Consider the following 55,871-nt stretch of genomic DNA (forward strand, 5'->3'; position numbering starts at 1 on the left):
CGCGACCTCGACCGCGGCCCACATGATCGCCGCCTTCGGACCGTGCCTGCGCACCGTCTCGACGGAGACGCCGGCCCGCCTCGCGATCTGCGCGAAGGTGGCGGCCTGGTAGCCGTGCTGACCGAACACCTCGATGGCGGCCTCGACGACGCGCCGCCTAGTCTCCGCCGCCTGCCGATCCCGTAGCTCCGACCGGTAGGTACGGGTACGGCCGTCAGCAGCCGTCATATTGACTACCACGCCATGAAGATGAATACTGCTCCATGGTTCCCAATAGTATCCTCCACCCTGGAGCCCAGAGCGGGGTGCCGCCATGGCGTCGATCATCATCGCCACGATGCCCATCCACGGGCACGTCACACCGCTGCTCGCGGTCGCGCGGCACTTCGCCGGGCGGGGAGACCGGGTCCGGTTCATCACCGGAGCCAGATTCGCCGAGACCGTCCAGGCCACCGGCGCCACCCACCTGCCACTGCCGGCCGAGGCCGACTTCGACGACCGGCAGGACTGGAACGAAACCTTTCCCGAGCGCGCCGCCCTGCGGGGCACCAAGGCGCTCGCCCACGACATCGAGCACATCTTCGTACGCCCCGGGTTGCCCCAGCACGACGCCGTGATGGCGGCGCACGCCGCCGAGCCAGCCGACGCGGTGCTGGCCGACCCGGCCTTCGTGGGCGGGGCGTTCCTGCTCGGCCACCCCCTCGGCGTACGGCCGCCGGTCGTGATGTGCGGCATCTGTCCACTGATGATCTCCAGCCGTGACACCGCGCCGTTCGGCACCGGGCTCACCCCGCTGCGCGGCCCGCTGGGCCGACTCCGCGACGCCACCCTGGCCACCGTGACCCGCAGGGTCGTGTTCCCGCCGTTCGAACGGATCGCCGAGCAGATCTTCCAGCGGTTGCACGGGCGTTCGATCCCGTTCCCGGTGCTCGACTGGCCGCGCCACGCCGAGGCGATCGTGCAGTTCACCGTGCCCGAGTTCGAGTACCCCCGGTCCGACGCCCCCGCCACCCTGCACTTCACCGGACCGATCTCCGCCTCCGGGTCGCGGGCGCCGCTTCCGCCCTGGTGGCCGGAGCTGGACGGCGCGCGCCCCGTCGTCCACCTCACCCAGGGCACGATCGCGAACAGCGACTACGGACAACTCATCGGGCCGGCGCTCGACGGTCTCGCCGACGAGAACGTGCTGATTGCCGTGGCGACCGGTGGACGCCCGGTCGATTCGCTGCCGCCGCTGCCCGCGAACGCCCGGGCGGCCGAGTTCCTGCCCTACGACGATCTCCTGCCGAGGACCGACGTCTACGTGACGAATGGCGGATACGGCGGTGTGCAGTACGCCCTGCGCTACGGGGTGCCGATCGTCGCCGCCGGCAGCCACGAGGACAAGCCCGAGGTCATCGCCCGGGTCGCCTGGGCCGGTGTCGGCCGCCGTCTCAGGACCGAGACCCCGACACCGTCCGCCATCCGCCGTGCCGTCCGCGCCGTGCTCGACGACCACCGGTACCGAGACGCCGCGCGGCGGATCGCCGACCGGATGGCCAGCACTCGGGGGGTGCACCGACTCGCCGAGATCGTCGACGACGTGATCGAGGAAAGCCGGCGGAGCAGCCTCCCGGGACAACGATGAATGCCCGGCGCCCGGGCCGGAACCAGATTCCAGTTCGGAATCGAATCACCCGGAACCCACCCTCGCGTGACCGAACTGGGACAGCTGCGGCAATGATCGGTGCGGCGTACCGGCCGATCGGTTGGTCCTTTCCGCGACCGGCCGAACGCCATGGATTGATCATGCAAGCCGATGCGACGATTCCTCCGCACTGCTACTGCGGAGGTTCTGATGTCGGCGAGCGAACGGGCGCAGGCTGAGGCGTTCGAGGCCCAACGCGGCTGGGCCGCGATGAATGCATTGGTCGAAATGGTGAACAGAGGCAATCGTCCACGACCGATCAGGCCGACCATCATGACCCGGCCGGGCGAGTCACAGTTCGCCGCGCTCACGGTCGACGTCAGCATATTCCACGGAATGGACGTCGAGTACACCACCGGCGGTTACGGATTCCACGGCGGCCTGCTGTTCGTCGCGGCGGGAATGGCGGTCGGTGCCGCCAGCGACGCGCGGAAGCGGCGACGTGCGGAGGAACAGGCGAGGCCGCAGTGGCGCTTCATGGGCAGGGCGCCGGCGGTGGTCACCGACCAACGGCTCCTCGTGATGATCGACAACAAGTGGAACTCCCTCCACCTGGGCTCGCTGGTCTCCATCCACCCCGATCTGCGCAGCTGGGCGCTGGTCATGCAGTTCGAGGGCGCACCGCCGCTGATGCTGCGCGGTCCGTGGGTGCCCTGGCTGACCGTGCTCATCTCGGCCGTGATGTTCGGTCAGCCGTTCCCGCCGGGATGTCAACCGCCGATGGCGGGCCGCCCACAGGTGCAGGGGCCGCCGCAGCAACACCGGGCCGTCGCGCCGTCGCAGGCGCCTGCCGCGCTGCCGCCGGGATCCACGGACCGGCAGTGACCGTGCATCCCGTGGCCCTGCGGCCGGTCTCGCGGTCCGGGTCCGAAACGGACTGACGCGCCTCGCCTGAACGGCCGGCACGGCGGGCGATTCCGATACCGCCCGCAGGCGCGAAACCGACGCCGCCGTCCGCTTTGGAGCGTCGCCGGGCACCGAACCGATGGTGGCCGCCGACACGTCGCGCCGGCACCGGTCCGGGAGTACCCGGCAGAAGCCCCGGCCGTCCGGTCGTCCAGCCGTAGCGCCGTCCAGCCGAGACGTGCCGACGGTCTGACGCAGCCTCTTGCACGTCCGTCCGGGCGGCTGTGGGCAACCGTCCTTCGTAGGCGTTAGGCAGGGTTGCGCCCGCATCGGCGTTGGTCGTAACGTTCGCCCTGCTGGTCCCATTGAGCCATGATTGGATGAAAGTTGACGCATTCACAGGCCGACCGTGCGGGTGGGCCGGAGACCCGTGGTCAGTCAACGACGTCGGCTCGACGCCGTGGCGGGCAGAAGTCCATCAGGCGGCACGTCATTCGACTGGTGCTCGCCCCCAGCATCGTCGTCGTGGTCCTCTGGCTCGTGGCGTCCGGGTACCTCGTCTTCCAGGGCTTCTATACCAGAGCGGTCGCCGACTCGGTTCGGAGCGTGTCGATCCCGGCAGTTTCCGCGTTGACCTCGATCATGCAGGAGCGGCGGCTGAGCATCACCCACCTGGCACAGCGGTCCGGTGATCTGCAACCCCTCGTCGACCAGCGGAAACTGACCGACGATCGGCTCTCCGAGCTGCGCGCCGTGGCGACTGAAGCGCTCGGCAACGCCCCCGACTCTATCGTGACGCGGTGGCAGGCGCTGACCGAGTTCCTCGACCAGCTGCCGAGCGTACGCAGCACAGTGGACTCCCGTTCGATCGACGGGCAGCGGGCCTTCAGCTTCTACAACAACCTGCTCGATGCCGCGACCACCCTCTTCGACACCCAGGCCCGGGTCGTCCCGGACGTGACCGCGACGCAGGGCGGCATCACGGCCACCGATGCGTTCCGGGCCAGCGACCTGATGTCCCGGGCGGCATCGAGGATGGATGGCGCGTTCGGCGCGCGGGCCCTCGGCCAGCAGGACTATCTGGAGTTCGTCAGCCTGGTCGGCTCGTACCACGCCGGCCTGACCACCGTCACCCCGCACCTGCGGCCGGGCCCGGGTGAGCGCCTTGAGCAGCTCACGGGCAGCGACGTGTGGCGGGATCTGGTGGCCGCAGAGCAAGCGATCATCACGGGCGGTGCGTGGCAGGACGGCGTCCCCCGCAGCCTCGCCGCCACCAGGTCGCGCTGGGAGGCGCTGACCGGGCAGGTCTCGGAGCGGCTGATCGAGATGACCGTCCAGCAGGCCGACGAGGTCTCCGCAGAGGCCCTGCGCACCGGCAACAACCAGTTGCTGATGGCGTCGCTGGCGAGCCTGGTCGCGGCGTCCATCGCGGGCGCCGCGATCCTCTGGGCGTGGCGGAAGTCGCGTGAGCTGCCGGTACGGCTGGCGAACCTGGGCGACGACGCCGCGACAATGGTGGACCAGCGGCTGCCGGCGATGATGGAGCGGCTGCGCCGGCACGAAAAGGTCGATCCCGAGGCCGAGCTGTCGTTCCGGGACTACGGCAGCGACGAGATCGGCCAACTGGCCGAGGTCATCAACAGGTCGTTGCGGGCCGCGGCGGCTGCGGCGATCGACGAGGCGACGACCCGGGCCGCCAGTACCGCGATGCTGATGGGGGTCGCGCGCCGTCCGCAGCGGCCGCTGCAACGGGGCCTGAAGGTCATCGAGGGAGTTCAGCACCGGGTCGGCGACGAGAAGCTGTTGAGTGAGCTGTTCGACATCAACCACCAGCTGACGCAGGCCCGGCGGTTCCTGGAAAACCTCCTCATCCTGGCCGGTGGCCAGATCGGCCGACGCTTCCAGAGTCCGGTACCGGTCCGTCGGGTGCTGCTGGCGGCGTTCGCGGAGGCACAGCACTACCAGCGCATCACCCTGCGCGGAGCGCCCGACGTGGCGATCGTCGGTCAGGCGGTCGCCGGCACCATCCACCTGCTCTCCGAACTCCTGGACAACGCGCTCGCGTTCAGCCCGCCCGGCACCACCGTCTGGGTGACCGCCAACGAGGTCGCGAACGGCCTCGCCGTGGAGGTCGAGGACTCCGGGGTCGGGATGCGCTCCGACGCCCTGGACCGGGCCAACGAGCTGCTCAGGACCGCACCCACACCGGACGTGACGGCCCTCAAGGACGGCGCGCAGATCGGTCTGCACGTGGTCACGGAGCTGGCCAAGCGGCACGGCATCCAGGTGACCCTGCGCCCCTCGGCGTACGGAGGGCTGCTGGCGGTCGTACTCCTGCCGAAGCGGGTCATCGCCGTCGGTGACGCCGCCGACCGTCCCGAGCCGACCGCCCAGTCACCGGCCACGGCCGGCCCGGCGGCCCCGAAGCCGGAGAAGGTGACCCGGCGCGAGCCGCGTCCCGCCGCGTCCCCCGCGCCCGCCCCGGTCGCGGCGTCGCCGAACGGTACCGCCCGGTCGGGTTCCGGTGCCGGACCGGGCGCACCGCCCGTGCCCAGCGGGGTCGGTGGCGGCTCGCCGGGCCCACAGGCGGCCAGCCGGCCGCCGCTGCCGCAGCGGGATCCACAACAGCACATCGCGCCCGGACTGCGCGCCGACCCCACCTCCGCCGCCGCACCGAGGGCGGCCGGGCCCGCGCGCCCGGCCGAGCAGGCTCGGGACCGGCTCGCCGGCTACCAACGAGGGTGGGCCGCCGGCCGGGCCGCGGGGATCCAGAAGCCCAATGACGATCAAGGCAGGAAAGCGTGACCAACTCGACCTCACAGGACCTGACCTGGATGTTGGACGACCTGTTGAAGGTCCCCAACGTCATCGACGCCCTGGTGCTGTCGACCGACGGGCTGACGATCCAGCGATCGGCGTCGCTGCCGCAGGACGGCGCGGAGCTGCTGGCTGCCGGCGCCTCGTCGCTGTACAGCGTCGCCGCGGGCATGGGCCGACGCTTCGACAGTGGGTACGTACAGCAGGTCATCGTCGAATACGACAATCAGACGTTGTTCGTCGCCGCCGCCGGGCAGAACGCCCGGCTGGCCGTACTCTGCGACCAGGCCGTCGACATGGGCACGGTCGCCTACGAGATGGGCCGCCTGGTGACGCGCATCGGCGAGCATCTCAGCACCGAGACGCGACCCGCCCCGATGCGACCAACCGGTGGCCCAGGCACAGGCCATGGCTGAGTCCTGGACCGGCGGCGACGACGAGGCCGAAGAGAGCGGGCTTGTTCCGCTCTACGTCCTGGTGCGCGGACGGACACGTCCCCGCAACAGCGACCTGGACCTGGCGACCCAGGTCATCGCGGTGCCGGTCAACACCCGGTTGGATCCGGAGTTGCAGGACATCATCAACCAGTGCACGGACTGGATGTCGGTGGCCGAGATCGGCGCCCACCTGCACCGGCCGCTCACCATCGTCAAGGTGATGGTCGACGTGCTGGTGGAGCAGCGGCTCCTTAAGATCGGCTCTCCGGCGCAGCAGAGGGTCACCGACATGCGACTGCTGGAAGCGGTACTCGCCGGCCTCGAACGACTATGAAAAAGGGACTGGGCAACGTGGATCGTAGATCGGTCAAGCTCGTCGTGGCCGGTGGGTTCGGCGTCGGCAAAACCACCTTCGTCGGTTCGGTCAGCGAGATCGCGCCGTTGACCACAGAGGAGGTTCTGACCCAGGCCGGCGCCGGTGTCGACGACGTCACCGGCGTGGACAACAAGACGCGTACCACGGTCGCGCTGGACTTCGGGCGCATCACCATCGCGTCCGAAGTCGTGCTCTACCTGTTCGGCACGCCTGGACAGGACCGGTTCTGGTTCATGTGGGACGAGTTGGCGCAGGGTGCGATCGGCGCCATCGTGCTGGTGGACACCAGGAGGCTCAACAGCAGCTTCCCCGCCATCGACTACTTCGAGCGACGGCAGATTCCCTTCGTCGCCGCCGTCAACCGCTTCTTCGGGGAGTGTCTCTACACGGAGCGGGAGATCCGCGCGGCGTTGAAACTCCCGCCGACCGTCCCGCTGCTGTGGTGCGACGCGAGGGATCGCGAGTCCAGCAAGCAGGCCCTGATCCAGCTCGTCCGGCATGCCATGACGCTCCTGCCGGTCGGCGGCGGCTGAGCCGAAAACGCCGACCGCGGCCCGGCCACACCGAGAACCTCGAGTGTGGCCGGGCCACACCGCCTCCGGCCGCACGCCGCCACGTGCGGCCGGAGGACCGACCGCTACCGCACGGACAGGGTGGCCGGCACCGCCGACGGTCAGGTCCGGGCTCCTACCCGGCGCGGCGACGGGTAGGAGCCTGGACCGCCCGCCGTGCTCGGGCCCGACGGGTTCCCCGGAACACCCTGACGAGGTGTCCCGGTGCCACCATCGCGGTGGCGGGCGCCAACATCTGCGCGACTCCGAGGAACGTCCTGGCGAGCGTGGGATCTACGGTGGCGGCCAGCCGGTACCGGTCCAGATAGCGGGCCAGCATCCGATCGACTGCGCTGCGGTGCCCGGCGATCTCGGGGAACCTCAGATCACCGCCGACCGAGAGCGCCCACGCCGCGTCGATGGCCTTCGCCGCCGCCCGGTAGAACCGACCCGGCAGTCCGGCGGTACCGGCTCGGGTCAGGTCGCGGAGGATCAGCGCCTCCATCGCCGCGACGGACATCCCCTGTCCGTAGGTCGGGTTGAAGCTGCACAGCGCGTCACCCACCACGACGAAGCCGTCGGGGCGGCGACGCGCCTTCTCGAAGTGCCAACGTTCGCTCGCCGGGTACCGCATCTTGACCGGGTCGTCGAGCGGCTTCGCCTCGCGTAGCAGGTCGGCCAGATCAGGGACCGGCAGCGACTCCGCGAACGCCAGCATGCCTTCGTCGTCCACCGGTGGGGTGTCGCCGGCCAGTCCGAAGAGGGCCACCACCCAACGGTCGCCCTCCACGTGCACGGCGGCGCCGCCACGGGGGGTGCCGGGCATCGGGACGATGAGCAGACCGTGCCGTCCGTCGAGATGACCCGGCTCCCAGCGGTAACTTCTCGTCACGTACACGACATCGACATCGACCCGGGAGCTGTCCGGCTCCGCGACTCCCACCTCACGCAGCCAGGCCAGCGCCCGTGACCCACGGCCTGCGGCGTCCACGACGAGGTCGGCGGGCTCGGGAGTGTCGCTACCGGTGGTCCGTACCCCGGTCACCGCCGCGCCGTCCGGGCCGGTGAGCAGTCCCACCGCCTCGACGCCGGGCCGCACCACCACGTTCGGGAGCCGCTCCACGCGTTGCCGCACGTGGTACTCCACCAGCGGTCGGGTCACGCCGAGCACGGAGAAGCCGGACGGTGCCGATGCGATGGCCCGGCCGTCGAGATAGTACGTGGTTTCCACCTGGGGATCGAGGCGAAGGGCTCCAGCCGCGACCAGGTCGTCCGTGACTCCGGGGAAGAACTCCTCGAGGATCTGCGCCCCCCGGGTGAGCAGGACGTGCAGTTGGCGGCTCTGAGGTACGCCCCGGCGAGGCGTCGGCTGATCCGGCAGGTCATCGCGGTCCAGGACGGTCACCCGGTCGTAGGCTTCGCTCAGAGCGCGCGCGGCCAACAGACCGGCAATGCTCGCACCGATGACGACAGCATGCCCGTTACCCTTGGCGTCCATGGTCGGAGATCATTCCAGACAATAGGTCGGCTCGAAAGATCGACCGGAGAGTCAGCGGCATGCGCTCGATAGCCACTACCGCTGATTCCGCCGAGCCGAGGCGAGCCCTCAGTACCACCCCGGGTGGCCTCCGTAAAGGGTGCGTCCTTGGCGGGTTGATAACGGCAGAGCCGCCGCGCCGTCATTTCTCGCTGCACACTCCAACCGCGACCTTGCGATTGTGGTGGCGACCACAATGCCGATGACCCAGGCCCGGTCTAAATTGCACGAGTCCCGGGCGGGAGTGACACCATCGGTCAGGCCGGATGCGATGGCACCGCCGGTTCGCCCGGGCCGCACCGATGCGCGGCCGGCTCTCCGGAGCCCCCGACCCGGTGCCGTCCTACCGGCAGTCCTACCGGGCCGGACGCCCGGCGAGCGCCGCGGCGGGCCAGGCCAGCAACAGCACGAAGGGGTACGCGAACAGCGTGTCGACCACCAGCCGGGAGGACTCCGGTCGGTACTCCCAGTCGAAGATCCAGAGCAGTAGCAGGTTCGGCAGCATCCCGGCAGCGGAGACGGCGGCGACGGCCAGGCCACGGTTGCCGAGCCGCGCGGTCGCGGCGAGGGCCACTTCGAGAATGAGCCCGGCGACGAGGCAACCGCCGACCAGGGTCAGGAACCAGACGTCAGGATGGTGGTCCCAGTAGTAGAACTCGACCGGAATGCCCCACGGCAGGCGGAAGATGTTCCGGCCGGCCTGTACCACCAGGAGCCCGACGAGCCCGGCGACGACACCGGAGACCGCCTGCGCCGCGAACGCGACTCCACGGCGGCGAGCCCAGGTCCCGGCCAGCAGGCCCGCAACGGGTATGAGCTGCCAGGCGTACCGGTCCGTCCAGTACGGCATCGGACCGTCGTATCCGGCCAGCACCGGGTAGGCGGTCATCGCCGCGCCGACCACCGCGCCGAGCAGCACCGCGACGGCGAAGGCGGCGGCTGCCGGACGCGGTGACGCGGCCGGCTCGCCCGGGATCGGCCGTTGCGCGAGCGGACCGGCCGCACTCGTCGGCGTCGGTGCCGCTGTCGATGTCGGTGTGGGTGCCGGGGGTGCCGGGGGTGTGGGTGCCGCTGGTGTGGGTGCCGGGGGTGCCGGGGGTGTGGGTGCCGCTGGTGTGGGTGCCGGTGTTGGCGGTGGTGTGACGGCCTGTGTCGGGCGGGCCCGGACCGGTGGTGCCGGGTCGGCCGGGACCTGTCCGCCGGACGGCGGTGCGTGCAGAGTGCCGTGGGCGACGACCAGCTCCGGCTGGTCGATGACCGTCGGCGCCACGCCGAGCGCCCGGTGCAGCATGGTGGCGACCAGCGGGATCCGGCTGGACCCACCGACCAGGAAGACCCCGGCCAGCCGGTCGGCGGTGACCCCGCCGGCGAACAGCGTCGACGTGGTCAGCACTGCCGTCCGCTCCAGTAACGGCCGGGCCAGCTCGTCGAACTCCGTACGGGTGAGATGGACCTCGCGGTCCAGCCCGGGCAGGACGATCGGCGCCGTGACGAAGCGGCTGAGCTGTTCCTTGGCCGCCCGCGCCTCCTGCTGCGCCTGCTGCCGGTGACGCCCTTCGACGAGGCCGACCCGCGCCCCGGTGGCGTCGGCACCGGCGTGGCTCACCGTCCAGTCGACGATCGCGGCGTCGATGTCCACTCCACCCACGTCGTCCAACCCCGCGGTAGCGCGTACCTCCCAGCCGCCGTCGGACCGCCGCCGGACCGCGCTGATGTCGAAGGTGCCGCCCCCGAGGTCGTACACCACGAGCGTCCCGCCCGGCTCCACCCGGTGGCCGAGCACCTCGGTGAAGTAGAACGCGGCCGCGACCGGCTCGGCCATCAGCCGGACCGCGCCCAGCCCAGCGCCGGCCGCAGCCCGCGCCAGTACCGCGCGCCGCTGGGCGCCCCAACTGGCCGGATGGGTCAGCACCACCGGGGTGGGTGTGGTGCCGAGCGCGCGCCGCGCGGTCTGGGCCACCCGGGACAGTACCGCCCGTACCGCCTCTTCCACCGATGTCTCGACATCGCCGAGCAGCAGCGTCCCGTCGGTCATGTGGCGCTTCGGATTGGGTTCGCAGCGGCCGGGATCGAGCCGGGAACTGCGGAGTGCGTCGTGCCCCACCAGCAGTTGACCAGTTGCCGGCGCGAACACCGCGGAGGGCAGCAGCGGCGACGCGTCGAACAACAGCGACTCGGTCCGGCCGCTCGGCATGCGTACTGCGGCGACGGTGTGCGAGGTGCCGAAGTCGACGCCGAGGAGGGCTGGCGTGGTGAGCACGGAACGGACCGTATCAATGGTCGTCGAGCTTCAGGGTCCGTCGCCGGCGCACCCCGGTACCGGCGGTCGGAGCAGGGCCCTACCGGCCCCGACCCGGAAGTAGCCCACTGGGTCGGAAGCGGAAGGTCCGTTGAGCGCTGGCGACGACCGGGTGATGGGAACTGCCACCCCGAGTCGCGAGAGCCGGGAGGGGTGTCCCCTCCCGGCTACCTGGCAGACGGGATCCTCGCCGCCGCCGTGACTCGCCGACGAGGGGTCAGAGGAACTTGTGCGAGGCGTTGTCGAGCAGGAGGGTGCTGTTGAGGTTGCGACCCGCGCCCGGTGCGAAGGCGTCGTAGGGGCCACCGTAGTCGCTGTTGTAGTGGACGCGGACCGTCACGCTGCTGCGATTCCAGGCCGACGCCGCGTTGTTCTTGATGCACTGGTACCGCCCGGTGCCCGCTGACTTGAATTCGAAGCAGGTCGGCTGCGTCGTTCCGTAGTTGTTTTCCGAGGCCGTGAAGTCGGACAGTGAGCCCGTACGGTTGAAGCCCCAGTAGTAGCAGAACTCCCCACTCTCGCAGACCCCGTTCCGCGCGGTAGCCGCCGAGGCGGTTGTCGAGCCGGCCGCCAGGAACATTGCCGCCCCGACGGTGGCGAGCAGCGCATGAACAATGAGCTTTCTGGGCGTGACCATGGTGTGGTCCTTTCTGGATGGATCGTGCATGAGATGTCACGGTGTCTTGAACCGCTGCGCTTCCTACTCTCGGGGTACCTCCGATCATTTCCGGCAGGCTCGCCAAGAGTCATCTGTCAGATTTCTGCCGGTTGGCTTGTGGTCTCGCCCCAGCAACAGGCGCCGCCTCTGCTCATGGCTCGGCGGCAGCAGATCAGGGTGTCCTCGGCACACTGCGGCGAACTCGAACGGGACATCCGTTCGGATTCGTACGGCAGTTGTTCGAACCGGCTCTGCGTACTCTCACCCGGGCGGCTCGGCGAGCCGGGCGCCGGAGTAATCGGATGGCCGGCCGGATCGGGTGGTGATGAGGTCCGCCTCAGGGCGTCGCCGGTGGGGCCGGCGGCGGCAGGAAGCGTCCGCGCGCCGCGGCCACGATCGACCGTACGGCGATTCCGCCGATCAGGGCCGAGATGGCCGCCAGTACGAGGTACGTGTAGACGCGGTGACCCGGGGGTTCCCCCTCGGCGACCCAATGCAGGGCGGCCGTCGCCACCGCCGACCAGGAGAACGTGAATGCCCAGAAGCTGGGGGCGAAGCGCAGCCGCAGGTAGAGCGGAAGCAGACGGATCTGGGCGAGGACCAGCAGCAGCCCGTACCCGGAGACCAGCGTCACCCAGACGTCGAGCCGGCCGCCGTTGAGGGCGAAGAGCGCGATCCCGGCCACGGCGGAGGGGGCCACCTCGATCGCGAGGGTCGGTATGAGCGGCGTCGGCAGCGGCGGCCGCACGAAGAGGCGGCTCAGGATCAGCGAGCCGAGGACCAGCCAGCAGACGAGGCCGAGCCCGAGCATGATCTCCGCCAGGGTGCGCTGCCCGACCGCGGAGGCGGCGGCCGAGGCGATGAACCCGCCGGCCACGGTGGGCAGGAAGTAGCCGGGGTGGATCTGGTCGATGTCGATCCTGCCGTAGATCCACTGCCCTGTTATCCATCCGCCGAAGAGGAGCGTGAGGACCAGGAACACGTCGACGAGGATCCGCCCGACGTGCAGGTTGTGCGGGGCGACGCCCTGCGCGACGAGCAACATGGGCGTGATGACGGCGAGCGAGACGAACGGGCCGGTGACCGGATCCACCGAGTCGCCGACGAGGGTACTCGGCCGGGGCAGCGCGTAGCCGGCGTACGCCGCCACCACGGCGAGCCAGGTCAGCGCGGCGAGCGCCAGCAGGCCGTTGCCGATCCAGGTCGGTACGTCGCCGCCGCGTCCGGCCACCATCCAGGTGTTGCCCAGGCCGGCGAGGCCGAAGGGGATGCCGAAGAGGCTCGGCGGAATCCGGACGGCGACCACCTGACACCTCCCGTGACGGGGCGGTCCCCCTCGGTTGATCCGGTTACATCCTGCCCAGAGACGATCCGTCGCGTGGCCGAAACGGTCAATCGCCGAGGCGAATCAGGCGGATTCGCGGCGAGCCGGTCAGGCCGATCTCCGCTCCGGCGTCGAGCGACGAGTCCGGGCACCGGTGATGGTGCGGGAATCGAGTTGGCCCTCACCTTCCGACGCGTCAAACGCGAAGAAGCCCATCGCCTCGCCCGCCCCCCGTGCGGAACGTGTCGCCGGTCCCTCGCCCCGCGCGGACTGTCGCGGCCCTCGTCCTGGCTCTGGCCGGCCGGGGTGGGCCGCCGCGTAGCCGGTCAGCGCGGCGCTGCGGCAAGCAGCCGGCGCGCCTCGCCCGCTCCGATGTCGGTACGCGCGCCGCAGAGCGGGTTGGTGCAGTAGAGCACGTGCTTCGTCCGGACCCGGAACAGCGGTACGAAGAAGAGGCTGAACCGGGTTGTCTCACGCACCAGCAGCATGCTGCCGGACTGCCCGCAGACCCGGCAGGCCGTCGGGACCAGCCCCAGCCGCTCCGACTTGGTACGCAGACCGAAGATCAGAAACATGCGGTACCCCTGTTCGCCTGGATCGCGTCCGGTGTGGGTCGCCGAACTCTTCCACCCTGATACCCCGATGACAGCCGGCTCAGCCCCGGATCGTGATCCGGGTCGCTCGGATGATGTTGGGCGTATCCGGTGGACGTGAGGTTCGTTCTGTCCGAGAGTGTCTCTGACGGGCTGCTGTGCGGGATCCTGTTCGTTCTCGGTCCGCGATTCGTGGGTGCACCTGGCGGAAGAGTTAGGAGTTCTTGGGTCCAGGCACTGGAAGATGGGACCGATGACCGAGGTCAGGGGCAGGGATCTGTCGCGATCCCCTCACCACGCAATCCTACGATCCTTTCCCGGCTCACAGTGCGATCAACCGAAGATCTCGGCTTGTCCCGGTCCGGTCAGGCTGGGTCGGTGATCAGCGGGTCGTGGACCCGGCCGAGGAACAACGGTACGCCAGTGAGCTGGTCGTGGATGACATATAGGAATGGCCGGTTGACGAAGAACTGCGGCCCGTGCGGGACCGACGGCGGCGGGATGATGACGGCCGACGCGGCTGCGGCCTCGGTACCCTTCTCGTCCACCGCGATGAACGTCTCGTGTACCACGTCGTCGATGTACAGGGCCGGCTCGGTGCTCATGGCGGTGAAGTCGGCCTGCGACGTGAACGCCGTGGGCATGCCGAGGCTGCTCAGCGTGGCACCCAGCTCGGCCGGCAGGCGGAACGTCCACCGGGGCAGGCGCAGTTGGACATCGACGAACCGGAACCCGGTCAACAACGCGCCCAGCCACGTCACGTCTAGATTCGCCTCGACCGCAGCGAGATCGTCCCGGGTCGGCATGACGATGGCCATGGCCAGCGCGTCGCCCGCGTAAGGCACGTCGACCGCACGCCACCCGTCCCCCTCCAGGTAGCCCATCCTGTCGAACGGCCCGCGCATCATCGGGACGTCGACGACGCTGCCGTCATCCCGGGTGAACGGCTCCACGGCCGTGGCGGTCGCCTTGAACGGGTACCGCCAGGCCGCCATGAGGTAGGTCGTGTTGGTGAGGATCAAGCTGGTGTCGGGGCTCACGGTGCCGGACTGCAACAGCTCCGGGATCTTCGCGTTGGTCCGGTCCGACACCCAGGTGTTGATCTCCTGACGGGCCGCCTCCGGGGCGCCACGGAAGTCGACCGGGTGCGGCGCGGCACCGTAGTAGCCGGCCAGGGTGTCCCGGAATCCTGCTCGCAGGCCCAGATCGGACCGTGTCCACACGGCGTTGGCCGTGGTCAGCCGAGGCTTCCTGGTTCCGTCGCCGTCCTGGTATCGGCCGGCGAGCATCTGGTCAACGGTGTTGAACCCGCTGTGGAGCGCGCCGGGTCGCGGATGCGGTGCGTGGAGCACGGCATCCATCTCGTCCGCCGTGGTCGAGCCGGCGCCCGCCCTGGTCATCGCGAGCGCGAGCCCCACCGAGTACGGCGCGCACACCACGTTGCCGCCTGCACGGGTCGACGCCAGGGTGCGGTAGAGGTCGGCCGTGAAGCCCCGTACCGCGGTCGCGGCGGCCTCCGCCGTAGCCGGGTCAGGAGGTACGCGCGCCGGGTCCGACGACGTGGACGACCCGCCGAGCCAACGGGGATGGCCTGGGGCGGTGGTGAGGGCAGCCGCCGCCAGCGGCACCGCCCGCAGGACCGATCGACGCGAGACCATGCAGCGACGGTAGAGCAGGCTCGCCCAGACGCGCCAGGCACCCGGCCCCAAATTCATCGAAGTTGAACGATTCCCGACGCCCTCCGCGACTGTCTCAGCGGTCGGTTCGGCGCGCGGACACCGTCCCGGCTCGGAGGGCACCACTCGGCCGTCACCCGAAGCATTCGATCATGACCTGCGCCGATAGCTCGTCCGCAAGTGCCGCTGTCCGTGCGCGTTGACTGCCACAACGGGTACGCTCGCGCTTCCTTGACCTCGCCACCGGGAAGCATGCCCAATCGGCGAGCATCGGTACCGGCCGGAGCAGGTGTGCCTGCTCCGTGGCGCGGCTCCACGCGGTGAAGCGTTACGTAGCCACGGCGACAACGAGGCCCAGCACCACAGCCGCGTAGCCCGTGAAGGCCGCCCACCCCGCGAGCACGGCGAGGAACGGGTGGGCCACGCGGAACGGCACGGGCAAGCCCGGGATCGTCGCGCGGACGCCGTCGAGGGTGGTCTCCAGGGGCAGCCCGAACACCCGGACCAGCCCTCCGAAGAACCTGGTCGTACGGTCGACATCCCATCGCGGTTCCCACAGAGACAGTGCGACCGCACCGTCCCGCCCCATGACGATGACAACCCAGGCGGGCACCCCGGCCGGACCGTCGAACGAGAGGACATGGACCGCCCTGATCTCCGTCCGCGGGATCACGGTACGCCGCCGCCATACGTTCACGTGCACCAGGCAATGGTCGTCGAACTCGAGCCGGAGGTTGCACCGGCGCACCGCGGCATAGATCCATCCGGCCAAGGCAGGCGGCCATATGATCGTCAGCACCCCCACGGCGGCCGGAAACCCGACGGTGAGGGCGACCACAATCGCAACCGGAACGCTGAACGCGAGAATCATCGGCTCGGCCACCTGGCCCAGATCGGCCGGACGGGGGCGCAACGTGGCGGTGGCGGTCACCCGACCATTGCAGCCGAACGATGCAACCTGATCGGACACGTGTCAGTGCCGGTTGAATAACCTGGTCAGCCGATGCTGCTGCTGGCCGATCGTAATCGGCCGGTCTGGCGATAGCGTGCCAGACGTCGGGTCATGACGATGATCATGGCCCTCCTCTGCGGTACAGGACCTGGAATCCAATCGGACCAATCACTTTCTGTGACGTTCCTCTACGGCCCTTCCGGCGTTTCCTCTTGCTCCCGCCCGGCGGGTGAGCAACGGCACCCCCAGTAGGTCAATCCGGGCCAGCAGGGGTCGGAAAGGATGTCTGCATGGCGACTCTGTTGGACGGCGTACTGGCAGACCTGGGGTTGCTGGATATCGCCGGGCTCCGGCTGACCGGAGATCCGCAGCCGGCGGTGCTGACGTCACCGCTCGCAGTCGCCGAGTGCGCAATCGTGTCCGTGGCCACCAGTCTCGCCGCTGCCGCTGATCTGGCTTCTGCGCGCACCGGTCGGCGGCCCGACATTGCGCTCGACACGGCGCATGTGGCGGCGGCGATGCGCAGCGAGGTCTGGCTTCGTGACGCAGACGGGCGAGGCATCGACGGCTTCGCTCCACTGTCTCGCTTGTGGCGGGCTGCGGACGGTTGGGTGCGCACCCACGCGAACTATCCGTGGCATCGGACGGCTCTGCTGGCGTCCCTCGGCGTTCCCGACGGTCGAGACACCGAAGTTCAGGCGTTGTTGGCCGACGCCATAGCCGCGCGCCCGGCGTTGGAGGTCGAGCGCGTCGTGTACGCCGCAGGAGGGCTAGCCGTGGCGGCTCGCAGGCAGGCCCAGTGGGAAGCCGACAGCGGATGCAGCGCGGTGGGAACATCGCCGCTCGTGGGCATGGTGCCGCTCAGCCGTGGCTCGCTGCCGCTAGCCGAACTGGGCCCGCTTCCGGCGTCGGGGGTGAAGGTGCTCGATTTGACACGAGTCATCGCCGGCCCCGTTGGTACCCGGATGCTGGGCGCGCTCGGTGCCGACGTGCTACGAGTCGACGATCCGCATCGCCCGGAGTTGGCGCTGCATGCCGTCGACGGAGTGATCGGTAAGGCAAGCACAACCCTGGATGCCAGCACCAAGAACGGTCGTCAAGCTCTGCATCGCCTCGTCGATCAAGCCGACGTTCTCGTGACCGGCTACCGGCCCGGAGCGCTGCGCCGTCACGGTCTGGACCCTGACCAAGTAGCGGACCAGCACCCCGGCACCATCGTCGTCACCCTCTCGGCTTGGGAAACGGACGGAACTTGGGGCACACGGCGCGGGTTCGACAGCCTGGTGCAGATCGCCACCGGCATCGGCTGGGCTACAAGCACGGACGGGATCCAACCCGGCGCGCTGCCCTGTCAGTTACTCGACCACGCCACCGGCTATCTCATCGCTGCTGGTGCACTGGCGGCACTGGGTCGACGCACCCGCAGCGGCGAGGCCACCCACGTCTCTGTATCCCTCGCCAGGACAGCACGATGGCTGCTTGACCAAGGCAGTAGACCAGTCAGGCAGAGCGGGGGCGAGGACCCGAAGCGCCAAGCCGACAGTTACCGGACAGCACTCGGAAACGGGTGGAGCGCGATCAGCCCACCAGGTCGACTCGACGGCCGCCCGCTGAGCTGGCCTCACCTACCACCCGCCTACGCTCAAGCGCCGCCCGGTTGGAGCTGAACTCCCGCGGCCACCCGGCGAGAGGGCTCGAGCTACGCCGTAGCTCCGGCGACGACCGTGAACCGTAAACTGCAGTAACAGCGTCGAGTTCAGGAACGAGGACGCCCGGACGTGCCGACGAGAGTGCCGAACCGCACGCTGCATTGCATCACGATTCGCACGAGTCGCCGGCCCGTCAGACTCGAGGACGCTTGTCGGGGCGTAGCTGCTGGCCCTTTGCCGGTCAGCGGTGACCGACGACGTTTACCACCTTGCCGTCTGGGTCGCGGACGAAAAAGCGCCGGACGCCCCACTGCTCGTCGGTGATCGGATGCACGATCTCCGCACCCGTAGCGCGTACCGCCTCGTAGGCGGCGTCGACGTCATCAACCTCCACGCTGAGGTCCGGGTTCACGGGGGCCGCCGCGTCTTTGGTGATGAGGATGACCTGGGCGGTGGGGTTGGCGGGTGAGACCAGGTTGACCACCCAGCCCAGATTCATCCCCACCCGGAAGCCCAAGAGCTGGTAGAAGTCGCTGCTCGCGACCGGGTCGGTGGTGGTGATATCGGGCACGGCACGGCGAATCGTCATGCCGGATTCTGGCACCCGAAGTGGTGGCTGGTACGGGTAGTTGACATCGCTAACCAGGCGCGCCTGGACGAAAGCTGCGGAGGCACTCGACCGATGGCGTGCCGCGGCATCCGAATCTGTCCGACAGCCCGAACGACTTCGCGCTGGTCACCACGCTCGGCCTCCTCGGCCTGCGGATCTTCGAAGCCTGCGGCGCCGACATCGCCGACATCGGCGAGGAACACGGCCATCGCGTCCTGCGGGTTCCCGGCAGGGGCGGCAAGGGTCGTCCTCGTCCCGCTACCGTCAGCGGTAGCCAGGGTCATAGACCGGGCGGTCGACGGCCGCCGGCTCAAGCACCTGGTCGCCAGCGCCCGGATTCGGATGCCGAGCCGGAACCTGACGACCACGACAAGGGGACAGCTCAGTGCGCGGGTTGTTGACGGCCCTGGCTACGGTTCAGTCATGGCCGACGTGTCACTTGCCGAGCTGATCGCTTTGCTTGCCTACGACAACGACGGCGTGGCCAGAGGCACCGACGCGAACCTCGACTACGGCCTGGCCGGCGCGCTGCTCATGGATCTGGCCCTGGCGGGGCGCATCGACGTTGTGGGTAAGTACGTCGTCGTCACCAACCCGGAGCCGACCGATGTACGGCTGACGGACTTCGCGCTGCACCACCTGCAGCGCGACCGCAGGGCCCGCGAGCCCAGAGACTGGATCATCCGGTTCACCAAGGACGTACGCGCGGCCGTGCTGAGCCAACTCATCGACGCAGGCACACTCCGGCCCGAGACCGACAAGGTGCTGAAGGTGGTTCCCCGTACCCGATACCCCACCCAGGACGGCTCGGAACCACCAGCCAAGACCGAGGCCCGCCAACAGATACGCTCTGCCGCGACGCGTTCGGATCGCGTTGATGCGCGGACGGCCGCACTGTGCGGCCTGGTCAGTGCACTGGACTGGGAACGGCACCTCCTGTCGGATCTACCGACCATGCAGGTGCGCAACCGCTTCGCCGAGTTCCGACGATCGGTGTGGGCGGCAAACGCGGTCCAAAGGATCATCGACGACGCCCGGACAGCCTCAGCAGCGGCGGCAGCCGCCGCCGGCGCGGCAGGCTGACGCGTCTTCCGCGCCAGCCTCCGTCCGCGCGCGCCGCCGCCAGCCGGCGCTGTCACGCTTCGTGGGCGGCCCGCAGTGCAGGCCGGCTTCCCGAACTGCCGATGGGCGGGCGTCTGGCCGGTACGCTCGGATTACATTCCCGCCTGCCTCTCCCGGATGACAGGAACGTAAGGTCGGGGCATGATCGAATCCCAACGCGAAGCCGTGCCACGCAACGACGGTGGCGAACTCGACACCACCCTCGCCTTCTTGTCCTTCGCTCGATCATGCGTGTTGAAGAAGGTCGCCGGCTTGAACGAGGAGCAGCTGCGGCGCCGCTTGGTCGTCTCGGACACCACGCTGCTGGGCCTGGTCCAGCACCTGACCGATGCCGAACGGTACTGGTTCGGCTACACGTTCGCCGGCGACCGGCGCTACGCCGACGTCGACCTCGACATGGTGGTCCAGCCGGACCGGTCCCCGGATCAGATCATCGCCGGTTACCGGACCGCGATCGCCGACAGCGACGCCCACATCAGCGCAGCCGCTGGCCCCGACGTCCTCACCGCGCAGCCGGTCGATGACGCGCCTCGTACGCTTCGCTGGGTGCTCGCCCACATGACGAGCGAGACCGTCCGGCATGCCGGTCACGCCGACATCCTGCGAGAGCTTGTCGACGGTGCCACCGGCCGGTAGCAGATCGAGGCTCGGAGTCGTACCCCACGCAGTGCTACGCAGCCTCGTCGATCGCTCGGAGGCGCAGGGCGGTGTGGTGCCAGTCGTCCAGCCGCAGTACCCGCGGTAGGTCGCTCGGGACGAGTTGCGCAGCTCGGCTTCGATGCCGAGCATCAGCTCACGGTGTTCCGGTACGAGCAGCCGGAACACATCAGGTAGCTGTGGACGCTAGGCAGAAGTCGGCCGAGACGGGGCGAGGAGGCTAGTGCCCCGCCAGCCGGGCGATGAACGCGTTTGCCGCCGGGGTCGGTCCCAGTCGGCTCCAGACCAGGTGCTCCAGGCGGTACGACGTGTTCACGACGGGTACCACGGTGACACCGGGCAGCCGCACCGCATAGGTGGAGGCGAGGAGGGCGACGCCGAGACCTTCGGCCACGAGCCGCGCCATGATGTGCGGGTCGGTGATCTCGAAGGCGACGGTACGTTCCAGACCGGCTGCGGCGAACGCCCGGTCGGCCTGGACGCGTCCGGTGGTCTCGGCGGGGAAGTCGACGAACTCCTCGGCGCAGATCGCCTCCAGCCGGATGCGTTTGCGGCCGGCGAGCCGATGGTCCGGAGCCAGCAACGCGGCCAGCGGGTCGCGGGCGAGCTGCCGGCTGTTGAGGTCCGGGATCTCGACGTCCTCGGCCAGGCCCACGAACGCGATGTCGAGCGCACCGGCCCGGACCCGGTCGGCCAGGTCGTCGCTGCCGGCTGTCAGCAGGCTGATCCGCACCTGCGGGTACTCCTGATGGAAGATCCGCAGCGCGGCCGGCACGTCGACGGCCGCCGCCGTCGGGATCATGCCGACAGCGAGCCGGCCGCGGATCTCGCCGGTCGCCGCGAAGACCTCCGCCTGCGCGCGCTCCGCCGCCGCGAGGCACTCGCGGGCGGCCGGCAGCAGGGCCGCGCCGGCCGGCGTCAACGCCACCGACCTGCTGGTGCGGTGGAAGAGCCGGGCACCCAACTCCTGCTCCAGCTTCGCGATCTGGTGACTCAACGCCGACTGTACGACGAAGCACCGCTCGGCGGCCCGGGTGAAGTTGCCGAGCTCGGCCACCGCGACGACGTACCTGAGTTGCTGAAGGTTCACCCGGCAATCGTTATTCACGATCGAACGCATGACAACAATGCGTTGGACTCATGACTGCGCACACCGCAGGCTGATGGCCATGGCAACCTCCACCGGCGCACGGACACTCGTCACGGCTCTCGCGCCGGCGGTGTGGGGCACGACCTACGTCGTGACGACCGAACTCCTGCCCGCCGGGCATCCGCTCTTCGCCGGCCTGGTCCGATCGCTGCCGGCCGGACTCGTCGTGCTGACGGTGCTCCGCGTGCTACCCCGTGGCGTGTGGTGGTGGCGATCGCTGCTGCTCGGCGCCCTCAACATCGGGTTCTTCTTCCCCCTGCTCTTCGTCTCGGCCGAGCGGCTGCCCGGCGGTGTCGCGGCCACGCTCGGCGCGACCCAGCCGCTGGTCGTGGCAGGCCTGGCGGTCGGCATCCTGCGGGAGCCGCCGTCCTGGTGGCGCATCGGCTGGGGCATCGCCGGAGCTGCTGGAGTCGGTCTCGTCGTCCTCGGCCCGCAGGCGGGTCTCGACCCGGTCGGCCTCCTCGCCGGACTCGCGGGCGCGTTGTCGATGGCCCTCGGTGTGACGCTCACCAAGCACTGGCGTACCGACGAGGTGAGCCCGGTCGTCTTCGCCGGCTGGCAGTTGGCCGCCGGTGGGCTGGTCCTGCTCCCCCTGACCGTGGTGTTCGAAGGTCGCCCTCCCGCCATCGACCTTCCCGGGCTGGGCGGCTACGTATGGCTCGGACTGGTCGGCGGGCTCGCGGCGTACGTCGTGTGGTTCCGCGGCATCGCCACGCTGCCCGTGGCCGCGGTCGCGCTACTCGGATTGATCTCGCCGCTCGTCGCCGCCGCCCTCGGCGCCGTAATCCTCGACCAGAGCTTCGGCCCGATCCAGGCGCTCGGCTTCGGCCTGGCACTCACCGCGCTGGCAGCAGGGCAGGTGTCGGCCGGAGGCAGCGGATCGGGCAGCGCGGATACTCGATCGGCGACGGCGGACGGCGGCGGGTCGCACCATGCCTCCCCGGCCGGGTCCGCAGACCCGACCATCCGCAGCCGAGAAGGGCATGATGAGCGCTGCCTACACCCTTGACGTTCAGGAATTGAGCTATCGGCCCGCCCGGCATGCCTGACCCGCCACACACCCCGCCCCGTCGTCGTCGGCCGGGTTCGCACCAGGAGGAAGAATGACCAACGCAACCCTGGCCCGGTTCGTACTGCTCGCGCTGCTCTGGGGCGCCAGTTTCACCTTCATCAAGGTGTCCCTGGAGGGGCTCACCCCGGCGCAGGTCGTACTCAGCCGGCTCATCCTCGGCGCCCTCGTGCTGCTGGCCATCGCCGCCGTCCGTAAGGTCGCCCTCCCCCGGGGTGGCATGGGCGTCTGGGGACACCTCGCGGGTGCGGCCCTGTTCGGCAACGTCATCCCGTTCCTGTTGTTGTCCTACGGCGAGCAGGGCACCGGCGCGGGTATCGCGGGCGTTCTGGTCGGCAGCACTCCGCTGCTGACCCTGGCCCTGGCTTCGGCCGCACTGCCCAGCGAACGCGCCACCGCGCGCAAGGTCGTCGGCCTGGTCGGCGGGTTCGTCGGTGTCGTGCTCCTGGTCGGACCGTGGCACTCCGAACTCGGCACGCTCAGCGGGCGGCTGGCCTGCCTGGGCGCCGCGGTGAGCTACGCGATCGGCTTCGTCTACGTCCGCAGGTTCCTGTCCCCACGTGGCCTCGCACCGCTGTCGCTGGCCACGGCACAGTTGCTCGCCGCCGCCGTATTGCAGGGCCTGGCCACCCCGTTCCTGGCCTGGCAGACCCCGGAGATCACCGGTCGGGTCGCGGGCAGCGTCCTGTTCCTCGGCCTGTTCAGCACCGGGCTGGCCTACGTACTGTACTTCCGGCTCATCGGCGATGCCGGGGCCACCGCCGCGTCCGCGGTCAACTACCTGGTTCCGGTGTTCGCCGTGCTGATCGGCGCCGTGCTGCTCGGCGAGGCGGTCACCTGGAACCTCATCGTCGGCGGCCTGGTGGTCCTGGTCAGCGTGGCCTACGCGGAGAACCGCATCCGGCCCCGCACCCCGTCACCTGAGCAGACAGGTCAACCCCGACGCCGGCCAGCACGGCGCGGGTGAGCGCAGCCGTCACCGGACCGGGGTGTGCCGACGACGCCGGCGGCCGGCCCGACGGCCTCGGCTTCAGGCAGGAGCACCAGACCCGTCGACAGCGGATTGCCAACAGCATACTGAGTATGCATACTCGGTAGCCATGTCGATTCGCCATGGCCTGCTCGCGTTGCTGGAACGCGGCCCGATGCACGGCTACCAGTTGCGCGCCGCCTTCGAGGAGTCCACGGGGGCCACCTGGCCGCTGAACATCGGGCAGGTCTACACCACACTGTCCAGACTGGAGCGCGACGGCCTCGTACGTCCGCTTCCGGAGAGTGACGGCGGGCAGCAGCCGTACGAGATCACGGAGGTCGGCCGGACGCAGCTGGGCGACTGGTTCGTCACCCCGATCAGCCGGGCCGATCGCCCGCGCGACGAACTGTCCATCAAGCTGGCGTTGGCCATCACCACGCCGGGGGTCGACATCCAGGTCGTACTACAGGCCCAGCGCACCGCGACGATGCGCTCGTTGCAGGAGTACACCCGGCTCAAGGCCCGTGGCTCCGAGCCCAAGCCCGCCGACCTGGCGTGGCGGCTGGTGCTCGACGCGATGATCTTTCAGGCCGAGGCCGAGCTGCGCTGGCTCGACCACTGCGAGTCCAGCCTGGTCCGCCACAACGTCGCCCCGGTGCCACGGTCCAGCACGCCGAACCCGGCGCCCGAGCGCAGCGCGGTGACGTCGTGAGCGTGCTGGAGATACGCGACGCGTACCGGACCCACGGTGCCGGGGAGGCCGCGGTCCACGCACTGCGCGGAGTCACCCTGACCGTTCGGCCCGGTGAGCTGGTCGCCGTGATGGGACCGTCCGGTTCCGGCAAGTCGACCCTGCTGAACCTCGCCGGCGGCCTGGACCGGCCCACCCGGGGTGAGGTGTACGTCGAAGGCCAGCAGCTCCGCAAGCTGTCCAGGCGCCAGTTGGCCGCGCTACGGCGACGATCGATCGGGTACGTCTTCCAGGATCTCAACCTGCTGCCGAGCCTCACCGCCGCGGAGAACGTCGCACTGCCCCTCGAACTGGACGGCACCGGGGTACGACAGGCCCGTCGGCTCGCCGTGGCCGCCCTGAACGACGTGGGGCTGGCCGAACTCGGGCCGCGCTTCCCCGACGAGATGTCCGGGGGCCAGCAGCAGCGGGTCGCGATCGCCCGGGCACTCGTCGGCGAACGTCGGCTCGTGCTGGCGGACGAACCGACCGGGGCGCTCGACTCGCAGACCGGCGAGTCCGTCCTGCGACTGCTGCGCATCCGGGTCGACGCGGGCGCCGCCGGCGTGCTGGTGACCCACGAGGCCCGGCACGCCGCCTGGGCCGACCGGGTGGTCTTCCTGCGTGACGGCGTCGTCGCCGACACCTCCGGCCCGCTGGGCGCCGCCGAGCAGCTCCTGGAGCGGGCGTGCTGAGGACCTGGTTGACCGCGCTGCGTATCGCCCGCCGGGAGGCGCGTCGGGCGAGGGGGCGCTCGGTGCTGGTGATCGCGATGCTCGCGTTGCCGGTACTGGCGCTGAGCGCCGCAGCCGCCAGCTACGACATGTTCCGGCTCACCCCCGAGGAGGAGGCCACCCGCCTGCTCGGTGCCGCCGACGCGAGGATCGAATGGGTCGACACCGAGCCGGTCCGACAGGATCCCACCGGAGACGGCCACTCCTCGAACACCTCCTCGCACGCCGCCACCACCACGGCCGAGGAGCTGCTCGCCGCGCTGCCCGACGGCAGCAGGGTGACCCCGGTCCGCAGCGGTACCGTCCAGCTCCGTACCGAAAGCGGGATAGGCGACCTGACGGCGTACGGCATCGACGTGGCTGATCCGATGGTGACCGGCCTCGTGACGCTGCGCGACGGCCGCGCCCCGGCGACCGATGGCGAGGTGGCGCTCACCGAGCAGGCGGCGGAGCGGCTGGGCAGCCAGATCGGCGACACCGTGCGCAACGCCGACCGGACGGCCTCGTGGACAGTCACCGGGATCGTCGAGTTCCCCGCTGACCTGGCCGAGAAGGTGGTGTTCCGGCCGGATCCGACGAGCCGCGGCGGGTCCGGCTACGACTCCCACCAGTGGCTGTGGGACGCGCCCGCACCGGTCGACTGGGCCGGGGTCAATCGACTCAACGAACGCGGCATGGTCGTCGTCTCGCGGGCGGTCCTGCTGGATCCGCCCGCGCTCGACCCCTCGGACCCGTACTACCGGGACAGCGCCGACGATGTCGACCTGCGAGCCGTCGCCGCCGGTGGGCTCGTCGTCGGGCTGGGCGTGCTCGAGGCGGTGCTGCTCGCCGGGCCGGCGTTCGCGGTCGGCGCCCGCCGCCGCCAGCGCGACCTCGGGCTGGTCGCCGCCAACGGAGGCACACCCGCACACCTGCGTCGCATCGTGCTGGCCGACGGCGTCGTGCTCGGCGTGCTCGGCACCGTCCCGGGGCTGGTACTCGGTGTAATGGCCGCGTTCGCGTTCCGTCCCCTGGTCGAGATGCACCTCGCGCAGCAGCGGGCCGGCGGGTACCGGGTGTTCCCCCTCGCGCTGGCCGCCATCGCCGGTCTCGCCGTCGGCACCGGGGTCCTCGCCGCGCTGCTGCCCGCGTTCGCCGCGGCCCGCAACGACGTCGTCACCGCCCTGACCGGGCGGCGTGGTGTCCGCCGATCCCACCGGGGATGGCTGGTTCTCGGCCTGACCCTCGTCGGCACCGGGAGCGTCGCAGCCGCTTACGGCGCCTGGCAGGTTTCCTCGAACATCCTGCTCACCGGCCTGGTCCTCGCCGAGGTGGGCCTGGTGCTGTGTACGCCCGCGCTGGTGGGCCTGGTCGCCCGGCTCGGCCCGCTACTGCCGCTGGCGCCGCGGATGGCACTGCGCGACACCGCCCGGAACCGGGCCGCGGCCGTGGCCGCCGTGGCGGCGGTCATGGCGGCGGTGGCCGGCAGCGTAGCGCTCGGGGTGGTACTCACCGCCGAGGCGGCCAGGGCAGAGACGCGGTACCGGCCCGGTCTTCCCGACGGACATGCGCTCGTGATCAACAATCCGCTGCCCGGACCGCTCGGCGGCGAGCGGAAGTCCAGCGTCCCGATGCAGCGGGTGGCGGCCGTCGTGCGGAGCACGCTGCCGGCGACCGAGGTCGTCCCGGTCGGCGAGGTGACCTGCCCCGACAGCGACAGGTCACCCAGATCGGTCAAGGCGGGTCGGCCGGTACTGCCGCACTGTGCCCTGCAACCCCAGATCCCGCAGGGCCGGCAGTGCCCCTACGACCCCTTCAGCGGTGTGGTGCTGAGCCGGACCCAGCAGCGGGCGGCGAACGCCGATCCACGGTGCGAGATCGAGCCCCTGCCCAGCAGGACCGGATACGGGGCCCTGGTCGCCGGACCGGCGGCGGTGACCGCGCTGACCAGGGCCTCCGGCGAGGATCTGGACCGGGCCCGTGAGACGCTGGCCGCGGGCGGCGTACTCGTCGGTGACGCGCGGTTCGTGGTCGACGGCCGGGTGACGCTGCAGGCGTACAACGAGGCGATCCAGGGACCGATCACGCCCGAGAAGCTGACCCGAGCACCGACCGTGACCGTTCCCGGATACGCGCCCAGCACCGGCACCCGGTTGTCCGGCACGATCTACTCGGCGGGTGCGGTCAGGGCCGCGAAGCTGGGTGAGCGACCGTACGGACTCGTCGTGGCGACCGACCGGATACCCACCCAGGCCGAGCAGGACCGGCTCTCCGCCGCGCTGCGCGACCTGACCGACGAGGGCGGGTTGGGTGCGACGATCGAACGGCGACCGGCGACCCCGTACGACCCGACCCTGCTGATCCTGGCCGCCGTCGCGGGCCTCGTCACGCTCGGAGCGGCTGGCGTCGCCACCGGCCTCGCCGCCGCCGACGGCCATGCCGACCTGGCCACCCTCTCCGCCGTCGGCGCCAGCCCGGGAGTACGCCGCCAGCTGTCACTGAGCCAGTCCGGCGTGATCGCCGGCCTGGGCACGGCGTTGGGGCTGCTCGCCGGGCTCGGCGCCTCCACCGCGGTGCTGTTCGCCTACAACCGGGCACTCATGTACCAGTGGCCGCGCGAGGCGGCGTACCCGATAACCATGCCGTGGGAGACGCTGGCGGTGATGGTCGCGGTACCGCTGGTGGCGATGCTCGCCACCGGCCTGCTGACCCGGTCACGCCTGCCCGTCGAACGCCGCCGCCTCAGCTGACCCACCAATCGAGGAGGGCCGGCCCCTGCGGACCGGCCCTCCCCTGTCGTCACCTGTCAGTGGTTGCCGAGGTTGTCAGTACGTGCCGAGGTCCTGCCACGGGCCGTTGGGATCGCCCGGCTGCTGGTTGCGGGTCCACCACCTGGCCTTCCAGGTGTGGCCGTTGTGCGCGACCGTCTCGCCGCCGGTGTAGACCCAGGACGGGGTCCAGGCCCGGACGCCGGCCCCGGCCGCCGGGACGAGGACGCCCTGCTCCCGCCACGCGCCGGTCGTGGTGCTACCCGGCTTCTCGTTCTGCGTCCACCACTGGGCGATGTAGATCGCCCCGTTGTAGGACACCTGGTCGCCGCTGTCGTACACCTTCTTCGGGTCCCAGGCCGGAGCGGCCGGCTTCGGCTCGACCAGCGTGAAGGTCACGGTCGTGACATTGCCCGCCACGTCGTACACCCTCAGCTCGTTCGCCCCGAGCGCCGCCCCGAACACACCGGGCTTCACCCCGTTGAGATCGGAGTAGGTGTTGTCGGTCAGGTCCTTCTCCACCCCGTTCAGGGTGAGCCTGTCGACCCGGCCGGCGTCGAAGAGCTTGAACGACACCAGCTCGTACCCGGCCGCAGGCGTACCGACCGTCTCGGTGGCGCCGTCCTTCACCGTCACCGTCGGGCCCGTGACATCCAGTACGAAGGTCAGCGTCGTGACATTGCCCGCCACGTCGTACACCCTCAGCTCGTTGCTGCCGGCCCTGCCGCCGAACCTGCCCGGCTCGACCCCGTTGAGGTCGGAGTAGGTGTCGTCGGTCAGGTCCTTCTCGACTCCGTTCAGGGTGAGCCTGTCGACCTTGCCGGCGTCGAAGAGCTTGAACGAGACGTTGCGGTAGATCCCGTCCCGACCCTTCGACTCCGGCTTCACCGTGATCGTCGGAGCGGTCGTGTCGGGCGCGGCCGGGATGGAGATGTCGGTCCGCATCGGGGGCAGTCCGGCCTCGTCACCCAGATAGAAGCTGGCGAAGCCGAACTGGTCGTAGCCGGTGTTCTTGTTCGCCACCCCGACGCGGTACATCGGGTCGTGCATCAGCGTACGGATGCCGTACTCGGTCGGCGCCAGGGTCGTGACGATGGCCAGCCGGTTGCCGGACGCGCGGAGCACCAGCTCCTCACGCCAGTCGCCCAGCAGGTCGGCCTTGAGCGTGGGAGTGCTCTTGTTGCCCGTCGACGTCAGGCCGGTCGCGAGATAGGGAGAGATCGCGAAGGTCGAATCGTCGACCGTGCTGATGGTCGCGTTGCTGGCGGCCATCGCCGTCAACCCACCGCCGAACCAGATGGCGTACTGGCCGCTGCTCAGGTTGTGGCTGCCGTTCAGGAGTTCGCCGGTGACCATGCTCCGGGCACCGTTCTGCGAGTGTCCCTGCGCGCCGGGCCAGCGGTTGGAGAAGTTGCCGGCTACCGCTCCCTCGGCGTCGGTACCGGCGTAGACGCCGAAGACCATGGAGTTCTCGTGGACGACCTCGCCCCGGTCGTTGCGCCGCTTGCCCTTCATCGGGTCGTGGGCCTCCGGGCCGGGCATCCAGCCGTGTTGCCTACCGGTGCGGATGTCGTCCAGCAGGTTCTCCTCGCTGCCGGACCACATGCGGACGTTGTTGTCCTTGTCGACCGGGAGCAGTGCGTTGCGGTCGCCGTGCCGGAGCGGAGCCCAGGTGTTCAGCGGGTTGTTCCGGACCGCGTCGGTGGCGAACTCGAAGCTGCCGGCAACCGGAGGAACGCTGTTCTGTCCCTCGATCGTGGGCATGGTGTCGCCGTTGATCACCTCGGGCAAGATCTTGGTCCCGTCGGCGTTCAGGTCGAGGACCATGGCCTTCATCACGATCTCATCCCGGCCGTCGCCGTCGAGGTCGCCGGAATCGGTGTGATGGTTGCCGCGGTTCTGGTAGTCGTACGCGGTGCCGCCCAGGGACCAGTACTGCGGGTCGTTCGAGTCGAAGCTGGCCTGGAGGACGACCTTGCCGTCGACGATCCGGAAGGCGGCCATGGTCGTCCGTACGTAGTAGCCGCGCTGCGAGACCGCATAGTTGTGCTTGCCGTCCAGCGCGGCGACGACACCGACGTAGCGGTTGCCGCGGTTGCCCTGCGCGTCGCCCCAGACCGCCGCCTTCCAGGGGTGCTCGAGCCAGTAGGCCTCCGAGGGGGCCATCATCTGCGACTTGTAGTCACCGGGGCCGCTGCCGGCACCGGGGCCGGGGTAGGCCAGGTAGGAGAAGTTGCCGCGCTGGGTGGCCGGCGTCATGGCCCAGTTGTCGCCGTCCACGCTGCCCTCGTAGGGGTGCGGATATTTGGCGCTGTCCAGGAGTACGCCCTTGCCGGCGTCGGCGTCCCACTTGAAGGCCGAGAAGAACTCCTGGTCGTCCTTTGCGGGGCCGATCGGGCCGACGTGGTAGGTCTTGATCCACCGCTTGAGGGCCGGGTCGTTGACTCCGTCGTTGCCACCTCCGGCCACCGGGCTGCGGTAGCTGATGGTGAAGCTGTTGAGCAGCGACCAGTAGGTGTCCAGAGCCGCGGTGTCGCCGCTGGCGAAGTACTCCTGGAACCTGTCCGTGGTGGTCTTCAGGCCGTCCTGGCCGCCCACGACGGTGTCGAGGGTGTTCGGATACACGACGGACTGCGACGCCTCGTCCCAGTTGCCGATGCGGGTGCCCAGCCCGGTCTTGAGCATCAGCTCAGCCTTGCCGTCACCGTCGAAGTCCTCGCTGAACAGGGTGGTCTCGTGGTCGTTGGCCGCTCTCACGTTGTAGCCCATGTCGACGCGGAACAGCATGGTGCCGTCGAGCTTGTACACGTCGATGTACTCGGGTGCGGTGGTGGTGTTGCTGCCGCCGAAGATCGGCTCGGAATACATGGGATCCTGCTGCGTGCTGCGCCACTTGACGACGATCTCGTACTCGCCGTCGCCGTCGAAGTCGCCCACCGTCATGTCGTGGGTGGTGTAGGCGCTGCTCTGCGAGGTGTGTATCGCGCCGGTGCCGGTCTTCGCGTAGGGAAGCGAGGTGCCGGAGTCCAGGTTCTGCACGTACTTGATGAACTCGGCTTCCAGCTCGTCGTAGAGCGCCTTTGTGATCTTGCCGTTCACCAGGGAGTTCGTCAGCGGCCGAGGGGTGGTGTAGGTGGCGACGCCGAGAGCGTTGGGCGTCATGTTGCGCTCGTTGAGCGCGGCGACCCAACCGTCCAGCTGCTCCTGGGTCACGGTCGCCTGGTCGTCGTACGCCACCCGGAACGCGCGCAGCAGATCCATGTCGACGACGTACCAGTTCTGGTTCTCGGTACCCGGGATGACCATGTTGGCCGCGTTCAGGTTGGTACCCGGGCCGAACCGCTGGTTGCGGTAGGTGAAGTGGGCGAGCGGCACGGGGGCCGGCGCGGGCTTGAGCGGGATGTAGGTCGCCGCACCCCGGTTGGCCTGGCCGTCCTGGCCGGCCAGGGCTGACAGCATGGGCACGCTCATGCCCTGCCGCTCACCCTCGACGCCGTTGACGACCGGCGCGACCTCATAGGTGGAGCTGAGAACTCCGTCCGGGTCGGTGTAGTTGGACGGGGTGACGTCTTCCTTGACGATGCCGGGGTTGGTCGCGTAGTCGCTCTCGGGCTGGACATCCCTGGGCGCGATCGTGGTTATCTTTACGAAGTCGGCATTGCCGTCTTTGCGGTAGACGTTCCAGGAGATGCCGTCAGGTTCGTTGCCCAGGAAGCGCCAACTCAGCAATATGCCGTCGGAGGTCTGGGCGGCGACGAGGCCGCGGGTCAGATACTCCATCGGGCGAAGGCTGGGCGCGGGGGCAGCGCTCGCCGCCGGAGAACTGAAGCCGGACAGGGACAGGCTCAGGACCAGCGTCAGGGGCAAGGGTACGAGTGTACGCAATGTCTTTCGCACTTTTTGGTCTCCATCTCGCATCGCCCTACGTTGGGCAAGCGCTTTCCCCGCATCCTGCCCCCTGCCGCCGCATCGCGCAAGATCCAACTCGCCTCGCGGCGGGCGGAGCCACCCACGCCGGGAACCTGTCCGAATAGGTCGGACGCGGCGTCGAACCCGCCGCAGGCAACCTGGATCCAGGCTCCGCACCGACAGGTCGTTGACGAGCTGGGCTGCGGTGAGTACCCTCATACGTCATACGAATGAGATCGAAGTATTTCTAATTTTGGATTCGACTTCGCAGCGAAGTCCCCGCCGGCTGGGCCGTGGCTCGCATCCGAGCCGCAGGTGGAAAAACCCATCCCGCCGCCACACGGTGTGCCGGTCGACATTTGATTCGCCGTGATTCATCGCGGTCAGCCCGGACCGCGGACCGCTCACCGTATGGAGGGCCCTGTGAAGCGCGCCATCACCTCCGCAGCCGTCTTCGCCGCAACCCTGCTGCTGATACCCGGCTGTTCACCAGGATCGGACAGCGACTCGTCGGCCGGGTTCGAGTTCTGGTCGTTCACCGGAATCAACCAGAAGCTCGACGTCGAGAACTACACGAAGAAACATCCGGATGCCCGCATCAAGCTCACCGAGGTCGGCAGCACGACCGAGACGGCCCAGGCCCTCACGGCGGCACTGGCCGGCGGCAAGGTGCCCGACCTCGTGCTGATCCAGGGTGACGACCTGCCGAAGTTCATGCAGTCTCCGGACAACTTCGTTGACCTGACCACGCTCGGCGCCGACAAGATCAAGGGCGACTACCTCGACTGGGTGATGAAGCAGTCGACGACCGGGGACAAGATCGTGGGGATACCGACGGATGTCGGCGGGATGGCGGTCGCGTACCGCACGGACCTGTTCAAGGCCGCCGGTCTGCCCACGGATCGAGAGCAGGTCTCCAAGCTGTGGCCGACCTGGGACGCGTTCACGGAGGTCGGCAAGCAGTACGTCCAGGCCACCGGTAAGCCGTTCCTGGACAACACGCCGACGAGCATCTTCTACCAGGCGGTCAACCAGGGCACGGAACGCTACTACGACGCGGACCATAAGCTGTCGTACGACAAGAACCCGCAGGTCAAAGCGGCATTCGAGCTGACACTAAAGATTTTCGCTGCGGACATCTCCGCCAAGCAGACCTCGTTCTCGACCGGGTGGACCGCGGGCATGAGCAAGGGCGACTTCGCGGTCGTGTCCGCGCCGGCGTGGATGCTCAACTCCATCCGTACCAACGCCCCCGGTACCGCCGGCAAGTGGGACATCGCCACCATCCCCGGCGGCTCGGGGAACTGGGGCGGAAGCTACCTGGCCATCCCCAAGCGGGCGAAGAACCCGAAGGCGGCCTGGAACTACATAGTCGAAATGCAGTCGCCGGCCGGCCAACTGGAGAACTTCCTGGCGAAGGGAAATCTGCCGACGACACCGTCGGTCTACAACGATCCGCAGCTCGTCGGAAGAGCCGAGCCGTTCTTCTCCAACGCACCGATCGGCAAGATCTACACCCAGTCCGTCGTGAACATCAAGCCGTTCTACATCGGCCCAGACGACGCCACGATCGGCAGCGAGCTGCTGAACACCCTGACCAGCGTCGAGCAGGGCAAGGTCGCCCCCGCCGACGCGTGGAACACGGCGCTGAACAACGTCAAGAACGCCCTGGGCGGCTGAACGGACGACTGATGTGCGGCGGCCGGCACCGACCCGGCCGCCGCACGTCGGGAAGGTGACCTGTGACCACCACGCTCAGCCCGGCCCCGACCCCGAAGACCACCGCCCGACCCAGCCGGTACCGGCACATCCACCAGGGCTGGCGCGAGCGGCTGGCGCCGTACGCCTTCGTGGCGCCGTTCTTCCTGCTCTTCCTCGTCTTCGGTCTCTTCCCACTGCTGTTCACGTTCTACGTCGCGCTGTTCGACTGGGACCCGATCGGCGAGCGGCACTTCGTGGGGCTGGCCAACTTCTCCCAGCTCGTGCAGGACCCGAGGTTCTGGGGCGCGCTGCGCAACACGTTCAGCATCTGGGTGCTGTCGACGGTCCCGCAGCTGCTGATCGCGCTCGGCCTGGCGCACCTGCTCAACCACGTACGCCTGCGCGCCGCGACCTTCTTCCGGATGGCGGTACTGGTCCCGTACATCACCTCGGTCGCGGCGACCACGATCGTCTTCGCCCAGCTCTTCGACCGCGACTACGGCATGCTCAACTGGTTCCTGGAGCTGCTGGGCTTCGCGCACGTCGACTTCACCGCGTCGGTCTGGGGCAGCCACTTCATGATCGCTGTGATGGTCGCCTGGCGGTGGACCGGCTACAACACCCTCCTCTACCTGGCCTCGCTCCAGGCGGTTCCCCGCGAGCTGTACGAGGCCGCCGCCGCGGACGGCGCCACCGGCTGGCAGCAGTTCCGGCACATCACCATCCCGTCGCTGCGGCCGATCATCGTGTTCACCGTCGTCACGTCGACGATCGGCGGGTTGCAGATCTTCACCGAGCCGCTGCTGGTCAACCCGGTGGGTGGGCTCACCTGCGGGGCGGCCCGGCAGTGCCAGACGCTCACCCTCTTCCTCTACGAGCAGGGCTTCGGCCGGTTCCACTTCGGCTACGGCGCCGCCATCGCCGTGGCGCTCTTCGTGTTGGTCGTGCTCTTCTCCACGATCAACTACCTGCTGGTCACCCGCGTCCGCCCGGAGCGCCCATGAACCCCACCTCTCCGACCAGCACCGGCTCGCCGACCAGCACCGGGCGGGCGCCCCGCCGCCAACGCGGTGCCACCCGGATCTCGCTCGGGGTGTACACGCTGCTCGGCGCCATGGTGTTCGTCAGCCTCTTCCCGCTGTACTGGATGTTCGTGGTGGCCACCACGGACTCGGCCACCGCGTACAACCTGCCGCCGCGGGTCGTGCCGGGCGACAACTTCTTCTATCTGGCGAACCTGGTCTTCGAGATCGTGCCGTTCGTGCAGGCGCTGGTGAACAGCGTCGTCGTCTCCACCTCGATCGGGGTGGGCCAGGCGGTGCTCTGCGCGCTGGCCGGCTTCGCCTTCGCCAAGCTGCACTTCCGGGGCCGCAACACGCTGTTCCTGATCGTCGTGTTGACCATGACCGTGCCGGCCCAGTTGTCCGTCATCCCGCAGTACCTGATCATGTCGAAGCTGAACTGGGTGGACACCCTGCAAGCCCTGATCATTCCCGGACTGGTGAGCGCGTTCGGCATCTTCTGGATGCGTCAGCACATGGTCGGCACCCTCGACGACGAGTTGCTGCACGCCGCCCGGGTGGACGGCGCGACGACCTGGCAGATCTTCTGGCGGATCGCCTTCCCGCTGGTCCGCCCGGCAGCACTGGTGCTGGGACTGTTCGGCTTCGTCAACGCCTGGAACGACTTCCTGTGGCCGTTCATCGTGCTGAAGTCACCGGAGAAGTACACCGTGCAGATCGCCATCAAGGCGTTGCAGAACAGCCGGGACATCGACCTCGGCCTAGCGATGTCCGGTTCGTTCCTGGCCACGCTGCCGCTGCTGGTGCTCTTCGTCTTCGTCGGGCGGCGCCTGGTGCAGGGCATCATGGAAGGTGCGTTCAAAGGCTGACCAGCGCCAGCGGGCCGGTCCGGTGGCGGCGACGGGCCCCGGCACGGCACCCTCCCGGGTACGCCCTCGTGACGCCCCGGACTGCGGTGCCGGCCGCCGTCGGCACGTCAACGACGTGACCGCGACGGCCGGCCCTGGAGGTCGACGGTGCGTCGGTGGTGTTCACGGGTGGCGTTGTGGCCCGTACCGCCGTGGTCGGCGGAAATCCACTACCGCGGTTGGAACTGCCACCAGTCGACGTTGAACAGGTAGCCGCTGCCACCGGCGAACCGCAGGTACAGGTCGTGGGTGCCGGTCGCGCCGTTCGTCGGGCAGCTGACGGTCGTCCAGGTCTGCCAGCCCCCGGTGCCGGGCACGGTGCAGGTACCCACGAGGGTGCCGTTGGTGCCACCCAGGCGCAGCTCGATGCGGCCACCGCTGGTTCCCGAGGCCACTCTGGCGCTGAGGGAACCGGCACCGGCGCCGAAGGCCACGCCCTTGACCTTGATCCAGTCCCCGTTCTCGATCCAGCCGACGTTCATGCCCCCGCCGCTGGCCGGCTCGGTTTCCACACCGGTCTCCCAGGCGATCGTCTCGGCCTCCTGCCGGACGTAGGGGTTCAGGGTGCCGATCTGGGGTGCGCCCGTCGTGGTCATGTTGATGGTCGGGATCGTCCCGTCGGCGTTGTAGTTGAATTTCTCCACTGCCACCGATCGGGTGAAGCCGCCACCGCCGGGCAGGGCACCGTTGTGGTAGAAGAAGTACGAGCCGCCGTTGAAGTCGATGACTCCGGCGTGGTTGGTGAAACTGCCGCCCTGCCGCGGCATGACCGTCCCACGGTAGGTCCACGGCCCGGTCGGCCCGGGGGCCGTCGAGTAGCCGATGAACTCCGAGCAGCACTCCGCCGCGAAGACGTTGTAGTACAGCCCGTTCCGCTTGTAGACCCAGGGTGCCTCTTCGTAGAGGGTCGGGCGACTCGCGTTCCCACTACGGGCGCCGAACCCCGCCGCGGTCAGCGGGATCTGCGTCGCGCCGCCCGAGAACGAGATCATGTCGGCGTTCAGCCGCACGTACCACAGGTTCGGGTTGCCCCAGTACAGGTACGCCTGCCCGTTGTCGTCGATGAAGGCGGCCGGGTCGATCTCACCGTTCTCCACGAGTGGACGGCCGAGCGCGTCCCGGAACGGCCCGGTAGGGCTCTCCGACACACCGACCCCGATGGCCATCCGGCCGGTTGCCCGGTTCACGACCGGCACGTACCAGTAGAACTTGCCGTTGCGGTGGATGGTGTGGCCGGCCCACGCGTCGGCGCTGGCCCAGCTGAAGGTGGCCAGGCTCATCGGAGAGCCGTGGTCGGTCCAGTTCACCATGTCGGCCGACGACCAGACTCGCCACTCGCGCATCGTGAAGTAGGTCGAGCCGTCCTCGTCGTGACCGGTGTAGAGGTACACCCGGCCGTCGTGGACCAGCGGGGCCGGATCGGCCGTGTAGATGGTCTGCACGATGGGGTTGTCCGCCCGGGCCGTCCCCGGCAGCAGCACCGCGAGACACAGCAGCGCGGACATCAGGGCCATGCCGCGTCTACCCGCCGCACGGATAGAAGTTTCCGACCTCATTCTCATCTCCTCGGGCTGACGATCGCATTGAGAACAATCGGTTCGTATGAGGTGGTAGCCGGCCGGGCCGGCGCGGAGTTTGCCCTCTCCGCGCCGGCCCTCCCAGGACACGGCCGGCAGCGACATGTCGGCGTTGATGCCGCTGCCGGCCGTGCCTGGAGACCGCGCCCCGGCTCTGCCCGGTGCAGGTCGGCTACCGGAGTTGCCGTACGGGCTGTGAGGCTTTCCGGCCAGGTGCTCTCCTGGCCGGGCCGCCTATCCGACGCGTACGAGTTGCCATTGCTGGTTGTTGCCGCTCCAGTCGGTGTACTGCACGACGTTTCCGCCGTCGTTGACATCCGCGCCCTGCACCTCCAGGGCCTTGCCGCTGTTGCGGTTGATCAGGCGGGTGTAGCCGCCCCCCGAGTCGGCGGGCCGGAACTGCTGGTTCGTCCCGTTGTGGTCGGTCCACTGCACCACCGCGGCACCATCCGCGGTGGACGCGTTGGCGACGTCGAGCACCTTGCCCGAGTGCCGGGACCTCAGCCGGTAGTAGCCGCCACCGGAGTCCACGAACTGCCACTGCTGCCACGCGCCGTCGTTACGCGCCCACTGGGTGATCCGCGCCCCGTCGTTGGTTGCCGAGTTGTACACGTCCAGTGCCCTGCCGCTGTTGCGGTTGACCAGCACGTACCATGCCGTCGTGTCGACCTGCCCCGGGTTGGGGACGCTGCCGCTGTTGAGGGCGGTGAGCACCGCGTCGTAGGCGGGCTTCTTGTTGCCGTTGCCGTCGAAGAGCAGCGGGTTCTGCCCGGTACGCCAGGAGTCGGTGTCGCGGATGCCCCAGACCGTGATGCCGGTGCAGCGGGCGACGGCGAGGCAGGCGCGGGTGACGGTGCCGTAGACGCTCGCCTGGTTGGAGCCGGAGATGTCCAGCTCGGTGATCTGCACGTCGACCCCGAGGTCGGCGAAGCGTTGCAGGTTGGCCTGGTAGTCACCGGGCACCGAGTTGCTCAGGTGCGACTGGAACCCGACGCAGTCGATCGGTACACCGCGCGCCTTGAAGTCGCGCACCATGTTGTAGATGCCGGTCGACTTCGCGTTGATCCCGTCGGTGTTGTAGTCGTTGTAGCAGAGTTTGGCGCCCGGGTCGGCGGCGTCGGCGGCCCGGAAGGCGGCCTCGATCCAGTCGTTGCCGGTACGTTGCAGGTTCGAGTCTCGCCGCCCGCCACCGCCGCCGTCGGCGAACGCCTCGTTCACCACGTCCCAGGTGTGGATCTTCCCCCGGTAGTAGCTGGCGACCTGGGTGACATGGTTGATCGCCGCGTTGCGCAGCGCGCCGCCGGACATGCCCTGCGCCCAACCCGGTTGCTGCGCGTGCCACAACAGGGTGTGCCCCCGCACGGACATGCCCCGCGACCGGGCGTGGTTGACGATTCGGTCCGCGTTCGTGTAGCTGAACCGGCCCTGCTGCGGCTCGGTCGCGTCCCACTTCATCTCGTTCTCGGCGGTGACGCTGTTGAACTCGCGGTTCAGGATCGTCATGTACGTGTTGTCGCCCATCCTGCCTGCCGCGACGGCGGCGCCGAAGTAGCGGCCCTTCTCCGCCGCCGAGGCACCCAACGTGGTGCCGGCGCTGGCGGGACTGGCGGCCTGGACCGCCATGCCGGCCCCGAGCAGCCCGGTCGCCAGCAGCGCCAGGACCGTTCTGCTCCACCACCGACGCCGGGGAGGTCTGCTTGGGTATTCGCGCTCGTTCATGGGTCAATAACCTCTCGACACTGATCGGGCAGAGTCCTCTGCCCTATGAATGAAGGCGCACCCCCGTCGGCCCTTCACGTGGACTTGGGCGCCGCTCTGTGAGCGCTAACACCTGAGCAGTACCTAGTCCAGGATCGTGATCCCATAGCCTAGGAGAACGCTAACATCGACATATGGAGATTGCCAGATCGTTTCGGTGCCTTCAAGGGGTGTCGGCGCGGACACCTACACGAAATCCGACGAGCAGGACGCACTCCGCCCTGCTGACTTTCGACGAACGCAGTCGATAACACTTTTCGAGGCGGCACGAAATAGCCGAGGCACAGAACCACGGCAGCTTTCTGTTATGGAAACCGGCGACGGATGGTCCCGAACTGCACACCCACTCGGGCCACCGGATCGGTCCGGTTGGCGGACCGATCCGGCCCGGCCCCTCCCACCCCCCGAGGTCAGCTGGTCACGTTCCACTGCTGGTTGGTGCCACCGTGGCAGGCCCAGAGGTGGACCTTCGTGCCGTTCGCGGTGCCCTGGCCGCTCACGTCGAGGCACAGCCCGGACTGCACGCCGGTGATGGTGCCGTTCGCGTTGACGTTCCACTGCTGGTTGGCCTGGCCGTTGCAGTCCCAGATGATCGCCAGGGTGCCGTTGGTGGCACTCTGGCCGGAGGCGTCGAGGCACTTGTCGCCGTAGACGGTCAGTTGCCGTCCCGAGGTGTACGTCCACCGCTGGTTCGTCCCGCCGGAGCAGTCCCAGAGCTGCGCCTGGGTGCCGTTGGTGGTGACCGACCCGCCGATCTCGAGGCAGCGGCCGGACTGGCCCCCGACGATCTGCACGTTCTGCTGGCCACCGCCGCTCTGCGGCCCGGCGGCCGCCATCACGGCCTGGGCGCCCGCGGGCCAGTTGCCGCCCGTCACCGTGACGTTGCCGGAGACGACGTTGCCCCGGTCGCCGTTGGTGACGTTGGTGCTGCCATTGGTCGACCAGTTGTTGGTGACGGTGAAGTTGCCCATGTTCTCGGCGAACCAGTAGTTCGCGGTGGCCCAGGTGCCGGTGTTCGCGAGGACGTTGTTCCGGGCGGTCCAGTACCGTGAGCCCTCGTCGAAGTAGATCCCGAAGTAGCCGTTGGTCCGCAGGCAGTAGTTGTCGCTGATCAACCCGCCCTGGTTCGCCGACAGCGTGTAGACGCATCCGCCGTCGTTCATCTGCTGCATCACGTCGTGCACGTAGTTGCCGACGAGCCGGTTGTTCGACGCGGTCGTCGGCGTCGAGTACCGCGGCTGGTAGTTGTACAGCCCCCGGTCGGCGTAGTGGTTGCTCCCACCGGCGTCGTTGGCACCCCACCCGTACCCCATCGACATCCCGGTGTACGGCATGTTGTAGACCTCGTTGTACGAGACCGTGGCGTTGGTGACGTAGGTGGTCAGCACCGACACGATGCCCCGGTGCTCCACACCGAGGTCGTGCAACCGGTTGTTGCTGATGGTGATGTCCCGGTTGACCATCCGCTGGTCGCTGGGATGGTGCGCGTCCGCGCGCACGCCGCCGACGACGATGCCGCCGGCCGAGTTGCGGGCGATCTCGGACCTGGTGATGGTGATGTTGCTGGCGCCCAGGCCGACCCCGCTGGCGTGGGCGCTGACGTCGTTGCCGATGCCGATCGCCGTCTGCCCCAGGTTGACGAACCGCGAGTCGGTGAAGGTGACGTTGTTGGCGGCGGAGATCTGCACGGCGGCGGGCGACTGGAGCCAGTTCGGTCGGGCGGCCTCGAACTGCGGGCAGCCGTTGTGGCAGGAGGTGAAGCCGGGCCAGCTCCAGTTGCCCGCGATGTAGGCACCGGTCTGCTGGTCCGGATAGCCCTGGTTGCCGCTGGGCCCGAGCCAGCTGGTGCCGGTGAAGGTGATCCCGCTGAAGGTGAGGTGGTGCGCGGGTGCGTCGTAGCTGCCGCCGAGGTTCACCAGGGACTGGAGTACCGGCAGTTCCACACTGACGTTGCCCAGGTTCTGGCCGCCGAGCGGGATGTAGGACAGGGCGCCGGTCGACGGGTCGAGATACCACTCCCCCGGAGCGTCGAGGAACTCGTACGCGTTGCTGAGGTAGAGCGGACCTGCCCGGTGCGGGCTGGTGAAGGTGTCGTACCCGAAGTTGTTGTTGCTCCAACCGGGCTGCTGCATCGTGATCAGGTTGCCGTTGATGCTCTGCACCGAGACGTACCGGTCGGTGAACGAGCCCACGCTCTCCATCTGGATCCGGCTCTCGTTGGCCAGGTTGTTCAGGTAGCCCAGGGCGCTGTTGGTGAACCTCATCCCGGTGCTGTCCGCGGTGAAGTCGGCCCGGTTGACCTGGGTGCGGGCCCGGGTGGCGATGGCGCCGTCGACGTAGAGCTGCCGGCTGTCGAGCCCGGCGCCGACGTTGGCCCGCCAGATGTTCCTGCCGGAGTCGACGAGGGACCAGCCGGTGACGGCCCGGGCGCCGCTGAGCACCGGACGGGCCGACGGGGCGGCCTGCCACATCACCCGGTAGCCGTTCGTGCCGGAGTCGGCGGCCGTGAGCCGGAGCGGGGAGGTGAGCCGGTAGACCCCGTCGGCCAACTGGACGACGATGTCGCCGGACATCGAGCCGGCGCGGGAGCGGACCGCGGTCTGCGCGCCGGTCACCGAACACGGCGCGGCGGCGGTGCACGCGGTGCCACTGCCCGAGGGGGCGGCGTAGAGGGTGGTGGTCGCCGCGTACGCCGGGGCGGTCGAGGTGGCCACCACTGCCGCGGTGGCCACGGTGGTCAACGCCGCCGCGGCGGCTCCGAGCAGCACCCGCCGCCGGGCAGCGGGAACTGGGGGTACGGACACGGGGGTCTCCTTGCCTGGATGGGGGTGGTGTGGTGTGGCCGACGATCCAGGTGCGACCGGTCGACGCCGCGCGGTTGCCGGCGCTGAGCGTGGGCCGGCAGCGGGCGCGCCCTGGGAGCCCGCCGGAACGAAACGCGGCGCTGCGGCGGCGGCGCCGATGACTCGACTACGAAGAGTTCATCATACGAATGATGTATTTGCAAGGATCGATCGACCGCCCGGGAGCGGTTGTCCCCGATGGACGTACGCCGGACCCTGCCGAGCACGGTCGGATCGACGAACACAGGAGCCGGCGCCTCAGCGGAGGATCCGCCGGAGATAGGCCAGTCCGTCCTGGGCGAGCCGATCCTGCGACGGGGCGAGCGGACGCCAGATCGACGCGGCGGTGGCGATGGTCTCGTTCTCGGCGGTGAACGACTCGATGCAGACCGCGCCCCGGTAACCGGTGGCGTCCAACGCGGCGAAGAAGCGGGGCCAGTCGAAATGGTCCGCACCGGGAGCACCCCGGTTGGTGCCGCTGACCTGGACATGCTTGATGTACGGCCCGGCCAGGGCGAGCGCGGAGTACGGGTCGGCCTCCTCGATGTTCATGTGGTAGGTGTCGATCATGATGCCGACGTTCGGCGGCAGGCCGTCGAGCAACTCCAGCGTCTGCTCGACGGTGTTGGCGACACTCGTCTCGTAGCGGTTGAGCGGCTCCACGCCGATGGAGACGCCCCGCTCCCCGGCGTGGTCGGCGACCGGCGCCAGCGCCCGCCGGAAGTCCGCGTAACATGCCGCGCGGGCCGTCCCGGTCATCCGCCACGTCCGGCCCACGGCGGCATAGACCGGACCCCCGACGCACGGCGCGCCTACCACCGCCGCGCTGTCCACACAGCCTTTCAGGTACGCCACGGTCTCCTCGACGACGGCCGGGGCGGCCTCCACGAGGTCACGCCCGGGTGGGGTGACCGCGCAGACGCCGGCCGCGGTCAGTCCGTGTGCCGCCAGCAGGTCCCGGGTGCGGACCGGATCCCAGTCGCCGGGTTGCTCGATCGGCAACTCGACCGCGTCGAAGCCGAAGGCGGCGATCCGTGGGAGCAGCTCGGCCAGCGCCTCGTCGTCGACCGGGGAGGCCCAGACCCAGGGATTGACACCGATGGTGCGCAACGTCGGCTACTTCCAGCGCTGCGGATAGCCGGGCAGGTCGGTGCAGCCACACATGGCGTAGTGCAGCGGCGGCATGTCCGGGTCGAGGTAGCTGTCCAGGTTATCCCGGGTGATCGTCGGCTGTGGCAGCTTCCACGGGTTGGCGACCTGCTGGCCGTCGAGGATCCGCAGCGCGGCGATGATCGGCGTACGCCACTGGTAGGTCGGGTAGGTCGGCGCGATCGCGGTGAGGTTCCGGTCCTTCCAGATCTTCAGGAAGTCGAGCTGGTCCTCGCCGTTGATCGGCGGCACCGGCTTGCCCGCGTCCTGGAACGCCTCGACTGCCGCCACCGCGACCGCACCGGCGTCCATCCAGACGCCGTCGATCGTGCCGTGCCGCTGGAGGTAGTCGTCGACGATCTTCTTGGTCTTGGCCGGGTCGCCGTCGGTGAACTCGACGCCGACGACGTCGACCTTCGCCCTGTCGAAGGCGACCTTCGCGGCGGACCAGCGGGTCTCCAGCACGTCGACACCGGGCAGGATCCGCAGGGCGAGCAGCTTGCCGCCGGGCTTCATCCGCTGGCTGACGAACTCGGCCCCGACGTGGCCGAACCCGTACCCACCGATGGGGTTGATGAAGGTCACCGGGCACTTCGTGTCCACGCCACGGTCGAAGACGACGACGGGCAGGCCGGCCCGGCAGGCCGCCTCGACCGCCGGGGTGAGCGTGGCGGTGGTGTTCGGCGAGACGATGAGCGCATCGCAGCTCTTGCCGAGCAGGTCGTTGATGTCCGCGATCTGCTTCTGGTCCTTGCCCTCGGCGTCGACGTGGACGAACTCCTTGATCCGGCTCCGTTGCGCCTCGACCTCGGCCTGCATGACCTTGAACCCGACCTGCCGCCACGGGTTGTTCAGGGCGGCGTTGGAGAAGCAGATCTTGTACGGGCCGGTCTTCCTGAACTTCGCGGTCTCCACCATCGTCGGGTTGAGCGCCTGCTCCCACGGCTTGTCGGCCGGCCCGGTCGCAGTGGCGGCGAGCAGCGAGAGTTCGTTGTCGTAGTCGGCCTGCACGAAAAACTTCGACTGCTCCCCCGTGCCCGCCCCCGCGGCCCCGGTGGAGGTACCCGACGGGGTCGCGGCCGGCTCGTCGGTGGCGCAGCCGACGAGCGACAGCAGGGTGACCGCGGCCAGGGCCGCCATGCGACGTCTCACTATGAATCCCCTTATCTGGATGAGAAACGCAGAGCCGAGACCGCCACGGCGCACAGGATGATCGCGCCCTGGACAGTCGATCTGAGGGCGCCGGAGACGCCGTAGAAGTTCATGAGGGCGAAGAGCAGCTCCAGGGTCAACGCGCCGAGCATCGCGCCGACCACCGAACCGCGACCGCCGCCCAGCGCGACGCCGCCGAGAACGACCGCGGTGATCGCCCCGAACTCCAGACCCGCGCCGGCCTGGAACGAGACGCCGCTGTAGCCGCCGAGCAGGATCGCCGCGACCGCCGCCGCGAGTCCGCTGAGGATGAACGCGCCGGTCCGGGTACGCCAGACCCGTACCCCGCTCAGCTCGGCCGTGCGCGGGTTGTCGCCGACGGCGACCAGCGTGCGACCGAAGTCGGAACGCATCAGCAGCACGGCCAACGCCGCGAGAACCAACAGCACCACCAGGGCGTACGGGAGACGACCGAGCAGCGGCACGTCCTCGAACGCGCGCCGGCCGAACTGGCGGAACTCCTCGGAGAGCCCGCCCTTGGGCGCGCCGTCGGACCATAGGTACACCGCGCCGACGAGGATCAGGAACATCCCCAGGGTGGTGATGAACGAGGGCACCCGCAGCCGGGTCGTGACCAGACCGTTGACCAGCCCGACGAGCGCCCCTCCGGCGAGCAGCACCAGTACCACCGGCCAGGTTCGGGACGGATCGCTGTCGATGAGCCGGGCGGCGACGACGACCTGGGCGGTGACCAGGGAACCGACGGAGAGGTCGAACTCGCCGGAGACGATCACGAAGTACTGGCCGGCGGCGAGCAGGATGACCGGCGCCGAGCGGCCGAGGAACGACATCAGCGACGGCGGCGCGAGGAAGTCGGGCTGCCGGACGGCGACGAGCACCAGCAGCACCGCGAGGATCACGAGGATCGGCAGGACACCACCGGCGCGGAACCGCAGGACGCGCAGCGGGAGCGGAGGGCGTTGGACGGTCTGCATGGCTAGGAGTCCGCCTTCCGCAGCGCCCGGCGTGCGTAGACGGCGACCGCGGCGATGATGACGGCGCCCCGGATCACCTGCTTGAAGAAGGCGTCCACCTCGAGCTGGTTGAAGATGGCGTCGATGCTGGCGAGCAGCAGCACCCCGCCGAGGGTGCCGACGACACCGCCGCGTCCGCCGGCGAGGGCGGTGCCACCGATCACCACCGCGGCGATCGACTCCAGGTCGTAGAGACCCTCGGTGCCGACCCGGGGCGCCCCCGAACCGAGCCGGCTGGCGAGGTAGATGCCGGCGAGCCCGGCGCAGAGCCCGCAGAGCACGTGCGCGGTGACGAGAACCCGGTCGGTGCGGACGCCGGAGAGCCGGGCGACCTCCGGGTCACCGCCGACCGCGACGAGGTGGTGGCCGAACCTGGTCCGCGAGAGCGCGAACCAGGCCACCCCGGTCACGGCGACCAGCAGCAGGAAGGACAGCGGTACCGGACCGATGCGCTGGTATCCGAGGCTCCGCACCAGCGCGGGTGCGGTGCTGCCGGCGGGGCCGTCGTAACCGTTGTCGAGGTACCCCTTGAGCAGCAGCCCGACGCCGAGGGTCGCGATGAACGCGTTGATCCGTAGTTTGGTGACGAGCAGCCCGTTGAGCAGCCCGACGCCGGCGCTCACGGTGAGCGCCAGGCCGACCGCCGGCAGCAGCGCGCCGTCGCGGCCCTCCATCGCCTCGGCCGCGACCAGGGTACTGAGGCTGATCACGTACGCCACCGACAGGTCGAGCGAGCCGCCGAGGATGACCAGGGTCTGACCCACGGCGACGAGCCCCAGCCCGGCGGCGACGTGCAGCAGGCTCACCGTCGTCGACTGGTTGAACAGTTGGCCGCCGTCGATGGTCACGACCAACCACCCGATCGCGAGGACGAGGGTCAGGGCCACGAAGACGCCCGGTACGGGCCGTCGGGCCGGCACGAGTGAAAGACCACTCACCGGACCGCCTCTGTTCGCGACTGCGGGGCTCGCAAAACCGGCTCACTCCTCACCCTCACCGGACCGCCTCCGGTACGGTCCCGAGTGCCAGGGCGATGACGTCCTCCTCGGTCGCGTCGGCGGGCAACTCGCCCGCGATCCGGCCGTCGCGCATGACGACGATCCGGTCACTCATGCCCAGCAGCTCCGGCAGGTCGGACGAGATCATCAGAACCGCCGCACCGTCACGGGCGAGGCGGCGGACGAGATCGTGGATCGCCGCCTTCGCTCCCACGTCGATGCCCCGGGTCGGCTCGTCGAAGAGCAGGATCCGCGGGTTGACCGCGAGCCACCGGGCCAGCACCACCTTCTGCTGGTTGCCGCCGGAGAGGAAGCGGATCTCCTGGTCGTCGGCGGCGGCCCGGACGTCGACCGCGGCGAGCAGTTCGCGGACCCGCACGGTACGGGCGGCGCGGCCGGACCGGGCCGCGAAGACGGCTCGGCTGGCGAGCAGCGCGTTGTCCAGTACGGACTGCCGGGCGACGATGCCTTCGCCCTTGCGGTCCTCGGTGACGTAGGCGACGCCGGCCCGCATCGCGGCGCGCGGCGAGCGCAGCCGGATCGGCGTGCCGTCGAGCGTGACCTTGCCGGTCGTGAACGGGGCCGCTCCGAAGAGCGCACGGGCCAACGCGGACCGCCCGGCACCCTGGAGGCCACCGACGCCGAGCACCTCACCCGCGTGCAGTTCCAGGTCCACCCCGCGCAGCTTCCGGTTTCCCCCGCCGCGGACGGTGAGCCGGACCGGACCGCGGTCCTCGGGACCGGCCCGGTCCGGGTAGTAGCTGGACAGTTCCCGGCCGACCATGTGTCGCACCAGTTCGTCGGCGGTGGTGTCCACGGTGTCCACGGTGGTCACCCGGCGGCCGTCCTTCAGGACCGTGATCCGGCCGGACAGGTCGAAGACCTCGGCGAGCCGGTGCGAGACGTACAGCAGGCCGATGCCCCGCTCCTGGAGCCGGCGTACCAGGCCGTACAGCAACTCGACCTCGTGGTCGGCCAGCGCCGCGGTGGGCTCGTCCATGATGAGCAGCCGCGCGTCGAGGGCCAGCGCCTTGGCGATCTCGACGACCTGTTGCTGCGCGACGCCGAGATGTCCCACCCGGGCGTCGGGCGGCAGGGCGGTCTCCCCGATCGAGCCGAGCAGTCGGCCGGTGCGGCCGAGCATCTCCCGGCGGTCGACGAGCCCTCGGCGTACCGGTTCATGGCCCAGGTACACGTTCTCCGCGACGGTGCGCTCCGGCAGCAGGTTGAACTCCTGGTGGATGATGCCGATGCCGGCCCGCTGCGCGTCGCGCGGACCGCGGAACGCGCGGGGTTCACCCGCGAATTCGATGGTGCCCTCGTCCGGGCCGTGTCCGCCCGAGACGATCTTCATGAGGGTGGACTTCCCGGCACCGTTCTCACCGACGACGGCGTGCACCTCGCCCGGCCCGACGTCGAGGTCGACACCGTCGAGGACGCGTACCCCGAGGAAGGACTTTCCGATGCCCCGCAGGGCGAGCAGCGGCGCCGTTCGTGGATCTGACATCGCGGAAGCCCTTACAGGTAGTAGTCAGCGAGGGGTTCTTCGCCGGGCCCGGTTTCGTTCTGTTCGGGCAGCGACGAACTTTCGGGCGCAACGCGGAGGCTTACGTTCTTCCGTCACAAACATTCGCTTGACACGAGCGAAACATCACACGTATGAAGATAGATGTTTGGATGCGGCTCCGCAATCCTCGACTTGAGGCGACTACCGGGCCCGCCACTCGATCGGCAGCGGCGCCGGACCGAGGGGCCAGACATGGCCGCCCACACCTCGGGTCGACGTGAAACGCAAGCGCAGCCATCGATGGTCTTTGATGCGAAGCCCATCCCGACACCCAGCAGGCCATGGGACGAGGAGCACACCTACGTCACGGTCTGTGACGTCCTACGGGGCTGACTGCCGTTGCGGCGAACGGCACGACGCGACCGGCACTCGCGCCCGCAGGCGTGCCCAGGCACAACCTGGCGCGCCGCGGGCCCGTGGCCGCAATCCCGTTGCCCGCCCGAACTAGGAGACGGCATGCGCCGCAACACACTGATCATCGGACTGCTCGCCGGCCTGTTACTGTCGCTCGCGCTCGTACCACCGGCGTCGGCGGCACCCGCCTTCCGCGCCCTGCTCTTCACCAAGACCACCGGCTACCGGCACGACTCGATCCCCGCCGGGATCTCGATGTTCCAGCAACAGGCGGCGGCGAACAACTTCGAGCTGGTGCACAGCGAGGACGCGAACGTCTTCACCCCGGCCAACCTCGCGACCTTCGATGTCCTCATCATGTTCCAGACCTCGGGCATGGTGTGGACCTCGGCGGCCCAGCGCCAGGCGGTGGAGGGCTTCGTCGCCGGTGGCAAGGGCATCGTCGCCGTACACAACGCCACGGACATGGGCATCGAGGGCGAGTACCCGTGGTGGGACCAGACCGTGAACGCCGGTGCGCACATGCCGGAGCACTCCCCCGGGGTGCTGCCCGGCACCGCCATCGTGGCCGACAGGAAGCATCCCTCGACGGCCAGCCTTCCGGACCGGTGGAACCGCAGCGAGGAGTGGTACAACTTCGACAAGAACCCGCGCGGCGACGTACACGTCCTGGTGACCGCCGACGAGCGCACGTACAACCCGGGCTCCCGGGCGATGGGCCCGGACCATCCGATCTCCTGGTGCCGCAACGTCAGCGGCGGCCGGGTCTGGGCGACCGCGATGGGGCACGCCGCCGAGTCCTACAGCGAGACCAACTTCCGCAACCACGTCCTCGGCGGCGTCCGGTGGGCCGCCGGCAACGAGCCCGGCGACTGCGGCGGCACCGTCTGGGGCAACTTCGAGAAGCGCACCCTCGACGACAACACCGTCGACCCAATGGCGCTGGCGGTGGCACCCGACGGTCGGGTGCTCTACGTCCAGCGGGGCGGCCAACTGAAGGTCTTCAAGCCGTCGACCAACACCACCGTCACCGCCGGCACGCTCAGCGTCTACACCGGCGGCGAGGACGGCCTCACCGGGATGGCGCTGGACCCGAACTTCGCCAGCAACGGCCACGTGTACCTGTACCACTCGCCGGCGGGCAGCACGACCGACGTCAACCGGGTCTCCCGGTACACCCTCAGCGGTGACACGCTGAACCTCTCCAGCGAGGTCCGGATCATCGACATCCCCGCGTACCGGGACCGTACGTTCCCCGAGCCCGGCCACACCGGCGGGTACATCGAGTTCGGCCCGGACGGGAACCTCTACATCGGCACCGGCGACGACACGCCGCCGAACCTCGACCCCAACTGGCAGGGCTACGCCCCGCTGGACTGGCGGTCCGGCAAGGCCAACCTCGACGCCGCCCGAACCGCCGGCAACACCAACGACCTGCGCGGGAAGCTGCTGCGCATCCGCCCTTCGGCCAGCGGCGGCTACACCGTGCCGACCGGCAACCTCTACCCGCAGGGGACCGCGCAGACCCGGCCCGAGATCTACGCGATGGGCTTCCGCAACCCGTTCCGCTTCTCGATCGACCCGGCCAACGGCTGGGTCTACCTGGCCGACTACGGGCCCGACCGGAATCCGCCGACCACCAACCGCGGCCCGGAGGGACTCGTCGAACTCAACGTGATCAAGTCCCCGGGCAACTACGGCTGGCCGTTCTGCCACGGCGACAACCAGCCGTACGCGCCGTACAACCCGGACACGGGTGCGGTCGGCGCGAAGTTCAACTGTGCCGCGCCGGTCAACAACTCGCCCAACAACACCGGCCTGACCAGCCTCCGGCCGGTCGTCGCACCCCAGATCTGGTACGGCTACGGCACCTCGCCGACCTTCCCGGAACTCGGCTCCGGCGGCTCGGCGCCGATGGGCGGGCCGGTCTACCGGTACGACCCGGCGAACCCCTCCGCGACGAAGTTCCCGCCGTACTACGACGGGGTGCACTTCTTCTACGAGTGGTCCCGCAACTACGTCAAGGAGGTCCACTTCGACTCGGCCACCACGGTCACCCGGACCAACCCGTTCCTGCCGGCCGGCAACTTCAACAAGCCGATGGACCTGGAGTTCGGCCGGGACGGCTCGCTCTACCTGTTGGAGTGGGGCACCAACTTCGGTGGCGGGAACAGCGACTCCGGGCTCTACCGGATCGACTACATCCAGGGCGGGCGCTCGCCGATCGTCAAGGCGACCGGTACGCCCACCAGCGGCAACGCGCCGCTCACCGTCCAGTTCAGCAGCGCCGGTACAACCGACCCCGATCCCGGCGACACGCTGAGCTACCAGTGGACGTTCGGTGACGGCAGCAGCTCGACCGCCGCCAACCCGTCGCACGTCTACACCGGCAACGGCAACTACACGGCGCAGTTGAAGGTCACCGACAGCTCCGGCAAGAGCAGCTTCGGCAACGTCGGAATCACCGTCGGCAACACCGCCCCGGTGGTCACCATCACGACTCCGCCCAACGGCGGCATGCTCACCTTCGGTGACAAGGTCTCGTACCAGATCAGCGTCTCCGACCCGGGCGGCGCGGCGGTCGACTGCACCAGGGTGGTCCTCAACCCGGCCCTCGGGCACGACGACCACGCGCACGAGACCACCGACTACCCCGGCTGCTCCGGCACGATCTCCACCGACCTGCTCGGCGGACACCCGGACGGCGCCAACCTGTTCTACGTGCTCAACGCGCACTACACCGACAACGGCGGCGCCGGCGGAGCGGCCCCGCTCACCGGCCGCGCGCAGGCGATCCTCCAGCCCAGGCACAAGCAGGCCGAGTACTACAGCAGCCAGTCCGGTACCCGGGTCGTCGACCAGGCCGGCGCGGAGAGTGGCAGACGGGTCGGGGACATCTCCAACAACGACTGGATCGCCTTCACCCCGATGAGCCTGTCCGGCATCACCAGCGTCAGCTACCGGCTGTCGTCGCCGTCCGGCGGTGGCACCATCGAGCTGCGCGCCGACTCGCCGACCGGCACGCTGCTGGCCACCACCCCGGTGCCCAGCACGGGCGGCTGGGACAACTACCAGTCCACCCCGCCGGTGAACGTCGGCGCGCTCGCCGGAACCCACACCCTCTACCTGGTCTTCAAGGGCAGCGCGAACAACTGGTTCGATCTCGACTCGCACACCTTCGGCGGCAACGGCGTCGGCGTACCGAACGCCGACGGCGGCATAGCGGGCCGGACCTGGACGCTCACCGCGCAGCACAGCGGAAAGCTGATGGACGTCAGCGGCGTCTCCACCGCCGACGGCGCCCAGCTCCACCAGTGGGCAGCCACCGGCGGCAACAACCAGAAATGGCAGGCCGTCGACGCCGGTGGCGGCGCGGTCTATCTGAAGGCGGTGCACAGCGGCAAGTGCGTCGAGGTGACCGGTGGCTCCACCGCGCCGGGGGCCTTCCTCCAGCAGGCCACCTGCAACAACGGCAGCCAGCAGAAGTTCACCGCCACCCCGACCGGCACCTCCGGGGTGTACACGGTGAAAAGCGTGCTCAGCGGGCACTGCGTGGACGTCGACGGCGCCGCCACCGCCGACGGCGCCCGGCTGTTGCAGTGGAACTGCCAGAACAGCACCAACCAGCAGTGGCGGTTCACCCTGGCGTGACGCCGACCGCGGCTGCCCCGGGCAGCCGGTGACGGTCCGGTCGGGACCGGTGTCCGGGAAGACGGCACCGGTCCCGACCGGGAGGTCGGTCGCCCAGGGCGTCCGTCATCGGCCCAGCCAGCCGCCGTCGACGGGCAGCACGATCCCGTTGACGTAGTCCGACGCCGCCGACGCCAGGAACACCGTGGCGCCGCCGAGGTCGTCGGCGCGGCCCCACCGGCCCGCCGGGATACGGGCGAGGATGGCCCGGTCGCGATCGGGGTCGTCACGCAACGCCCGGGTGTTGTCGGTGGCGATGTAACCGGGTGCGATGGCGTTGACGTTCACCCCACGGGACGCCCACTCGTTCGCCAGTGCCTTGGTCAGGCCGGCCACGCCGGCCTTCGACGCGGCGTAACCGGGGACGGTGACACCGCCCTGGAAACTCAGTAGCGACGCGGTGAAGATGATTTTCCCTCGACCGCGTTCGACCATCGTCCGGCCGATCTCCCGGCTCAGCACGAACTGGCTGCTCAGGTTCACCTCGATGACGTGGTCCCACATCTCGTCCGGGTGCTCGGCGGCCGGGGTACGGGCGATCGTGCCGCCGTTGTTCACCAGGATGTCGATCGGCCCGAGCGCGGTGAGGTCCCGGGCCAACCGGTGCACGGCGGCCCGGTCGGCGAGGTCGGCCCGCAGCGCGGTGAACCGGCGGCCGGCCGCCCGTACCCGGTGTTCCACCTCGCTTCCGGCCGGTTCCAACTCGGCGGAGACGCCGACGACGTCGGCACCGGCCACGGCCAGGGCCTCGGCCATGGCCAGGCCGATGCCGCGCCGGGCGCCGGTCACCACGGCGGTCCGGCCGGAGAGGTCGAACAGGTCGGTCACCGGTCGTCCTCCCGCCAGTCGACGAGTACCTTCAGCACGCCGCCGCCCTCGAGGGCCGAGAACGCGGCATTCACTGCTTCGACGGGCTCGACCCGGGAGATGAGCCGCCCGACCGGGATCGCGCCGGACGCGACCAACCGGACCGCCTCCGCCATGTCGGCCCGCTGGTACAGGCGGGCGCCGAGCAGCTCCAGTTCGCGCCAGAAGAACCGGTGCAGGTTGACCTCCCGGGGCCGGGGGTGGATCGCCACCATCACCAGCCGGCCGCGGGTGGTCAGCACGTCCACCGCCGTGGTGACGCCGGCCGCCGAGCCGGAGACCTCGAAGGCGATGTCGGCACCCGCGCCGTCGGTACGGTCGTCCACCAGCGTCACCACGTCGGTCGTCCCAGGGTCGACGGCCTCGATCCCCATCCCGTGCACGGCCGCCCGCCGGAACGGGTCCGGCTCGACGAGGAGCACCCGCGCGCCGCAGCCCTTCGCGACGGTGGCGATGAGTACCCCGATCGGCCCGCCGCCGACCACGACCACCTGGTCGTCGGCGGTCACGTTCCCCCGCCGGACGTCGTGCACCGCGACCGCGACCGGTTCGACGAGCGCCGCGTGGTCGAGCGGCAGGTCGTCGGGGAGCGGCAGGACCAGGTCCGCCGGGACGTTCCAGGACGACTGCATGGCGCCCGGCGAGTCGATGCCGAGGAAGTCCATGGCATGGCAGACGTGGGAGTTGCCGCGCCGGCAGGCGGCGCACTCCCCGCACGAGCGGGTCGGCATCACGGTGACGGCCCGGCCGACGGACCAGCCGGTGGTCTCCGCCCCGACGGCCGCGATCCGACCGGACATCTCGTGCCCGATGATCGCCGAGGCGCCGACCCGGGCATCCATGTCCCCGTGGTAGATGTGCAGGTCGGTACCGCAGATCCCGGTGTAGGCCACCGCGATCCGCAGCTGGCCGGGACCGGGCGGTTCCGGGTCACGTTCCTCGACCGCGAGGTGCCGCGCCCCCCGGTAGACGACTGCCTTCATCGATCCTCCGTCTCGGTGGTCGGTACGTCGTTCCTGCCGGCCGGGCACGACCGTGGGTACACCGCCGTGGCGGAGCAGCCACGGTCTCCTGCTCCGGCGGCCAGGAGCCTGGCGAGGGCCGTGGGTCGTCTGAACTGTCTGTGCGAGGAGGGCACCCGGATGTCCTTTCGGTGCGCAGAGGCGGTCTGGGTCAATGGCGTGCGGTGGGCGACACGTCGTTGTGGGAGTGCAGCGGTGCGCCGGAGAACCGCCGTACCGGAGCGACGCCGTCGACCCCGGCCAGCAGTCGCCGTCCGGCCCGCTCCGGCCGGACGTGGGGGCCCTCGGAGGTCTGCGCCTGCGGGCGCCGGGTGGTCGCCCGGATCCGGTCCTCGTCGACCCGGACCCCCAGACCGGGCGAGTCACCGAGCACGAAGGCACCGTCCTCGACGTGCAGGTCGACGGAGATGCCGACCGGTGGCGTCAGGTCCTGCAACTCGCTGGTCAGGTGGTTCGGCACCGAGGTCGCGGCGTGCAGCAGCCCGACCGGGCTGTTACCGATCGGGCTGACCGGCAGGTCATGACCGTGGGCCAGCGCGGACGCCCGCAGGAAATGGGTGACCCCCCAGACGGCGGCCATCTGCACGATGTCGACGGCACCGGCGGCGATCAGTGGACGGTACTGCTCCAGCCCGGTGAGGTTCTCCCCGGTCGCGACCGACGCGCGGATTCCCCGGCCGACGGTGGCGAGACCCTCGGCGTCCCAGCGCCGGACCGGCTCCTCGATCCAGATGAGGTCGAGGGTGCGTTCGAGTTCGCAGACGTGCCGGACGGCCTGCTTGCGGGTCCATGCCTCGTTCACGTCGAGCATCAGGCCCGGCCGCAGCCCGTGCCCGGCCTCGGTCAGCACATCCCTGACCAGGCAGAGGCGATGCCGGTCGCGCTCGATGTCGAGGCCGCCCTTGAGCTTGGCCGCCCGCAGGCCGTACCGGGCGTAGACCTCGTAGGCCGAGACGAGTTCGTCGTCGGACAGCCCGATGTCCAGGCCGGATGCGTAGGCGGGGACCCGGCGGTCGCGTCCGCCCAACAACCGCCACAGTGGCTCGCCGGCCGCCTGTGCCTTGATGTCCCACAGCGCGGTGTCGAGTGCGCCGATGGTGCCGAACACCGGGCCGGCGTGCCCCGCCTTGAAGGTGTGCCGCAGCATGCGGTCGTAGAGGGTCGTCACGGCGCGTGGGTCTTCGCCGTCGATGGCCGCGAAGATCCGCTCGATTTCCACGTGCGGCCCGATGCCGACCCCCGAGATGCCCTCATCGGTCTCGACGACGACGATCGACACCGGAACCACCCCGTCGGCGAAGACACCGTTGGCGTCACCGACGGGCCGCCCCCACTCCTGCACCGTGGTGAGTGTCCGATATCCAGTGATCCGCATGTCAGCCCTTCGTGGAACCGGCGGCGACGCCGTCGGCGATCTGGCGCTGGAGGAACAGGTAGACCACCAGGACGGGAAGAGCGGCGATCAGGACCCCGGAGGCGAAGGTGGGAATGTCGTCGGAGTACTGGCCCCGCAACGAGGTCACGCCGACCATGAGGGTGCGGTGGTCGGCCGACGGCATCATCACCAGCGACATGAGGACGTCGTTCCAGCAGAACAGGGCGTTGAGGATGCCGACCGACAGCAGCGCCGGGGTGCCCAACGGCAGCATGATCCGGCGGTACACCCCGTAGACGTTGTTGCCGTCGATCCGGGCCGCGTCGATGATCTCGGTCGGGATGGTCCGGTAGTAGCTCGTCATCAGGAAGACGGTGAAGGGCAGGAACTGGGCCACGTAGACGAGGATCAGCCCGGGGTAGGTGTCGATGAGACCGTTGTCTGCCATGATCCGGGCGAGCGGCACCATGATCACCTGGAATGGCACGAACAGTCCCGCGAGGCAGCCCAGGAAGAGCGCCCTCGAACCCCGGAACCGCAACCGGCTCAGGGCGAAACCGGCCATCGAGCCGAAGAGCAGCAGCAGGACCACCGACGACGTCACCACGAGCAGGGAGTTGACGAAGTACCGGCCCATGCCGACGCTGCTCCACGCCGTGCCGATGTTCTCCCAGCGCAGGGCGTCGGTCAGGGAGAACCGGTCGAGGATGTAGTCACGCCGGGTCTTCATCGCGACGTTGGCGGTGAAGAGCAGGGGGTAGATCGTCGCGAGCGCGAGCAGCGCCATCGGGATGGCGACCAGCCACCGGCCCAGACGGATCCGAGTCATCAGTCCTCCCTCCCCGCCCGCTCGAGCAGCTTGATCTGGAGTAGCCCGACGACGAGCATGATCACGAAGAGCACCGTCGACGCGGCCGACGCCAGGGCCGGGCGGCTCAGCTGTCCCTGCTGGATCCAGATGTAGTACTCCGGCAGGTACGTCGACCCCTCCGGACCACCGTTCGTCATGACGTAGAGCAGGCCGAACATGGAGGTCAGCATCCCGATCATCGTGGTCACGAAGACGAACTGGATGGTGCGCGACAGCGCTGGGACGATCACGTGCCAGATCACCTGGGGTAGCGACGCCCCGTCCACCCGGGCCGCGTCCAGCAGCGCGGCGTCCAGGGTGGCGAACCCGGCGAGGAACACCACCAGGGCCATTCCGAAGGTCGCCCAGACATGCACGCCGACCACCACGAACATCGCGACGTCCGGGTCCCCGAGCCAGTCCACCGGACCGACGCCGACCGACCCGAGAACGGCGTTGAGCGGGCCGTCGAAGGCAAGCAGCAGGTTGAAGATCGCGCCGACGATGACCGGGGAGAGCACCGCGGGGAAGAAGTAGACGCCGCGGTAGAGCCGGTGACCGGGCACCCGGAGGTAGATGAACGTCGCCAGCAGCCCGGGGACCGCCACCGCCGCCGGAAGCAGCAGCACCAGCAGTCCCACGTTGCCCAGCGCGGTCCGGAACAGCGGATCGCGGAACAGCTCCAGGTAGTTGTCGAGGCCGACCGCCACCCCGTTCCGCTCACCGTCGCCGGTGAAGGAGAAGTTGACCCCGAGCAGCAGCGGGTAGAGCCGCAGCAGCACGATGATCAGGACGGCCGGGGCCACCAGGACGTACGGGGCGAAGCGCTCGGCCCGTACGCCGCCGGCACGCCGGGAACGGGCGCTGCGACGGCGGGTGGCGGACCCCGCGGCCCCGTCGG

Annotated in this window: 42 protein-coding genes; 18 read left to right on the forward strand and 24 right to left on the reverse strand. The window is 69.5% G+C overall.

What is annotated here, in order from left to right; translation table 11 throughout:
- Positions 1-330 (reverse strand): TetR/AcrR family transcriptional regulator (locus tag V1634_RS32345; RefSeq protein ID WP_331211457.1); only part of this gene is annotated, 330 nt, incomplete at its 3' end.
- Between V1634_RS32345 and V1634_RS32350 the strand changes: the two genes are divergently transcribed.
- The 6 genes from V1634_RS32350 to V1634_RS32375 all read left to right on the forward strand — a co-directional run bounded on the left by V1634_RS32350 (position 314) and on the right by V1634_RS32375 (position 6,696).
- The gene (locus V1634_RS32350) at positions 314-1,627 is read left to right on the forward strand and encodes a glycosyltransferase (protein ID WP_331210581.1); all 1,314 of its coding nucleotides are present in this window, start codon (positions 314-316) and stop codon (positions 1,625-1,627) included. The genes V1634_RS32345 and V1634_RS32350 overlap by 17 nt on opposite strands.
- A gap of 171 nt (positions 1,628-1,798) precedes the next feature.
- Complete coding sequence (locus V1634_RS32355; protein ID WP_331210582.1) at positions 1,799-2,512, forward strand: hypothetical protein; 714 nt, start codon at positions 1,799-1,801, stop codon at positions 2,510-2,512.
- A 522-nt stretch (positions 2,513-3,034) separates the two neighbouring features.
- A complete protein-coding gene (locus tag V1634_RS32360) occupies positions 3,035-5,338 on the forward strand; it encodes a sensor histidine kinase (RefSeq protein ID WP_331210583.1) in 2,304 nt (767 codons plus the stop codon).
- On the forward strand, positions 5,335-5,766 hold the full coding sequence (locus V1634_RS32365) for a roadblock/LC7 domain-containing protein (RefSeq protein ID WP_331210584.1): 432 nt from the start codon (positions 5,335-5,337) through the stop codon (positions 5,764-5,766). Before V1634_RS32360 ends, V1634_RS32365 begins: the two co-directional genes overlap by 4 nt.
- Positions 5,759-6,121: a DUF742 domain-containing protein gene (locus V1634_RS32370; protein ID WP_331210585.1), complete on the forward strand. Its 363-nt coding sequence runs from the start codon at positions 5,759-5,761 to the stop codon at positions 6,119-6,121. Before V1634_RS32365 ends, V1634_RS32370 begins: the two co-directional genes overlap by 8 nt.
- Positions 6,118-6,696: a GTP-binding protein gene (locus tag V1634_RS32375; RefSeq protein WP_407951858.1), complete on the forward strand. Its 579-nt coding sequence runs from the start codon at positions 6,118-6,120 to the stop codon at positions 6,694-6,696. The genes V1634_RS32370 and V1634_RS32375 overlap by 4 nt, the downstream gene beginning before the upstream one ends.
- Positions 6,697-6,850: 154 nt before the next feature.
- Here the strand turns inward: V1634_RS32375 and V1634_RS32380 are convergent, their stop codons facing one another.
- The 7 genes from V1634_RS32380 to V1634_RS32410 all read right to left on the reverse strand — a co-directional run bounded on the left by V1634_RS32380 (position 6,851) and on the right by V1634_RS32410 (position 15,732).
- Positions 6,851-8,212 (reverse strand): FAD-dependent oxidoreductase, encoded by a 1,362-nt coding sequence (locus V1634_RS32380; protein ID WP_331210587.1) that lies wholly within the window; start codon positions 8,210-8,212, stop codon positions 6,851-6,853.
- Between the two features lie 394 nt (positions 8,213-8,606).
- Positions 8,607-10,511: an Hsp70 family protein gene (locus V1634_RS32385; RefSeq protein ID WP_331210588.1), complete on the reverse strand. Its 1,905-nt coding sequence runs from the start codon at positions 10,509-10,511 to the stop codon at positions 8,607-8,609.
- 256 nt (positions 10,512-10,767) lie between these two features.
- Positions 10,768-11,187, reverse strand: a complete 420-nt coding sequence (locus V1634_RS32390; RefSeq protein WP_331210589.1) for a peptidase inhibitor family I36 protein — start codon at positions 11,185-11,187, stop codon at positions 10,768-10,770.
- A 358-nt stretch (positions 11,188-11,545) separates the two neighbouring features.
- Positions 11,546-12,514, reverse strand: a complete 969-nt coding sequence (locus V1634_RS32395; RefSeq protein WP_331210590.1) for an SLAC1 family transporter — start codon at positions 12,512-12,514, stop codon at positions 11,546-11,548.
- Positions 12,515-12,858: 344 nt separating this feature from the next.
- The gene (locus V1634_RS32400; RefSeq protein ID WP_331210591.1) at positions 12,859-13,107 is read right to left on the reverse strand and encodes a zinc-ribbon domain-containing protein; all 249 of its coding nucleotides are present in this window, start codon (positions 13,105-13,107) and stop codon (positions 12,859-12,861) included.
- A gap of 383 nt (positions 13,108-13,490) precedes the next feature.
- A complete protein-coding gene (locus V1634_RS32405; RefSeq protein ID WP_331210592.1) occupies positions 13,491-14,783 on the reverse strand; it encodes a serpin family protein in 1,293 nt (430 codons plus the stop codon).
- A gap of 346 nt (positions 14,784-15,129) precedes the next feature.
- Entirely contained in the window at positions 15,130-15,732 is a 603-nt protein-coding gene (locus tag V1634_RS32410) for a hypothetical protein (RefSeq protein WP_331210593.1), read from the reverse strand.
- 311 nt (positions 15,733-16,043) lie between these two features.
- On the opposite strand from V1634_RS32410, the gene V1634_RS32415 reads away from it, so the two are divergent.
- Entirely contained in the window at positions 16,044-17,420 is a 1,377-nt protein-coding gene (locus tag V1634_RS32415; protein ID WP_331210594.1) for a CoA transferase, read from the forward strand.
- A 223-nt stretch (positions 17,421-17,643) separates the two neighbouring features.
- Here V1634_RS32415 and V1634_RS32420 read toward each other — a convergent pair whose 3' ends face one another.
- A complete protein-coding gene (locus V1634_RS32420) occupies positions 17,644-17,991 on the reverse strand; it encodes a VOC family protein (RefSeq protein WP_331210595.1) in 348 nt (115 codons plus the stop codon).
- Between the two features lie 444 nt (positions 17,992-18,435).
- Between V1634_RS32420 and V1634_RS32425 the strand changes: the two genes are divergently transcribed.
- Positions 18,436-19,095, forward strand: a complete 660-nt coding sequence (locus tag V1634_RS32425) for a GOLPH3/VPS74 family protein (RefSeq protein ID WP_331210596.1) — start codon at positions 18,436-18,438, stop codon at positions 19,093-19,095.
- 180 nt (positions 19,096-19,275) lie between these two features.
- Positions 19,276-19,770 carry a DinB family protein gene (locus V1634_RS32430; protein ID WP_331210597.1) on the forward strand — a complete coding sequence of 165 codons (495 nt, stop codon included), beginning with the start codon at positions 19,276-19,278 and terminating at the stop codon, positions 19,768-19,770.
- 241 nt (positions 19,771-20,011) lie between these two features.
- On the opposite strand, the gene V1634_RS32435 is transcribed toward V1634_RS32430, so the two are convergent.
- A complete protein-coding gene (locus V1634_RS32435) occupies positions 20,012-20,881 on the reverse strand; it encodes a LysR family transcriptional regulator (protein WP_331210598.1) in 870 nt (289 codons plus the stop codon).
- 79 nt (positions 20,882-20,960) lie between these two features.
- Here V1634_RS32435 and V1634_RS32440 point away from each other — a divergent pair, with 79 nt between their 5' ends.
- From V1634_RS32440 to V1634_RS32460, 5 genes are all read left to right on the forward strand, one after another.
- Entirely contained in the window at positions 20,961-21,950 is a 990-nt protein-coding gene (locus V1634_RS32440; protein ID WP_331210599.1) for an EamA family transporter, read from the forward strand.
- Between the two features lie 94 nt (positions 21,951-22,044).
- On the forward strand, positions 22,045-22,977 hold the full coding sequence (locus V1634_RS32445; RefSeq protein ID WP_331210600.1) for a DMT family transporter: 933 nt from the start codon (positions 22,045-22,047) through the stop codon (positions 22,975-22,977).
- A gap of 133 nt (positions 22,978-23,110) precedes the next feature.
- The gene (locus tag V1634_RS32450; protein ID WP_331210601.1) at positions 23,111-23,695 is read left to right on the forward strand and encodes a PadR family transcriptional regulator; all 585 of its coding nucleotides are present in this window, start codon (positions 23,111-23,113) and stop codon (positions 23,693-23,695) included.
- Positions 23,692-24,408, forward strand: coding sequence for an ABC transporter ATP-binding protein (locus V1634_RS32455; RefSeq protein ID WP_331210602.1), 717 nt, complete (start codon positions 23,692-23,694; stop codon positions 24,406-24,408). Before V1634_RS32450 ends, V1634_RS32455 begins: the two co-directional genes overlap by 4 nt.
- Positions 24,402-27,176 (forward strand): FtsX-like permease family protein, encoded by a 2,775-nt coding sequence (locus tag V1634_RS32460; protein WP_331210603.1) that lies wholly within the window; start codon positions 24,402-24,404, stop codon positions 27,174-27,176. Before V1634_RS32455 ends, V1634_RS32460 begins: the two co-directional genes overlap by 7 nt.
- 75 nt (positions 27,177-27,251) lie before the next feature.
- On the opposite strand, the gene V1634_RS32465 is transcribed toward V1634_RS32460, so the two are convergent.
- Positions 27,252-30,974 carry a rhamnogalacturonan lyase family protein gene (locus V1634_RS32465; RefSeq protein ID WP_331210604.1) on the reverse strand — a complete coding sequence of 1,241 codons (3,723 nt, stop codon included), beginning with the start codon at positions 30,972-30,974 and terminating at the stop codon, positions 27,252-27,254.
- 552 nt (positions 30,975-31,526) lie between these two features.
- Between V1634_RS32465 and V1634_RS32470 the strand changes: the two genes are divergently transcribed.
- From V1634_RS32470 to V1634_RS32480, 3 genes are all read left to right on the forward strand, one after another.
- Entirely contained in the window at positions 31,527-32,783 is a 1,257-nt protein-coding gene (locus V1634_RS32470; protein ID WP_331210605.1) for an ABC transporter substrate-binding protein, read from the forward strand.
- A gap of 62 nt (positions 32,784-32,845) precedes the next feature.
- Complete coding sequence (locus V1634_RS32475; RefSeq protein WP_331210606.1) at positions 32,846-33,808, forward strand: carbohydrate ABC transporter permease; 963 nt, start codon at positions 32,846-32,848, stop codon at positions 33,806-33,808.
- On the forward strand, positions 33,805-34,695 hold the full coding sequence (locus tag V1634_RS32480; RefSeq protein WP_331210607.1) for a carbohydrate ABC transporter permease: 891 nt from the start codon (positions 33,805-33,807) through the stop codon (positions 34,693-34,695). The genes V1634_RS32475 and V1634_RS32480 overlap by 4 nt, the downstream gene beginning before the upstream one ends.
- A 209-nt stretch (positions 34,696-34,904) precedes the next feature.
- Here V1634_RS32480 and V1634_RS32485 read toward each other — a convergent pair whose 3' ends face one another.
- The 8 genes from V1634_RS32485 to V1634_RS32520 form a co-directional block, all read right to left on the reverse strand.
- Positions 34,905-36,248, reverse strand: coding sequence for a glycoside hydrolase family 43 protein (locus V1634_RS32485; protein WP_331210608.1), 1,344 nt, complete (start codon positions 36,246-36,248; stop codon positions 34,905-34,907).
- Between the two features lie 297 nt (positions 36,249-36,545).
- A complete protein-coding gene (locus V1634_RS32490) occupies positions 36,546-38,030 on the reverse strand; it encodes an endo-1,4-beta-xylanase (protein ID WP_407951859.1) in 1,485 nt (494 codons plus the stop codon).
- Positions 38,031-38,479: 449 nt separating this feature from the next.
- The gene (locus tag V1634_RS32495) at positions 38,480-40,873 is read right to left on the reverse strand and encodes an RICIN domain-containing protein (protein WP_331210609.1); all 2,394 of its coding nucleotides are present in this window, start codon (positions 40,871-40,873) and stop codon (positions 38,480-38,482) included.
- A gap of 297 nt (positions 40,874-41,170) precedes the next feature.
- The gene (locus tag V1634_RS32500) at positions 41,171-42,022 is read right to left on the reverse strand and encodes a sugar phosphate isomerase/epimerase family protein (RefSeq protein WP_331210610.1); all 852 of its coding nucleotides are present in this window, start codon (positions 42,020-42,022) and stop codon (positions 41,171-41,173) included.
- A 6-nt stretch (positions 42,023-42,028) separates the two neighbouring features.
- Positions 42,029-43,213, reverse strand: a complete 1,185-nt coding sequence (locus tag V1634_RS32505) for a substrate-binding domain-containing protein (protein WP_331210611.1) — start codon at positions 43,211-43,213, stop codon at positions 42,029-42,031.
- An 11-nt stretch (positions 43,214-43,224) separates the two neighbouring features.
- Entirely contained in the window at positions 43,225-44,208 is a 984-nt protein-coding gene (locus tag V1634_RS32510; protein WP_331210612.1) for an ABC transporter permease, read from the reverse strand.
- A gap of 2 nt (positions 44,209-44,210) precedes the next feature.
- On the reverse strand, positions 44,211-45,185 hold the full coding sequence (locus tag V1634_RS32515; RefSeq protein ID WP_331210613.1) for an ABC transporter permease: 975 nt from the start codon (positions 45,183-45,185) through the stop codon (positions 44,211-44,213).
- 55 nt (positions 45,186-45,240) lie between these two features.
- Positions 45,241-46,752: a sugar ABC transporter ATP-binding protein gene (locus V1634_RS32520; protein ID WP_331210614.1), complete on the reverse strand. Its 1,512-nt coding sequence runs from the start codon at positions 46,750-46,752 to the stop codon at positions 45,241-45,243.
- A 516-nt stretch (positions 46,753-47,268) separates the two neighbouring features.
- Here V1634_RS32520 and V1634_RS32525 point away from each other — a divergent pair.
- The gene (locus tag V1634_RS32525; RefSeq protein ID WP_331210615.1) at positions 47,269-50,817 is read left to right on the forward strand and encodes a ThuA domain-containing protein; all 3,549 of its coding nucleotides are present in this window, start codon (positions 47,269-47,271) and stop codon (positions 50,815-50,817) included.
- A gap of 105 nt (positions 50,818-50,922) precedes the next feature.
- Here the strand turns inward: V1634_RS32525 and V1634_RS32530 are convergent, their stop codons facing one another.
- The 5 genes from V1634_RS32530 to V1634_RS32550 all read right to left on the reverse strand — a co-directional run.
- On the reverse strand, positions 50,923-51,684 hold the full coding sequence (locus V1634_RS32530; protein WP_331210616.1) for an SDR family oxidoreductase: 762 nt from the start codon (positions 51,682-51,684) through the stop codon (positions 50,923-50,925).
- Positions 51,681-52,706, reverse strand: a complete 1,026-nt coding sequence (locus tag V1634_RS32535; protein WP_331210617.1) for a zinc-dependent alcohol dehydrogenase — start codon at positions 52,704-52,706, stop codon at positions 51,681-51,683. The genes V1634_RS32530 and V1634_RS32535 overlap by 4 nt, the downstream gene beginning before the upstream one ends.
- A gap of 190 nt (positions 52,707-52,896) precedes the next feature.
- Positions 52,897-54,120, reverse strand: a complete 1,224-nt coding sequence (locus V1634_RS32540; RefSeq protein WP_331210618.1) for a mandelate racemase/muconate lactonizing enzyme family protein — start codon at positions 54,118-54,120, stop codon at positions 52,897-52,899.
- 1 nt (position 54,121) lies between these two features.
- Positions 54,122-54,949, reverse strand: coding sequence for a carbohydrate ABC transporter permease (locus V1634_RS32545; RefSeq protein ID WP_331210619.1), 828 nt, complete (start codon positions 54,947-54,949; stop codon positions 54,122-54,124).
- The coding region (locus V1634_RS32550; RefSeq protein ID WP_331211456.1) for a carbohydrate ABC transporter permease at positions 54,949-55,871 on the reverse strand (923 nt) is incomplete at its 5' end. The genes V1634_RS32550 and V1634_RS32545, both read right to left, overlap by 1 nt.

This window comes from Plantactinospora veratri (assembly GCF_036421995.1).
GTDB classification, from domain to species: Bacteria; Actinomycetota; Actinomycetes; order Mycobacteriales; family Micromonosporaceae; genus Plantactinospora; species Plantactinospora veratri.

Bases quoted from the DNA above. Each gene is read 5' to 3' on its own strand.
- V1634_RS32480 (WP_331210607.1), top strand. From the start codon at position 33,805: ATGAACCCCACCTCTCCGACCAGCACCGGCTCGCCGACCAGCACCGGG.
- V1634_RS32430 (WP_331210597.1), top strand. From the start codon at position 19,276: ATGATCGAATCCCAACGCGAAGCCGTGCCACGCAACGACGGTGGCGAA.
- V1634_RS32490 (WP_407951859.1), bottom strand. From the start codon at position 38,030: ATGAACGAGCGCGAATACCCAAGCAGACCTCCCCGGCGTCGGTGGTGG.
- V1634_RS32485 (WP_331210608.1), bottom strand. From the start codon at position 36,248: ATGGCCCTGATGTCCGCGCTGCTGTGTCTCGCGGTGCTGCTGCCGGGG.
- V1634_RS32380 (WP_331210587.1), bottom strand. From the start codon at position 8,212: ATGGACGCCAAGGGTAACGGGCATGCTGTCGTCATCGGTGCGAGCATT.
- V1634_RS32440 (WP_331210599.1), top strand. From the start codon at position 20,961: ATGGCAACCTCCACCGGCGCACGGACACTCGTCACGGCTCTCGCGCCG.
- V1634_RS32525 (WP_331210615.1), top strand. From the start codon at position 47,269: ATGCGCCGCAACACACTGATCATCGGACTGCTCGCCGGCCTGTTACTG.
- V1634_RS32375 (WP_407951858.1), top strand. From the start codon at position 6,118: ATGAAAAAGGGACTGGGCAACGTGGATCGTAGATCGGTCAAGCTCGTC.
- V1634_RS32540 (WP_331210618.1), bottom strand. From the start codon at position 54,120: ATGCGGATCACTGGATATCGGACACTCACCACGGTGCAGGAGTGGGGG.
- V1634_RS32350 (WP_331210581.1), top strand. From the start codon at position 314: ATGGCGTCGATCATCATCGCCACGATGCCCATCCACGGGCACGTCACA.
- V1634_RS32510 (WP_331210612.1), bottom strand. From the start codon at position 44,208: ATGCAGACCGTCCAACGCCCTCCGCTCCCGCTGCGCGTCCTGCGGTTC.
- V1634_RS32415 (WP_331210594.1), top strand. From the start codon at position 16,044: ATGGCGACTCTGTTGGACGGCGTACTGGCAGACCTGGGGTTGCTGGAT.
- V1634_RS32425 (WP_331210596.1), top strand. From the start codon at position 18,436: ATGGCCGACGTGTCACTTGCCGAGCTGATCGCTTTGCTTGCCTACGAC.
- V1634_RS32545 (WP_331210619.1), bottom strand. From the start codon at position 54,949: ATGACTCGGATCCGTCTGGGCCGGTGGCTGGTCGCCATCCCGATGGCG.
- V1634_RS32390 (WP_331210589.1), bottom strand. From the start codon at position 11,187: ATGGTCACGCCCAGAAAGCTCATTGTTCATGCGCTGCTCGCCACCGTC.
- V1634_RS32420 (WP_331210595.1), bottom strand. From the start codon at position 17,991: ATGACGATTCGCCGTGCCGTGCCCGATATCACCACCACCGACCCGGTC.
- V1634_RS32370 (WP_331210585.1), top strand. From the start codon at position 5,759: ATGGCTGAGTCCTGGACCGGCGGCGACGACGAGGCCGAAGAGAGCGGG.
- V1634_RS32445 (WP_331210600.1), top strand. From the start codon at position 22,045: ATGACCAACGCAACCCTGGCCCGGTTCGTACTGCTCGCGCTGCTCTGG.
- V1634_RS32400 (WP_331210591.1), bottom strand. From the start codon at position 13,107: ATGTTTCTGATCTTCGGTCTGCGTACCAAGTCGGAGCGGCTGGGGCTG.
- V1634_RS32535 (WP_331210617.1), bottom strand. From the start codon at position 52,706: ATGAAGGCAGTCGTCTACCGGGGGGCGCGGCACCTCGCGGTCGAGGAA.
- V1634_RS32450 (WP_331210601.1), top strand. From the start codon at position 23,111: ATGTCGATTCGCCATGGCCTGCTCGCGTTGCTGGAACGCGGCCCGATG.
- V1634_RS32355 (WP_331210582.1), top strand. From the start codon at position 1,799: ATGCGACGATTCCTCCGCACTGCTACTGCGGAGGTTCTGATGTCGGCG.
- V1634_RS32405 (WP_331210592.1), bottom strand. From the start codon at position 14,783: ATGGTCTCGCGTCGATCGGTCCTGCGGGCGGTGCCGCTGGCGGCGGCT.
- V1634_RS32465 (WP_331210604.1), bottom strand. From the start codon at position 30,974: ATGGAGTATCTGACCCGCGGCCTCGTCGCCGCCCAGACCTCCGACGGC.
- V1634_RS32520 (WP_331210614.1), bottom strand. From the start codon at position 46,752: ATGTCAGATCCACGAACGGCGCCGCTGCTCGCCCTGCGGGGCATCGGA.